This is a genomic window from Priestia sp. 179-F W1.4 NHS, assembly GCF_045369295.1.
GTDB lineage: Bacteria > Bacillota > Bacilli > Bacillales > Bacillaceae_H > Priestia > Priestia zanthoxyli.
On record NZ_JBIQFF010000004.1, the window covers coordinates 1 to 57,671 of the forward strand.

Here is a 57,671-nt window from a genome sequence, read left to right on the forward strand (position 1 = left end):
TTAGGCACGCCGCCAGCGTTCATCCTGAGCCAGGATCAAACTCTCCGAAGAAATGTTTGACTTGCTCATTTAAAAAAATAAAAATTAACGTTGACGTTTACTATTTCGTTCAGTTTTCAAAGAACTCTTGTCTTAAAGCGACTCCTATATAATAACACTTTATAAGAATCATTGTCAACACTTTTATATAACTTTTTTTAAAACTACTAAAAAACTTATATGTGTTTTGCTGACTTTTTATATATTACCAAAATAAAAAGCCTATGGCAAGGTTTTTTTGCATAAAAAAAAGCCCCTGCTTTTTCAGGGGCTTTTTTTATTCTTCCGTTTCTTCAGCTTCAATTATTATATCTGTCTCTTCATGTTCATTTAATTCATCTAATACTTCGTCTTCATCTTCTGAAGTTTGTACTTTTGCAACCGTTGAAACAAACTCTTCGTCTCCTAAACGGATGACTTTGACACCTTGTGTGTTACGGCCCATTTGTGAAATATCTGAAACAGAAACACGGATAAGAACGCCGCTTACTGTGATAAGCATAATATCTTCTTCTTGAGATACGCATTTCAGTGCGACAACATCACCATTTTTATCAGTGATATTACATGTTCTTAAACCTTTACCGCCTCTTGTTTGTACACGATATTCCTCAATCGGCGTACGTTTTCCGTAACCATTTTTCGTAATGATCAAGATATCTGATTGTTCTTCGAGAATCTCCATACCGATTACTTCATCTTCTGAATCGAGAGTAATCCCTTTAACTCCAGTAGCTGTACGTCCCATTGAACGAACATCATTTTCATTAAAACGAATTAACATACCCTTCTTCGTTCCAATAACCATATCGCGCTTACCATCTGTCAATTTAACAGAAATCAATTCATCTTCTTCTCTTAAATTCAAGGCGATAAGTCCGCTATTTCGAATGTTCTCAAAAGAAGATAAAGGTGTACGCTTAGAAATTCCTTGTTTTGTAGTAAAGAATAGATACCAATCGTCTACAAATTCATCGACGCGAATGATGGCATTTACCCATTCACCTTTGTCTACTTCTAATAAGTTAATAATAGGTATCCCTTTAGCCGTTCTTCCATACTCTGGAATTTCGTATCCTTTCGTACGGTAAACTTTTCCCTTATTTGTAAAGAAGAGAATCGTATCATGAGTAGACGTTGTTAGAAGATGTTCAACGAAATCATCTTCGTTTGTATTCATTCCTTGAATACCTCTTCCGCCTCTTCGCTGACTCTTATACGTAGAAACAGGCAAACGTTTAATATAGCCGTTGTGCGTTAAGCTAATAACAATATCTTGGCGAGGAATCAGATCCTCGTCTTCGATAATTTCAGCTCCTCCGCTTACGATTTCTGTTCGACGGCCGTCATTGAATCTTTCTTTTACTTCTATTAGTTCTTCTCTAATAATTTCTAATACTTTTTCTTCATCTGCTAAAATAGCTTTTAATTCAGCAATTAGCGCTAATAAAGATTGATATTCCGCTTCAATCTTCTCTCGCTCTAATCCTGTTAAACGCTGCAGGCGCATATCCAAAATAGCTTGCGCTTGTTTTTCAGATAACGAAAACTGCGTCATTAATCCTTCACGTGCAATATCTGTTGTTTGAGAACCTCTAATTAAAGCAATAACAGCATCTAAATTATCAAGAGCAATCTTTAAACCTTCTAAAATATGCGCGCGTGCTTCGGCTTTTCGAAGTTCAAATTCAGTACGACGACGAATCACCACTACCTGATGGTCTAAATAGTACTGTAGACATTGCTTTAAGTTCAATACTTTTGGCTGTCCATCTACTAATGCAAGAGTATTAATACCAAAACTTGTTTGAAGAGATGTCTGCTTATATAAGTTATTTAATAAAACATTTGCATTTGCATCACGTCTTACTTCAATAACAATACGCATACCCGAACGGTCAGACTCATCTCGTAAGTCCGTAATTCCATCAATCTTCTTATCACGAGCTAGCTCGGCAATTTTTTCAATTAGCTTTGCTTTATTTACTTGGTATGGAAGTTCATGAACAATAATAGTTTGTTTACCATTGTTTTGTTCTTCAATTTCTACTTTTGCGCGAACAATAATAGAACCTTTCCCAGTTTCATAAGCTTTACGAATCCCGCTGCGGCCAAGAATTTGTCCTGCAGTTGGGAAATCCGGTCCTGGAATAATCTCCATTAACTCTGCAATTGTGATATCAGGGTCTTGACTTACAGCTAAAACGCCGTCAATGACTTCCCCTAACTGATGCGGAGGAATATTTGTCGCCATACCTACCGCAATTCCGGCTGAACCGTTTACAAGTAAATTTGGAAATCTAGCAGGTAATACAATTGGTTCACGTTCAGAACCGTCATAGTTATCTTGATAATCAATTGTATCTTTATTGATGTCACGTAACAGTTCCATCGAAACTTTTGACATTCTTGCTTCTGTATAACGCATAGCTGCTGCTGCATCTCCATCAACAGATCCAAAGTTTCCATGACCGTCAATTAGCATATAACGATAGCTAAAATCTTGTGCCATACGAACCATTGTTTCATATACAGCTGAGTCACCGTGTGGGTGATACTTACCAATTACTTCTCCTACGATACGAGCTGATTTTTTATATGGCTTATCCGATCCCATACCTAAATCATTCATTGCATATAAAATACGACGGTGCACGGGCTTAAGTCCGTCTCTTACATCTGGTAAAGCACGCGATACAATTACGCTCATTGCATAATCTAAAAAGGATGCGCGCATTTCTTGACTAATATTTACTTCTCTTATTTGAGAGTTTGGTTTATCTGACATCGATAAGAACCTCCTTCGCGAAGTTCAGTATAGTAATTCATATATATGTAAACGCAGGATAGAACCTATCTCTATCCTGGCGTTTATATACCCTTTATAAAAAATATAAAGGGTATTACCGTTCATTTAAATATCGAGATTTTTTACGTACTGAGCATTTTCTTCAATGAAATTACGGCGCGGTTCTACTTTGTCGCCCATTAAAATTTCAAATGTCTCATCAGCTTCAATTGCGTCTTGCAAGTTCACCTGAAGAAGGGTACGGAATTCTGGATCCATTGTTGTTTCCCATAATTGTTCAGGATTCATCTCTCCTAGACCTTTGTAACGCTGAAGGTTTGGTTTTGCGCCTTCAGGGAAAGAAGCTAATACCTCTTCTAATTGACGATCGTTGTACGCGTACTCTACTTTTTTACCTTGTGAAACTTTGTAAAGCGGCGGCTGGGCAATGTACACATATCCGTGCTCAATAATCTGTCTCATATAGCGATAGAAGAACGTTAGAAGAAGCGTACGAATATGCGCACCATCTACGTCTGCATCTGTCATAATCACAATTTTATGGTAGCGGGCTTTCGAAATATCAAAATCGTCACCAATACCCGTTCCTAGAGCGGTAATGATTGTACGAATTTCGTTATTAGATAAAATTTTATCTAAACGCGCTTTCTCTACGTTGATAATTTTACCGCGCAAAGGCAAAATAGCTTGGAAATGACGGCTTCTTCCCTGCTTAGCTGAACCTCCAGCAGAGTCACCCTCTACTACATAGAGTTCGCTAATAGAAGGATCTTTTGATGAACAATCTGCTAATTTACCCGGTAAGTTTGAAATTTCAAGCGCGCTTTTACGTCTTGTAAGCTCACGAGCTTTTTTAGCTGCCATTCTTGCTCTTGCAGCCATTAAACCTTTTTCAATTACCTTTTTCGCCACAATAGGGTTCTCTAGCAAGTAAGTTTCTAAGTGTTCTGCAAACACAGAGTCAGTAATTGTTCTTGCTTCACTATTTCCCAGCTTTGTTTTTGTTTGTCCTTCAAACTGCGGATCTGGGTGCTTAATAGAGATAATAGCTGTAATTCCTTCACGAACATCTTCACCCGTTAAATTGGCGTCACTATCTTTAAATACGCTGTTTTTACGTGCATAGTCGTTAATTACACGCGTTAACGCTGTTTTAAATCCTGCTTCGTGCGTTCCACCTTCATATGTGTGAATGTTGTTTGCGAAAGAATATAAATTACTTGTGTAGCTATCGTTATATTGAATAGCAATTTCTACAGAAATGTTGTCTCGATTACCTTCAATATAGATCGGCTCTTCGTGAATCACTTCTTTCGAACGGTTTAAGTGTTCAACGTAAGACTTAATTCCGCCTTCGTAATGGTATTCACGTCTTTTATCTTCTTCACGTTTGTCTTCAATCGTAATTTTAATGCCGCGGTTTAAGAAAGCTAACTCACGCAGACGATTAGCTAACGTATCAAAATCGTATTCAAGCGTTTCTGTAAAAATTTCACCGTCTGGATGGAATTGAATAACAGTACCTGTTTTATCTGTTTCTCCAACTACTTTTAAGTCAGCAGCCGGTACACCTCGTTCATATTTTTGATAATGAACTTTACCGTCACGATGTACGTGTACTTCCAAAGAGGTAGAAAGTGCGTTAACAACTGAGGCACCTACACCGTGTAATCCACCAGATACTTTATAGCCGCCGCCGCCAAATTTACCTCCGGCATGAAGAACCGTTAAGATAACTTCAACAGCAGGTCTGCCCATTTTTTCTTGAATACCAACTGGAATTCCACGACCGTTATCTTTGACTGTAATACTATTATCCTTTTCGATAATAACATTAATTTCATCGCAATAGCCGGCCAGCGCTTCATCAATACTATTATCTACAATTTCCCATACAAGATGATGTAAACCCTTTGCGCTCGTCGATCCAATATACATCCCCGGACGTTTACGAACAGCTTCTAATCCTTCTAATACTTGTATCTGATCAGCTTCATATGCTTGTACTTCTTTTTGTTCCATCGTCAAATGTATCACCTACACTTTTTTTTAACAGCAAACTGCTGTATTTATCATTTTGTATTATGTTTTTCGAATATTATGTGGAAATAATACGGAGCCTTTAATGTATTTGCCATTTGTTTACTTATGCACAAAATTTTCATAATCGAGGGTACGAGTTGAAATATATAGACTTAAAACTATAATGATATCATATTTCAGTTAGATTGCCTTGTGAAAAGTTTTTAGACAGATCAATTGCTATTTGACCTTTTGAATTTGGCCAGCTTCTACATGATATGTAGCGGCTTTTTCTAAGGTCTCGTGATGAATTCCTTCAATGCTCGTTGTCGTTACAAACGTCTGAACTTTTCCTTGGATGGTATTTAGCAAGTGTGATTGACGAAAATCATCTAATTCAGACAATACGTCATCTAAAAGCAAAATTGGATATTCACCTACTTCTTGATGAATTAACTCAATTTCAGCAAGCTTTAACGATAAAGCAGTCGTCCGCTGTTGCCCTTGTGAACCAAATGTTTGAACGTCTTTTTCATTAACGTAGAAAAGAAGATCATCACGGTGTGGTCCTGCTAAGGTGACACCTCTATCAATTTCTCTACTTTTTATTTTATCAAACTTTTGATGATATGCTTCTAACATTTTCGACAAATCTGCATCTTCTGATACATCAATTGAATTCTTATACTCAATTTTTAATGTTTCTAAGTCTCGACTGATCCCTTTATGAATAGGCTCTGCCCACTGTTGGAGTAACTGTAAAAACTCAAAACGTTTTTTTAAGATTTTCGCTGCCATTTCACTTAACTGTAACGTAAGTACGTCTAAAAGTGAAAGATCCGTTTGTTTTTTTGTCTGCAGCTGCTTCAAATATTGATTTCTTTGCTGCAAAATCTTTTGATACCTGCTTAAATCATGCATGTAAACAGGCGAAACTTGACCAATTTCCATATCGATAAATTTGCGCCTTACTTGCGGACTCCCTTTAACTAGGTTCAAATCCTCCGGAGCAAACATGACAGTGTTAATTGACCCTATATATTGACTGAGTTTTTTCTGCTCAATGTGATTATATTTTGCTTTTTTCCCTTTTGTTGAGATGACTAAATCCAGTGTAACGGGCCCTCTATGCTTTTCTACAATGCCCGATAGCTTTGCATACTCACAGTCCCATTTAATTAATTCTTTGTCGTTGGACGTACGATGAGATTTAGCCATAGATAATACGAAGATCGATTCCATCACGTTTGTTTTACCCTGTGCGTTTTCACCCAAAATGACGTTTACTTTATTTTCAAAGGGAATCGTTGTCTTCGTATAGTTTCGGTAATTTGTTAAAGTAATTTCTTTAATATACAAACGTTTCACCAACTTTAAGTAATAACAACAAATGATCCTGCAGCCGGTATATCCACTTCGTCATTTGCATATAATTTACGTCCCCGGCGCTCTTCTAGCTCCCCGTTCACATATACTTCGTGCTCACTTAAAAACCATTTTACCATTCCACCTGTTTGAATGACGTCTGCTAGTTTTAAAAACTGGCCAAGCGTAATGTATTCAGTTGAAATTTTAACCTCTGTTTTCATGCGACTCTCTCACTTTCTAATGATGTATCTCTATTTTACTAAATAATTCTTCTTGAGAAAAGAAAGCTACTAGTACGGCATGCTAGTAGCTTTCTGAGATTTAATATGTTCGCACTGGTAAAATCAGCTGCAGCATTGAATCATCCTCTAATGTTCGAATGACAAATGGACGCATCGCACCAGTGAAGTTAATTTTGATATCTGTTCCTTCGAGCGCTTTTAATGCGTCTAACATATATTTTGCGCTAAAAGAAATTTTTAATTCTTCTCCTGAGATAGACTGACTTTGTACCTCTTCAATTACTTTTCCGATTTCAGGAGAGTTAGAAGAAATTTCAACAATTCCTTCATCTAGCGTAGATAGTTTTACTACGTTGTTTCTTCCTTCACGAGCTAATAAAGAAGCACGGTCAATCGATTGTAAAAATTCTTTTACGTTCAATATAACATCCGTTTTACTATCGGCTGGGATCAATCTTGAAGTGTCAGGATAATTTCCGTCCAGTAATCTTGAGAAAAATAGTAAGTGTTTTGTTTTGAATAATACTTGATTTTCCGTGATAACGATGTCTACTAATTCATGAGAATCATCAAGGATCTTACTGAATTCACTTAAACTTTTACCTGGAATAACCACATTATACGTTGCTTCATTTCCAGTTTCAATGGTCGCTTTTCGCAAAGCTAGACGATGACTGTCAGTGGCAATACACGTTAATTCTTTGCCGTCGACTTTCCAGTTTACACCTGTCAAGATAGGTCGTGTTTCTGAGGTGGACACTGCAAAGACAGTTTGTCGAATCATGTTTTTTAATAAGTCTGTCGGTAATCTAAACATGTTGTTTTCTTCGATCTGTGGCAAATGAGGATACTCTTCTGCATCTAAACCATTTAAGTTAAATTCAGCTTTTCCTGAACGAATGATTGTTAAAAAGTGACTTTGGACGTCCAATTCTACGATGTCTTTAGGAAGCTTTTTGACGATTTCACTAAAGAAACGAGCTGGGAGAACAACGCTTCCTGGTTTTTGGATATCAACAATCTCTTTTCCTTCTTCCTCGTTTGGAATAAACGATTCAATAGAGATATCGGAATCACTTCCGGTTAAAGTAACACCTTCTTCAGTCGCTACAATTTTAATCCCTGTTAAAATCGGAATTGTTGTTCTAGAAGATACAGCTTTCATAACGTCTTGAACGCTTTGAACTAGGTAGTCTTTCTGTATGATAAATTTCATAATAATTAATCCTCCTTAAAAGTAGGTTTAAAAGCTTATTATTTATTATATTTTAAGATAGTAGTAGTAATAGGGGCTGTGGAAATGTGGATAACCCCTAAAAACGTGAGAACACAGCCTATCCACATGTGGACAGACTGTGTACAATCCTAACTCACTTATACACAAAATACAAGTAAAAAAAGCCTATATTTTTAGTGATTCACTTATTTCTTTAATTTGTTTTTGTAGGTCAGTATCTGTTTGAACAAGTTTTGAGATTTTTTCATGAGCATGGATGACCGTAGTATGGTCTCGCCCGCCAAACTCTTCTCCAATTTTAGGAAGCGAAAAATCCGTTAGTTCGCGAGAAAGGTACATGGCAATTTGTCGAGGAAACGCTACTGACTTTGTACGTTTCTTCGCTTTGAAATCATCTAATTTTATATTAAATTCTTGTCCAACAATCTGTTGAATATCTTGAATCGTAATAACCCTAGGTTTTGAACTAGGAATGATATCTTTTAATGCTTCTGCTGCTAAATCAGCGTTTATATCTTTATTAATTAGTGAAGAATAAGCTACTACGCGAATAAGTGCTCCTTCTAATTCTCTGATATTTGAATCAATCTGATTGGCGATATAAAGCATAACTTCATTTGGAATAACTAAGCCGTCCGCTTTTGCTTTTTTACGCAAAATAGCAATTCGTGTTTCCAAATCTGGTGGTGTGATGTCTGTAATAAGGCCCCATTCAAAGCGAGAACGAAGTCGATCTTCAAGTGTAGGAATTTCTTTCGGCGGTCGATCACTTGAGATGACAATCTGCTTGCTTTCTTCATGAAGCGTATTAAACGTATGGAAAAATTCCTCTTGTGTCTGCTCTTTACCCGCTAAGAATTGAATATCATCAATCAGTAAAACATCTACATTGCGGTATTTGTTGCGGAATTCTACTGCTTTATTGTCACGAATAGAGTTAATAAACTCATTTGTGAATTTTTCAGATGATAAGTACACGACTTTAGCGGCAGGATTATGATCTAACACATAGTGGCCTATTGCGTGCATTAAGTGTGTTTTACCTAATCCTACTCCCCCGTAAATAAAAAGCGGATTATACGCTTTAGCCGGCGCCTCTGCTACTGCTAAAGAAGCTGCATGGGCAAAACGATTCCCAGATCCGATAACAAATGTATCAAAGGTATACTTCGAATTTAGCATACTTTGAGGGAATTCTGCTCCTTCGTCTTTATTGACTTTCTTTTTAGGAGTTTGAATATCGAATTCTTCCTCGGCCTGGTTAGGAGGAATAATAAATTTCACATCTAACTCTTCCCCCGTAAGGTCGTAAAGTGTTTCAGCAATTAAATTAGAATACCTAGATTCTAACCAGTCCCGTGCAAAATCATTAGGCGCAGTAATAATGAGCGTGTCTCCTTGCAAAGCATGAGCTTTTGTCGATTTGAGCCAGGTTTCAAAACTAGGTTTGCTTAATTTTTTTTCAATTTGATCTAAAGCTCTGTTCCATAAATCATGAATGTTTTCCAACGAGTAACCCCTCCTTTTTCTAGTTTTCATGCGCTTTGTACAACCCTTGTACAACCTGTACAAAACCTTATGCATAAAAAATTTATATTTATACAATTGCTATTATGTGGGTAAATATATATTATAGAAGAAAGCCGACTATTCGACAGATTCCACATGGTGTGGATAACTTTATACAGTGATAGTGGAAATGATGTCCACAAGTTGTCCACAGTTTGTGGATAAAAACCAACTGTGGAAAAGTAATTAAGAGTGAAAACAAAAATATAATATCAAAGAATTCGGCATGATGCAATGAATTTTCGAAACTTATCCACAATCACTACACCTTGTGGAGAAAAGTTTTCCACAACACAAGATAGTGTGCATGAGTTGTCGATAAGAAATGGAAAAGTAGAAAAATGTCGAAAAAACTTATCCACAAAGGTTTAAGAGAAGAATTTGAATAAAAAAGAGGCTTTTTATAACATTTATTGTTGTAGTTTTGTTCAGTAACGATGCGATCGCAGCTGGTAGAGAAAGAAAAAGAGATGAAAAGGAAAAATTTTTTCTTTAATAAATCAATGAATTTTATTGATTAGGTATAGACAATTGGGTTATAAAGATATTAGAATGAAGAAGATTGAGTAAAACAGATAATGAAACCAAGAGATTGAAAATTTTATTTTTTAAATAACATTGACATCTTCTTAGTCTTTTCATTATAATTGCAAGGACTGTCTTTTTCAGTTATTCCTCGAGGAGGTGTTTATAGATGAAAAGAACTTACCAACCAAACAAACGTAAGCACAGTAAAGTACACGGTTTCCGCGCTCGTATGAGCTCAGCGAATGGACGTAAAGTTTTAGCTCGTCGTCGTCGTAAAGGAAGAAAAGTATTATCAGCATAATAGACCACTGACGCCAGTGGTCTTTTTTCGCTTTCTAAGGCTAAAATCACCTCTGTTCCTGTAGGGACTACATAAAAGCATGACCTGAAAAAGGGCAGGAGTTGTTAAAAATGAAAAAAAGATATCGTATAAAAAAGAATGATGAATTTCAAACCGTTTTTAAAAAGGGCAAGTCCGTAGCGAATCGCCAATTTGTCTTGTATGTTCTAGACAAACCGGATCAAGAACATTTCCGCGTAGGATTCTCCGTGGGCAAAAAGATTGGAAATGCCGTGACTCGTAATCGAGTTAAGCGCCTTGCTAAACAAATTATGTTTGAATTCACACCGTATTTAAAGCAAGACAAAGATTATATTGTAATTGCAAGGCAGCCTGCTGCAACAATGAGCTATGAAGAAATTAAAAGCAGTTTGCAGCATGTCTTTAAGCGTGGCAAATTACTTACACATAGACAAAACGATTAATAAACAATAGAAGAAAAGCCTTTAATAGCTGTTGTTTTTCTACCGCATCCTTATATAATGGATTTTGACGCACTTTCAGAATTGAAAGGTGAACATGTAGAAGGAGGAAAACAGGTGAAGAAGAAGTTGTTTTTAGGGATAACGCTTATCTTTCTATTAACTGTTTTAGCGGGTTGTACGGAAATGAACCAACCTATTACAGATGATAGTAAAGGTTTTTGGAATGAGTATGTTGTGTATCCGCTGTCATTAGTCATTACGTATCTGGCGGAGGTATTTAAAAGCTATGGAGTTGCGATCATCGTTGTCACGATCCTGATTCGCTTACTTATTCTACCGCTTATGATCAAACAGATGAGAAACACGAAAGCAATGCAGATGCTTCAGCCCGAAATGCAGAAGTTAAAGGAGAAGTACAGTTCAAAAGATGCCCAGACGCAGCAGCAATTGCAGAAAGAAACGATGGCATTATTCCAAACTTACGGAGTAAATCCTTTAGCTGGGTGCTTCCCAATTCTAATTCAAATGCCCATTCTTATTGGGATTTTCCACGCGATTACACGAACTTCGGAAATCGCAAACAACAGCTTTTTATGGTTTGATTTAGGTGCGCGTGATCCGCTATTTATCTTACCAATTGTCGCAGGAATCACAACGTTTATTCAGCAAAAGATGATGATGGCCGGAAATGCAAATCAAAATCCTCAAATGGCTATGATGCTTTGGATTATGCCGATCATGATTGTGGTTTTTGCAATCAATTTTCCAGCCGCCTTATCTCTTTATTGGGTAGTGGGAAATCTATTTATGATTATTCAAACCTACTTCATTAAAGGGCCAGACTTAAAACAAGCGAATATTGAAGGGGTTAAAAAATGAACGAAATCACAATTACGGCCCAGACGATTGAAGCTGCTGTTCAAGAAGCATTAAATGCTTTAGAAGTAGAGCGAAATCAAACAAATGTAGAAATAATTGAACCAGGTAAAAAAGGATTTTTAGGAATCTTTAAGGGAAAACCCGCAGTTGTAAAAGTTACAAAAATAGTTGACCCTGTAGAGGAAGCGGTTCATTTTATTACAAATGTTAGCCGTGAAATGGGGATTTCGATTCATACGAACGTCAAAAAAACCTCCAGAAACTGCATAATTGAGATTAGTAGCGATTCAGCGGGAATGTTGATTGGAAAACATGGACAAACCCTCAATGCGCTCCAGCTTCTCACACAATTGGTAGCTAATCGATACAGTCAGCAATTTTTAAATGTTGTCTTAAATCCAGAAGGCTACCGGGAAAAACGAAAAGAAATGGTCGAAAAACTGGCATTAAAAATAGCTAATCAGGCGATTAAAACGAATCGATCTGTTCAACTAGAACCAATGCCTTCCCATGAAAGAAAAATGATTCACCAAGCGTTAGCTAAAAATTCTTTAGTTGAGACACAATCCGTTGGCAAAGAACCCAAAAGAAGTATTTTGGTTCAGCCAGTTGCCAAAAAGCACTAGCAAAATAAGCTAGTGCTTTTTTATATGCTTATTTTTATCGATCCAGCGTTCAAAAAAATCAAGATGCATACGTTGTTATTCACATGTGGATAAGTTAAAATAGTACATACTGCCTGTTTTTCTTGCTGTGCATAACAGAAGAACGTTAGAGATGTTCCAAATCGGTGAATTGTGGTATTCTATTTATTTGGTTCATACAAATCACGGGCCTTAAAATAGATGTTTCTGTTCGTAGAAAATTGTTAACGATGATAGTATATAACATCGTTTAAAATAAAAGGTTTATAAAATGAAATGAGGTGAAGTTGGTGCTAGATTTTGATACAATTGCGGCCATTTCTACACCAATGGGAGAAGGAGCTATTGCCATCGTCCGCCTGAGTGGTGAAGAAGCAATTACGATTGCAGATCGTATCTTTAAAAGCGTTTCGAATAAACGATTAACAGACGTAGCTTCTCATACTATTCACTACGGTCATATCTTAGATCCCAAGACGGAGCAAGTCGTTGAAGAAGTGATGCTTTCCATTATGAAAGGTCCCAAGACATTTACTAGAGAAGACATTATTGAAATTAACTGTCACGGAGGAATTGTATCCGTTAATCGTGTGCTGCAGTTAGTTATTGCAAATGGTGCCCGTTTAGCCGAGCCAGGTGAGTTTACAAAACGAGCATTTTTAAATGGTCGAGTAGACTTATCACAAGCAGAAGCTGTAATGGATTTAATTCGTGCCAAAACAGATAAAGCGATGAATATGGCAATTGGCCAAATGGAAGGGCGTTTGTCCAAGCTAGTACGTCATTTACGCCAGGAAATTCTCGAAACACTTGCCCATGTAGAAGTGAACATTGACTATCCAGAATATGACGATGTAGAGGAAATGACTCACCAAGTGTTGATCGAAAAAGCTTCAAATGTACGCCAAGAAATTGATAAGCTTCTTCAAACCTCTCATCAAGGGAAAATTTTAAGAGAAGGATTAGCTACGGTTATTATTGGACGTCCTAATGTAGGGAAATCTTCTCTTCTAAATAGTTTAGTGCAAGATGCAAAGGCTATTGTCACAGACATTCCTGGAACGACGCGAGATGTGATCGAAGAGTACGTTAATGTGCGAGGAGTTCCTCTACGATTAGTTGATACAGCTGGAATTCGTGAAACAGAAGATATTGTAGAACGAATTGGTGTGGAACGCTCCCGTCAGTATTTGAAAGAAGCGGATTTAATTTTGCTTGTGTTGAATTTCAATGAAGAATTAACGGACGAAGATAAAAAGCTATTTGAAGCTGTAGAAGGCATGGACGTTATTGTCATTGTGAATAAAACAGATCTTGAGCAAAAAATTAATCTAGAGGAAGTGCAGCAATTTGCTGGTGATCATCCAGTAGTGACGACTTCGCTTCTTCAAGAACAAGGAGTGGATCAGCTTGAAGAAGCAATCGCAGCTCTTTTCTTTGAAGGAACAATTGAATCTCAAGATTTAACATATTTATCTAATACGAGACATATTGCGCTTTTAACGCAAGCAAGAGGAGCTATCGATGAGGCCATCACAGGTATTGAAAGTGGTGTTCCAATCGATATTGTCCAAATTGATTTAACAAGAACGTGGGAACTATTAGGTGAAATTATTGGTGATGCTGTTCACGAAAGCTTAATTGATCAGTTGTTCTCTCAATTCTGTTTAGGAAAATAGATTATTAAAGGAGGCTACTATTATGCAATATGAAGGTGGACAATATGATGTTATTGTCATTGGAGCAGGTCATGCAGGATGTGAAGCGGCGCTTGCTTCTGCGCGTATGGGTGCTAAAACGTTAACGTTGACCATCAACTTAGACATGGTGGCGTTTATGCCCTGCAACCCTTCTGTAGGTGGTCCTGCAAAAGGTATTGTCGTACGTGAAATTGATGCTCTTGGCGGAGAAATGGGTAGAAATATCGATAAAACTCATATTCAAATGAGAATGTTAAACACAGGAAAAGGTCCGGCTGTTCGAGCACTTAGAGCTCAAGCAGATAAATTTGCTTATCAGCATGAAATGAAAAAAACGTTAGAAAATGAAGAAAACCTAACCCTTATGCAAGGCATGGTAGAACAGTTAATTGTAGAAGACGGTGTATGTACAGGTGTTGTCACTCAAACGGGAGCTGTGTATAAAGCTAAAACAGTTGTTATTACGACAGGAACATTCTTACGCGGGGAAATTATTTTAGGTGAACTAAAATACTCAAGCGGTCCTAACAATCAACAACCGGCTATTAAGCTTTCTGAACACTTAGAGGAGTTAGGACTGGACATGGTCCGTTTTAAAACAGGAACTCCACCTCGTGTTAATAGCTCAACTATCGATTACAGCAAAACGGAGATTCAGCCTGGGGATGATGTGCCTCGTGCTTTCTCATATGAAACAACACAGTACATTACAGATCAATTGCCTTGCTGGTTAACATATACAAGTGAACAAACGCATCAAATTATTGATGACAACCTCCACTTATCCCCTATGTATTCTGGGATGATCAAAGGTACTGGACCACGCTACTGTCCATCTATTGAAGATAAGGTTGTGCGCTTTAATGATAAACCGCGTCACCAAATTTTCTTAGAGCCAGAAGGACGAAATACGCAAGAAGTGTATGTTCAAGGACTATCAACAAGCCTTCCTGAGCACGTACAGCGTCAAATGCTTGCAACAATTCCTGGTCTTGAAAAAGTCCAAATGATGCGTGCGGGCTATGCTATTGAATATGATGCAATTGTTCCGACTCAGTTATGGCCAACGCTGGAAACGAAGAAAATTAAAAATCTTTATACGGCTGGACAAATTAACGGAACGTCTGGTTATGAAGAAGCTGCAGGCCAAGGTCTTCTTGCCGGAATTAACGCGGGAAGAAGAGCGCTGGAACAAGAAGAAGTCATCTTAGGACGTTCTGATGCTTACATCGGCGTATTGGTGGATGATTTAGTAACAAAAGGAACAAATGAACCGTATCGTCTGCTAACATCGCGTGCAGAATATCGTTTATTGCTTCGTCACGACAACGCTGATTTACGCCTCACTGAAATTGGTCGTGAACTAGGATTAATCAGCGATGAGCGCTATGCTAAATTTGAACAAAAGAAAGCGGAAATCGAGCAAGAGAAGAAACGTCTTTTCTCTTTTATTATTAAGCCGAATGAAGCTGTTCAACAACTGATTAAAGAAGCTGGCGGCAGCGAATTAAAAGATGGCATTCGTGCGACAGATTTACTTCGCCGCCCTGAAATGACGTATACTCATATTCATCAATTAGCACCAGCGGATGAGACGGTAGATCCTGAAGTAGCTGAACAAGTAGAAATTCAGGTGAAATACGAAGGATATATTCAGAAATCACTTCAACAAGTTGAACGCTTGAAGAAGTTAGAAAACAAAAAGATTCCTGATTATATCGATTATGATGCAATTAACGGTTTAGCTACAGAAGCCCGTCAAAAATTAAACCAAGTGCGTCCACTAACGGTAGCGCAAGCTTCACGTATTTCTGGAGTCAACCCAGCTGATATTTCAATCTTGCTTGTTTATATTGAACAAGGGCGCATCGCTAAAGTATCAAATGATTAAAACTCTTAGGCGCGAAGAAAGGGAAACTCAATGAATATTCAACAGTTTCAACAGCTATTAGAAGAAAAGGGAATTTCTCTTTCTTCTAAACAGCTGAATCAATTTGAAAAGTATTATCAAGTTTTAGTGGAATGGAACGAAAAAATGAATTTAACTGCTATCACTGATCACGGTGAAGTGTATGAAAAGCATTTTTACGATTCTATTTCAGCTGCTTTTTTTCAAGACTTTACAGAAATTGAATCCATGTGTGATGTAGGGGCAGGAGCAGGATTTCCAAGTATTCCGATCAAAATTTGTTTCCCGCATTTGCATGTAACCATTGTTGATTCGTTACAAAAGCGTATTACGTTTTTGACGCATCTTGTAAATGAGCTTGAACTAGACAATGTCACACTATGTCATGATCGAGCTGAAACATTTGGTAAAAAAGAAACGATTCGCGAGTCATTCGATCTTGTAACAGCAAGAGCCGTGGCACGTATCTCGGTTCTTAATGAATTTTGCTTACCGCTTGTTAAGGAACAAGGACGCTTTTTAGCAATGAAAGGTGCTTCTGCCCCTGAGGAATTAAAAAATGGGGAAAAATCATTTCAAGTATTAGGTGGAAAAGTGAAGTCGATTGAACATTTCCAATTGCCTTTGGAGCAAAGTGAACGTTACATTATTTTAATAGATAAAATAAAGAAAACGCCTAAAAAATATCCTAGAAAACCTGGTACCCCAATTAAGCTTCCATTAGAGTAGGCGGTAAATAGATAGAGAAGAAAATGTTTCATATGAAACATTTTCTTCTCTATATTTTCTGTTTAGAAAGCAGGATATGATTAAAAAACATCGAATTAGTTTAAGGCGGGATTTTCCTGAAGGTGGTGTGGGACTATGAAATCTGCTTTTTCACGTTTTTTTAATTTAAAAGAAAAAGATGAGGATATTCGTGTAGAGATTGAAACTGTCCAAGATGAAAATGTCGAAAAAGTTTTAAGAGATGAAGTAAAACAAATTAGGGTTTCAAGTATTATTCCGAATCGTTATCAGCCGCGTACTGTGTTTAATGAAGCAAAAATTGAAGAGCTAGCTCTTACTATTCATACACACGGTATTATTCAACCTATTGTGGTTCGACCGACTGAGGGCGAAGAATACGAATTAATTGCTGGAGAACGCCGGTGGAGAGCTGTACAAAGCTTAGGATGGGATACGGTTCCTGCAATTGTGAAACATTTTAACGATACAGAAACGGCCTCTGTGGCTTTAATAGAAAACTTACAACGTGAAGAGCTAACGGCTGTCGAAGAAGCACTAGCCTACGCAAAGTTAATTGAGTTACATAATCTTACCCAAGAGGCATTAGCTCAACGTTTAGGAAAAGGCCAATCCACAATTGCAAACAAGCTTCGTTTGTTAAAGCTTCCTGTTGAAATACAAGAAGCAATCAAACAAAAATTGATTACAGAGCGACATGCGAGAGCGCTCATTCCCCTCAAAAATCAAGAAAAACAACTTCAAGTATTAGCTGAGATTATTGAAAAACAATTAAATGTAAAACAAACGGAAGATCGAGTAGTTAAATTGTTAGAAACGCAGGTTAAAAAGCCAAAAGCAAAAAGAAAAGCGTTTAGTAAAGATACGCGTATCGCAATGAATACAATCCGTCAATCGTTGACAATGGTTAGTGACAGCGGTATTTCATTAAACACAGAAGAAGAAGAGTTTGATGAATATTTTCAGTTTACTATTAAGATTCCGAAAAAATAAAGAAATAGCCCTCATCTTTTTTTGATGAGGCTTTTTTATCAAAGTTTTTCGTCAGAAAATTCAATGAACAATAAAACTGTCTGGACAAATGGGATGGAAATGAAAGTAGGTGACAACATGGGGAAAATTGTGGCAGTTGCGAATCAAAAAGGCGGGGTTGGAAAAACAACAACCGCTGTTAATTTAGGCGCTTGTTTAGCTGAACAAGGAAAAAAGGTTCTACTTGTAGACGGAGATCCACAGGGTAACGCTACGAGTGGAGTTGGCATAGATAAAGCAGATGTAGATGAATGTATTTACAATGTAGTAGTGGAAGATATGGAAGCCAAAAACGTTGTGCGTTCAACAGCCGTCGAAAATTTATCAATCATTCCCGCGACCATTCAATTAGCTGGTGCAGAAATTGAATTAGTGTCGACTATTTCACGTGAAGTTCGACTTAAGAGAGCTTTAGAAACGGTGAAAGATCACTTTGATTATGTTATTATTGATTGTCCCCCTTCTCTTGGTTTACTGACATTAAATGCGTTAACTGCAGCTGATTCTGTTTTAATACCTGTACAGTGTGAATATTATGCGCTTGAAGGATTAAGTCAATTGCTAAATACCGTTAGATTAGTCCAAAAACATTTGAATAATCAACTGCGTATCGAAGGTGTATTGCTTACTATGCTTGACGCACGCACAAATTTGGGACTCCAGGTAACAGCAGAAGTGAAGAAGTACTTTCAGGATCGGGTTTATCAAACGATTATTCCTCGAAATGTTCGTTTGAGCGAAGCACCTAGTCATGGTGAACCAATTATCTTATATGATGCAAGATCTAGAGGGGCCGCAGTTTATACGGAACTTGCAAAGGAAGTGATTTATAATGGCGAAAGGATTAGGGAAAGGAATTAATGCCTTATTTTCAGGCTTAGATGCACAGGCTGATGATTCAATTCAGGAAGTTGCTATTCACGAACTTAGACCCAACCCCTATCAACCACGTAAAACGTTTAATAAAGAAGCAATTAATGAGTTAAAGCAATCCATTTTACATCATGGCATCTTACAGCCTATTGTAGCTCGCAAAAGCATTAAAGGCTATGAAATCTTAGCGGGTGAAAGACGATTTAGAGCTGCTAAAGAAGCTGACCTTGCTACTGTTCCTGTCATTATAAAAGACTTTTCAGAAAAGCAAATGATGGAACTAGCTTTGTTGGAGAATTTACAGCGTGAAGATTTGACGCCAATTGAAGAAGCAACCGCTTATCAATTGCTTATGGATAAGCTCGATATGACACAGGAGCAACTTGCTACACGACTAGGAAAAAGCCGACCTCATATTGCTAACTATGTTCGCCTCTTGCAACTGCCTGAGGAAATTCAAACCCTCATTTCTACTAATGAATTGTCTATGGGACACGGGCGTACGCTAGTCGGTTTAAAAAATAAAGCTCTTCTACCTAAAGTAGTTGAAAAAATACGCAAGGAACAATTAAATGTCAGACAGCTAGAGGCTTATATTGCTCACTTAAATAAAGCCGTTCCACGTGAAACATCAAAAACCAAAAAAGATAAAGATTTATTCATAAAACAAAGTGAAACACAGCTCCGTGAGCGCTTTGGTACCTCTGTTCATATTACACAAAGCAAGAAAAAAGGAAAAATTGAAATCGAATTTTTCTCTAAAGAAGATTTAAACCGTCTTCTTGAATTATTTAATGATCTTTCTCAGACCAATAAATCTTCTGTATAAAAAAGGTTGTCCTAGTTTTAGGACAACCTTTTTTATTGTTTATAGTGTCTTACAGTTTGGTAAACCGGAGAAGCATTAAACTCTTTCTCTCGTTCGTTGTGTACAGTCTCAATGCTTTTCGCAATTAAATCGGCAATGCACATAACAAGATGAAGCCTCGTATTTTGCAAGACGAAAAACTCCATAAATCCGCTCACGTTGACAACCCCTGTTATATGAATATCCCCGACTGGCGGCAATTCTTTATTAACCCCTGCTCCTGGTTTAACGGGTCCTATTCCAAGTGATGCAGAGCCTACGCTTTTCATACGACCTAAACAAGCATCAATTCCAATAATAAAAGGATTCGGGAAAAGCTTTTGAATATGTTTTAACGTTTCTTTCAAATTAACAGCATGAACAGGCTCTTCTAACGTTCCAAAAATATGAAAAGATGAAACCTTTTTTTCATTCAGTTTCGTTCCGACTAATGGACCCAATGAGTCCCCAGTTGAACGGTCCGTTCCAATACATACAAAAACAATTGGTCTGTCTTTCTGTGCTGGAAGTAAAGATAGTAACTGTGTACTCAGCTTCTTTATAGCAGATTCTTCATCATGAAATACGCGGGTTGAATGTTGTGTCTTCTCAAAGAAGGGAGATTTTAAATTCATAGGGTCCACTCCTTATACATAATAGTAACAGTATACGAAGATTTTGAAGATTCTATACATATATTTCATAGATTGGGGGAAAATCGATGTGGAGAGCAGGATGTAAATGGATATTCTTAATTATGGGAACCATGATAGGCGCTGGATATGCTTCAGGGAGAGAGCTATGGCAGTTTTTTGGCGAAGAAAGCGGACTTGCTATTTTTCTATTTTCTATTATTTTTGCGATTTCTTGCAATGTGATTATGCAAATCAGCTATCGCTATCGAACCAATCAATTTTACCCAGTACTAATTGAATTAATAGGAAAGAAATGGGCTGCAGCCTACGACGTTTTAATCGTTTTTTATTTGTTTACGACGACGGTGATTATGATCGCAGGCGGCGGGGCGACATTGGAAATGTGGCATGTTCCTTACTGGTGGGGAATTGGTGCTCTTAGTGCGTTGATTGTCTTTGTTTTTTCAAGAGGATTAAGTGGACTGCTTTCTATCAATTCTTTCGTTATGCCAATCTTAATGATTGGACTAGCTGGCGTACTTCTTACATTTGTTTTACGTCATCCTGGAGTAACTAATTGGCATCTTCAGCATAATTGGCCTGCTGCTTTTACCTTTACGGCTTTGAATATTCTTCCTCTCGTCGCGGTATTATCTACAATTGGAAAGGAAATTAAAAGCAAAAAAGAGATTTATATTGCAAGTGTTGGCAGTGGTTTTTTATTAGGAGGTCTCTCCTTTATTTATAATGAATCACTTATTCAAGTTTCAGGGCTTCTTTCCTCTTATGAAATTCCATTATTCGCTATTCTTAAAGATTTTCCTTATATGATGACGTTTTTAATGAGCATTGTTTTGCTTATCGCAATTTATACGACAGCCGTTTCGGGAATTTTAGGATTGACCGCGCGTTTTCATACTGAAAAGGTGCAATCTCTTTGGAAACTGGCAGCCTGCTGGCTACTTTTAATGATTCCCTTTACAAAGGTAGGGTTTTCTACTTTGATTGCCGTTTTGTATCCAATGTATGGAATCGTCAATTTATTTCTAGTAACAGCCGTTCTGTTGTATCCATTTCGAAATCGCTACAAAAGTTCGTAGAAACTTGCTACAATAGGTTAAAACTTTCTCATATGCAGATTATGTTACGTTAGGAGCTACATGTAGTATGAATTCGTTGAAGTCGGTTTTTAAGAACGTGTTTGAGCCATTTTTTCAAGAAGAAACGTGGGCACATATTGGAGAGGGATTTATAAAAATTCTGTTGATTCTACTTATTTCCATGTTTTTAATTCGGATTGGAAAGAAAGCGTTAAATAAATTTGTAGAGGTTCGCACAAATAGCCCTCTGCGTATTTCTGAGCGACGAGAAGCTACGATGGTCCGTTTGCTTCAAAATATTTTTTCTTATGCCATTTATTTCGTTGCGGGAGTTATGATTTTAGAAACATTATCGGTAGATGTCCGTGGATTGCTAGCGGGGGCTGGAATCGTAGGGCTCGCAGTAGGGTTTGGTGCTCAAAACTTAGTGAAAGACATTATCACGGGATTTTTTATTATCTTTGAAGATCAGTTCTCCGTTGGGGATTATGTTCGAGTAGGAACATTCGAGGGAACTGTGGAAGAAATTGGGTTGCGCACCACGAAGATTAAGAGTTGGACAGGCGAAATTAATATTTTGCCCAATGGCAGTATTGTGGAGGTCACTAATTTTTCGTTACATAACAGCGTAGCTTTCGTTGATGTAAGCATTTCTTATGAAGAAAACATACAAAAAGCAGAACAAGTGATTTTAGACCTGTTAGAAGAATTGCCAAGTCGCTATGAAGATATGGTGAAAACGCCTGAACTGCTGGGGGTTCAAAATATCCATGCAACTGAAGTTACAATGAGGATTACAAGCGAAGTAAAACCAATGAGACATTTCCATATTTCTCGTATGATTCGTAAAGAAGTGCGTACAAGGCTAAATGAACATGGAATTGAAGTTCCATTTCCACGTATGGTTATGTATAATCGTACAGAAGAAGCACAGCATTCGTCGACGTTGAAAGGGACATAAGGAGGAGAGAGCTGATGACGGAAAAAGAATTTGGTTTAAATGACGTTGTGGAAATGAAAAAACCTCATCCTTGCGGTACAAATGAATGGAAAATCATTCGAATGGGAATGGATATCCGTATTAAATGTGAAGGCTGCGGCCATAGCGTAATGATTCCAAGACGTGATTTTGCACGTAAAATGAAAAAAATTCTTGTAAAGCATGAGGAATAACCTCATGCATTTTCTATGTTTATGCCTTATACTGTAAGGTGGGACAAAATGAGGCACCTTAACCCCATGGGGTTAAAGGTTCTTTATCAAACTTGTATTTCAAAAGTTGACTCACTATAATTGTGACAGGTTAACTTGTTTCGGATATATAAAGAGGAGTGAATAAATATATGGCTTTAACAGCTGGAATTGTTGGTCTTCCTAACGTTGGAAAATCAACATTATTTAATGCAATTACACAAGCGGGCGCAGAATCTGCGAACTACCCTTTCTGTACGATTGATCCTAACGTAGGTATCGTAGAAGTACCTGATCATCGTCTTCAAAAACTTACAGAGCTTGTAAAACCTAAAAAAACAATCCCAACAGCATTTGAATTCACAGATATCGCTGGAATCGTAAAAGGTGCTAGTAAAGGTGAAGGATTGGGAAATAAATTCTTATCTCATATTCGAGAAGTAGATGCGATTTGTCACGTTGTGCGTTGTTTTGAAGATGAAAACATCACGCACGTTTCAGGAAAAGTAGATCCTATCTCAGATATTGAAACAATTAATTTAGAGTTGATTTTAGCAGATTTAGAAACGGTAGAGAAACGTATTGGCCGTGTTCAAAAAATGGCTAAACAAAAAGACAAAGAAGCAATGTATGAATATGAAATTCTAGAGAAACTAAAGAATGCATTTGAAAGTGATCAGCCAGCTCGTGCTGTATCATTTACAGAAGAACAAATGAAATTAGTAAAACAATTTCACTTGCTAACGATTAAGCCTATTCTTTATGTAGCAAACGTTGCTGAAGATGAAGTAGCCGATGCATCTGCTAACGAATATGTAGCAAAAGTGCGTGAGTATGCGGCAAGCGAAGGTGCAGAAGTAATTGTTGTTTGCGCACGCATTGAATCTGAAATTGCTGAACTTGAAGGAGAAGAAAAAGCAATGTTCCTTGAAGAACTAGGCATTGAACAGTCAGGTCTAGATCAGCTTGTACGTGCAGCGTACGATTTACTTGGATTAGCTACGTACTTTACAGCTGGTGAGCAAGAAGTACGCGCGTGGACGTTTACACAAGGTATGAAAGCTCCTGAGTGTGCAGGTATTATTCATACAGATTTTGAACGTGGATTTATTCGTGCAGAAACGGTATCATACGAGGATTTATTAGCTGCCAAAACAATGGGAGCAGCTCGTGAAGCTGGAAAAGTACGTTTAGAAGGAAAAGAATACATCGTAAAAGACGGAGACGTTATGCATTTCCGCTTTAACGTATAAGATTAAAAGCCGAAAGAAGATATCTTCTTTCGGCTTTTATCGTTGGCGAAAATATTAGCGTATATTTACGAAACAGCCCGCAATGCATATTGCTTTGCCTAGGGTAGTGTGCTATAATTTTAATTCGTGAGTAATATTTTATTGCTCCTTGCCCGTTTCGGGCCGTTAGACCAAAAGGAGGTGACAGTGATGAGAAAGTATGAAGTAATGTACATCATCCGTCCAAGCATTGATGACGAAGCAAAGAAAGCATTAGTTGAGCGCTTCAACGGCGTATTAACTGATAATGGTGCTGAAATCGCAAATGTTAAAGAATGGGGTAAACGTCGTTTAGCATACGAAATCAATGATTTCCGTGACGGTTACTACATGATTCTTGACGTGGCGGCTACTTCAGAAGCAGTTTCTGAATTTGATCGTCTTGCGAAAATCAACGAAGACATTATCCGTCATATCGTTGTTAAACAAGAAGCATAATTAAACGTTTAAATAAATGGGTTTTATTTCCTTAAGGAGTGGTTCTGATGATGAATCGCGTAATTCTCGTAGGACGCTTAACCAAAGATCCTGAATTACGTTATACCCCGAGTGGAGCAGCGGTTGCAACATTCACTTTAGCGGTAAACCGCACATTTACAAATCAGCAAGGTGAACGTGAAGCTGACTTCATCAACTGTGTTGTATGGCGTCGTCAGGCTGAAAATGCAGCCAATTTCCTTAAAAAAGGAAGTTTAGCTGGTGTTGATGGTCGACTACAATCTCGCAGTTACGAAGGACAAGACGGTCGTCGTGTATACGTAACGGAAGTTGTAGCGGAAAGTGTGCAATTTTTAGAGCCGAAAAGTGGCGGTGGGGATACGCAACGCAGTAACTTTGCTAACACTGGAGGATCTGGACAAGGCTCTCCATTTGGAGATAATCAGAACCGTAACTCAGGTAATCAAGGTTATACTCGCGTTGATGATGATCCATTTGCAAATAATGGCGAGACAATTGACATTTCTGATGACGATTTACCGTTTTAATTCGCAGTAGATTATCCGGAGTATAAAATTTTATAGAAACTTTTAAGCGGAAGGAGGCGTATCAAAATGGCAGGTGGACGTAAAGGTGGACGCAACAGACGTCGTAAAGTTTGTTTCTTCACAGCAAACGGCATCACTCACATCGATTACAAAGATGTAGATATGCTTAAAAAATTCGTTTCAGAGCGTGGTAAAATTTTACCTCGTCGTGTAACTGGAACAAGCGCTAAATACCAACGTAAATTAACGATCGCTATCAAACGCGCTCGTCAAATGGCATTATTACCATATGTTTCTGGTGAATAATGAACGGTATAAAAAGAGGCAGTAAGGATTCCCTTACTGCCTCTTTTTACATTACATAGGTGCTCTTTTGTCAAATAGTTGCTTCTTATGAACTGAATCGATAAAATAAATAATAGTCTATATCAACGAGGTGAAGTTGTGAAAGGAATTCGATATATTACAGAAGGAGCAGCTCTTTTAGCGCTGTTTGTAGCGCTGATGTTAGCGTCCCTCTATGTACCTCTTTTGGGAGTGGTTTTGGCTTTCGTATTAGGTGTACCCTTTATCGTTTTTACTATGAGACATGGATTCGGAAAATCTGTCCTCTTTTTTATCGTAGCCGTCTTACTGACTGTTTTGTTTGGAACGTTAAAAGCATTACCTATTACCTTTATATTTGGAATAGGGGGAACAATGATAGGTGTACTTTATGCTAAAAAGCAGTCAAGGTATATTACTTTATTAGGAGGTACCATTGCCTTCGCATTTGGATTTTTATTATGGTTTGTGTTAACTATTTCGTTATTACATATAAATCTATCGGCTGATCAATGGGCCACTACAGTGAATGAGTCTATCGATCGAAGTATAAAGTTATCGGAAAGCTTAGGTCGGAGTGTAAGTCAGCAGCAAATTGAAAGAACAAAAGACTCTATTTCCATGTTAAAATATATAATCCCAACATTTTTGGTAGTCGTAGGTGCAGTATTTTCACTAATTACTCAGGCTATAGCTGCACCTATATTAAAGCGTTTAGGTCATGAAGTGGAAAAATTTCCTCCTATTCGTACATTAAAATTACCTAAAAGTATTCTTTGGTATTATTTAATTGCATTAATACTGACTTTTCCTATGTTTAATTTTGAACAAGGATCTTTCATGTATATTGTAATTTTAAATATGCTTGCACTGTTGCAAATGCTAGTCGTGTTACAAGGGATCTCTTTTATTTTCTATTTCTCACATCAAAAAGGGTATGCCAAAGCAATTCCAATTGTTGTAACAATTTTAGCATTAATTATTCCAATTATCCTTCAAATTGTGCGCATCTTAGGTATAATTGATTTAGGATTTAATTTAAGAAAACAATTAGACACAAAAAAGTAGATATTGTGGAACTTAAAAAAGTAGGAGCTGAAATGGATGCCTGTCTTTACAAAAAAGAACGTCATTCGCTATCCATTTTACTCATTGTATAGTATAGCCCTGATTTTAGTAGGTATCGTGACCTATCATAATTGGATCATAGGAATGATAGGCTTTATATTACTATTAGCCTGTCTTTTTCTATACATGAGAATGGAGCGAATGCTGTCCGATGAGTTTGAAACCTATATTTCAATGCTGTCTCATCGGTTGAAAAAAGTAGGCGAAGAGGCATTAATGGAAATGCCGATTGGGATTATGCTATTTAATGATGAATATCAAATTGAATGGACCAATCCTTTTCTAGCATCTTGTCTCGGTGAAGACACACTGGTGGGAAGATCATTATACGATGTGGCAGAGAGTATTATTCCACTGATCAAACAAGAAGTGGAAACAGAAGTCGTCACGTTGCATGATCGGAAATTCAAAGTGGTGATTAAACGAGACGAGCGCTTACTGTACTTCTTTGATATTACAGAGCAAATAGAAATCGAAAAATTGTATGAGGAAGAACGAACAAGTTTAGGCATTATCTTTTTAGATAATTATGATGAACTAACGCAAGGAATGGATGATCAAGTTAAAAGTAACTTGAATAGCCAAGTAACTTCTATGTTAAATAGTTGGGCTCAAGAATACGGTATTTTTATTAAACGTACGTCTTCTGAGAAATTTATTGCGATTATGAATGAACAAATCTTAATTCATTTAGAGCGAAGCAAATTTTCTATCTTAGACCAAGTTCGAGAAGAGACGTCTAAACAAAATATACCGCTTACATTGAGCATTGGTATCGGAGCTGGTGCTGCTGATTTACCTGAGCTAGGTGCTTTAGCTCAATCTAGCTTGGATTTGGCCTTAGGCCGAGGTGGAGATCAAGTAGCGATTAAACAGCCGAATGGAAAAGTGAAATTCTTTGGCGGCAAGACTAATCCAATGGAAAAACGGACGCGCGTGCGTGCCAGAGTTATTTCTCACGCGTTAAAAGAGCTCATTACAGAGAGTGGAAAAGTGATTATCATGGGTCATAAGTATCCGGATATGGATGCTGTAGGAGCTGCTATTGGGATATTAAAAGTAGCGCAAGTAAATCAGAAAGACGGTTTTATCGTATTAGATCCTGATCATATTGATACAGGTGTTCAGCGAATGCTAGAAGAGATTAAAAAGAAAGAAGGCCTGTGGGAACGATTTATTACGCCTGAAGAAGCCTTAAATCTTGTGAGTGATGATACTCTTTTAGTAGTAGTAGATACGCATAAGCCGTCGCTCGTTATTGAAGAAAGGTTATTAAATCGTATTGAAAATGTCGTGGTCATTGATCATCATAGACGAGGAGAAGACTTTATCGAAGACCCTCTTCTTGTCTATATGGAGCCATATGCTTCCTCGACAGCAGAACTCGTTACTGAGCTTCTTGAATACCAGCCAAAACGATTTAAAATTGATATGCTAGAGGCAACAGCGCTTTTAGCCGGTATTATTGTCGATACAAAAAGCTTTACATTACGCACGGGATCTCGTACGTTTGATGCAGCGTCCTTTTTACGTTCTCAAGGCGCAGATACGGTTCTTGTTCAAAAGTTTTTAAAAGAAGATATTACGCAATATGTACAGCGAGCACGCTTCATTGAACATGCAGAGATTTATACAGCGGGTATTGCCATTTCACGCGCTGAACCGAACAAAATGTATGATCAAGTGTTAATCGCGCAAGCTGCAGATACGCTGCTTTCAATCAGCGGAGTGGTTGCTTCGTTTGTTATTTCTAAGCGACGGGATAATCTAATTGGCATTAGTGCTAGATCGCTTGGAGATATCAATGTACAAGTTATTATGGAAAGTCTCCAAGGCGGAGGCCACTTAACGAATGCTGCTACTCAGCTTCAAGACATTAGTTTGGATGAAGCTGAAGAAAGGCTTAAACAAGCAATTGATGAGTACTTAGATGGAGGTAAAAAATCATGAAAGTAATTTTCTTAAAAGATGTAAAAGGAAAAGGCAAAAAAGGTGAAGTGAAAAATGTTTCAGATGGTTATGCACATAACTTCTTATTAAAAAATGGTTATGCTGTTGAAGCTACAGGCGGTAATGTGAAGGTATTAGAAGCACAAAAAAATAGAGAGCAAAAAGATGCAGCTGCAGAACTTCAAGCAAACAAAGAGTTAAAAGCAACTCTTGAAGAACTAACAGTTGAATTAACAGCAAAATCTGGTGAAGGTGGCCGTTTATTCGGTTCTATCACAAGCAAACAAATTGCTGAAGAATTAAAGAAAAAACACAAAATTAAAGTAGATAAGCGTAAAATTGAATTAAATGATGCCATTCGCGCATTAGGCTACACAAATGTACCGGTTAAATTACATCCGGAAGTAACGGCTACTGTAAAGGTACACGTGACTGAACAAAAATAAACGTACGATTGAGAAATAAGTAAATAATATAAAGGGTTGGCGCGGACTTGTATTTGTTCGCGCCAACATTTATGATGAAAGAAAATACTGAAAGAATATAAGAGGGGCATAGAAATATGAGTGATCTTTTTGCTGATCGTCTTCCGCCTCAGAATATTGAAGCAGAGCAAGCGCTATTAGGGGCCATTTTCTTAGAGCCTTCTTCTTTAACCTTAGCATCTGAACTGCTGATACCTGAAGATTTTTATCGGGCATCGCACCAGAAAATCTTTACATGTATGCTGAAACTTTCTGACCAAGGTGAACCGGTTGATTTGGTAACGGTAACGTCTGAATTAGCTGACCAAAAAATCCTAGAAGAAGTTGGCGGCGTATCGTATTTAAGTGATTTAGCTAACTCTGTTCCAACGGCTGCAAACGTAGAATATTACGGTAAAATTGTAGAAGAAAAGTCGATTTTACGCCGTCTAATTCGTACTGCAACGCATATTGCTTCAGAAGGATATGCAAGGGAAGACGAAGTGGAAGTTTTATTAAATGAAGCGGAAAAAAACATTTTAGAAGTAGCACAGCGTAAAAACAGCGGTGTGTTTCAAAATATCAAAGATGTACTTGTACAAACGTACGATGATATCGAAGTTCTTCACAATCGAAAAGGTGACATTACAGGTATCCCAACTGGGTTTAGTGATTTAGATAGAATGACAGCAGGGTTCCAGCGAAATGATTTAATCATTGTAGCGGCGCGTCCATCGGTAGGTAAAACGGCTTTTGCCTTAAATATTGCGCAAAACGTTGCAACGAAAACGGATGAGAACGTAGCAATATTCAGTTTAGAGATGGGTGCTCAGCAGCTTGTTATGAGGATGCTGTGTGCCGAAGGAAATATTGATGCACAAAGGCTGCGTACAGGCTCGCTTACAGCCGATGACTGGGGAAAGCTCACGATGGCAATGGGATCTTTGTCCAATGCAGGGATTTATATTGATGATACACCGGGTATTCGAGTAGGTGAAATTCGTTCTAAGTGTCGTCGCTTGAAACAAGAAGGCGGACTTGGGATGATTTTAATTGACTACTTACAGCTTATTCAAGGTAATGGACGAAGCGGAGAAAACCGACAGCAGGAAGTATCTGAAATTTCGCGTGCGTTAAAAGCTTTAGCCCGTGAATTAGAAGTTCCTGTTATCGCCTTATCACAGCTTTCCCGTGGCGTAGAGCAGAGACAAGATAAGCGACCGATGATGTCTGATATCCGTGAATCCGGAAGTATTGAGCAGGATGCCGATATCGTAGCTTTCTTATATCGTGAAGACTATTATGAAAAAGACACAGAAAATCAAAATATTATCGAGATTATTATAGCTAAGCAGCGTAACGGTCCAGTTGGAACCGTACAGCTTGCCTTTGTAAAAGAATACAATAAATTCGTTAATCTCGAGCGGCGCTTTGATGACGCAGGAGTGCCGCCTGGTGCATAAAACCTCTCAATATGAGAGGTTTTATTTTATTGTTATCGCATTCGTTCCGCAAAATACGATATATTTGTAATAACTTTTGTTAAATCGTTCGGATTTAATTGACTTTAGTGTGATAAATTGATACACTTATCCATGGTTAAATTATGTCGTAGTGAGCTGTTGCTTACTAAGCGGAGGTGCTTAAGATATGTCTTCAGTCGTTGTAGTAGGAACACAATGGGGAGATGAAGGAAAAGGGAAGATTACAGACTTCCTATCAGAAAATGCAGAAGTGATTGCACGTTACCAAGGTGGGAACAATGCAGGTCACACAATTAAGTTTAATGGTGAAACTTATAAGTTACATTTAATTCCTTCAGGTATTTTTTATAATGACAAAACGTGTGTAATTGGAAACGGTATGGTTGTTGATCCAAAAGCACTTGTTCAAGAATTAAAATACTTACATGATCGCGGTGTAACAACAGAAAACTTACGTATTAGTAACCGAGCTCATGTGATTCTTCCATATCATTTAAAATTAGATGAAGTTGAAGAAGAACGTAAAGGTGAAAATAAGATTGGTACAACGAAAAAAGGTATTGGACCAGCTTATATGGATAAAGCAGCACGTGTTGGTATTCGAATTGCCGATTTACTAGACCGTGAAGTATTTGAAGCAAAATTAACACAAAACTTAGCTGAAAAGAATCGCCTTCTTGAAAAAATGTATGAAGTAGAAGGCTTTACATTAGAAGAAATTTTAGATGAGTACTATGAGTATGGTCAACAAGTTGCAAAATATGTTGTTGATACATCAGTAGTATTAAATGATGCGTTAGACGAAGGACGTCGTGTACTATTTGAAGGCGCACAAGGTGTTATGTTAGATATCGACCAAGGAACATATCCATTTGTTACATCTTCAAACCCAGTAGCGGGTGGAGTAACAATTGGTTCTGGTGTAGGTCCATCTAAGATCAAACACGTTGTAGGCGTATCAAAAGCGTATACAACTCGTGTTGGTGACGGTCCTTTCCCAACTGAATTAACAAACGAAATCGGTGATCAAATCCGTGAAGTAGGACGTGAATACGGTACAACAACTGGTCGTCCTCGCCGTGTAGGTTGGTTTGACAGTGTAGTTGTACGTCATGCTCGCCGCGTTAGCGGAATCACAGACTTATCTTTAAACTCAATTGATGTATTAACGGGAATTGAGACATTAAAGATTTGTGTAGCTTACCGTTATAAAGGGGAAGTTATGGAAGAATTCCCTGCTAGCTTAAAAACACTTGCAGAATGCGAACCTGTATATGAAGAGCTTCCAGGTTGGACAGAAGATATCACGGGTGTGAAAACATTAGATGAGTTACCTGATAACGCTCGCCACTACTTAGAGCGCGTGTCTCAATTAACAGGTATTCCTTTATCTATTTTCTCTGTAGGTCCAGATCGTACACAAACAAATGTATTACGTGGTGTATATAGCTAAATAAAAAGAGTTAGCTCTTCGTGAGCTAACCTTTTTTATTTATAATTGGTGCTTTTTTAACAAGATTTTTAAAAAAAGCTCAATAATAAAAAGAAAGTTTTAAAAAAACTATTGCATTTATATGAAATATCATGTTATTATAATAAGCGTCGCTAAGAGATATAACATGAGCCATTAGCTCAGTTGGTAGAGCATCTGACTTTTAATCAGAGGGTCGAAGGTTCGAGTCCTTCATGGCTCACTTTTGTTACAACGTGGCCCGTTGGTCAAGCGGTTAAGACACCGCCCTTTCACGGCGGTAACACGGGTTCGAATCCCGTACGGGTCATTTTTAATATTTTTAATACATAGCATATAGACTGAGGTCCCGTGGTGTAGCGGTTAACATGCCTGCCTGTCACGCAGGAGATCGCGGGTTCGATTCCCGTCGGGACCGCCATTTTGGCTCGGTAGCTCAGTTGGTAGAGCAAAGGACTGAAAATCCTTGTGTCGGCGGTTCGATTCCGTCCCGAGCCATCAAAAAGCATGACTTTATTTAAAGTCATGCTTTTTTCTTTTATTTACATTTAAAAGAAAACGTTATTTGCTTTGCATCTCTTTTATGGTAATATATTACTTTTGTATTTAGAGATGGTTGAAAATCATATATCTTCATGTATAGTAGAGGATGAACTTGTGACGTTTCAAGGGTTATCAAGTATAATAAAATTACGGTATTCAAACAGTATGAATACTATCTTTTATATTTTGCTTCAACTAATAAAGGAGAACGATGATCATGGATAAACGTATTTTAGTCGTAGATGACGAAAAGCCGATTGCAGATATTTTAAAGTTTAATTTGCAAAAAGAAGGTTACGAAGTATTTTGTGCTTATGATGGCGTAGAAGCACTTGAAAAAGTGGAAGAAGTACAGCCTGAAATGATTTTATTAGATATTATGCTTCCTCAGAAAGATGGAATGGAAGTTTGCCGAGAAGTGCGCAAAAAATATGATATGCCCATTATCATGTTAACAGCAAAAGACTCTGAAATTGACAAGGTTTTAGGTCTAGAATTAGGTGCAGATGATTATGTAACTAAGCCGTTCAGTACGCGTGAATTATTAGCACGTGTAAAAGCTAATTTACGTAGACATCAGCAGGTAGCTGTTCCAACAGAAGAAAGTGAAACGAATGAAATTACGATTGGAGCACTTGTTATTCATCCAGATGCTTATATTGTGTCTAAGCGCGGAGAAACGATTGAACTGACTCATCGTGAATTTGAGCTGCTGCATTATTTAGCGAAGCACATTGGACAAGTCATGACGCGTGAACACTTGCTTCAAACTGTATGGGGTTATGACTATTTTGGTGATGTGCGTACGGTAGATGTAACAGTTCGAAGATTACGTGAAAAAATTGAAGATAATCCAAGCCATCCAATGTGGATTGTAACAAGACGTGGAGTAGGCTATTATTTACGCAGCCCAGAGCAGGAGTAATTTTAGATGAAGAAAGTAAGGCTCCTGCAATCTATTCATTTAAAGTTTGTATTGATTTATGTGCTGCTCATTTTAATTGCGATGCAAATTATTGGGGTCTATTTTGCACGACAATTAGAAAAAGAATTAGTTAACAACTTTCGAACGTCTCTTCAAGAGCGGACAGACTTGCTGACGTATAACATTGGACAAGAAATGGTGAAAAATCGTGATGATGATTCACCCACTCTTGAGGAAGACTTAAAGACTATTTTACGAGATTTTGCTTCAAGACCCAATTTAGCTTCAAATGATATGAATGACATTTCTGAAGTAAGAGTCATTGACCAAAATAGAAGAATCATTGCTACATCGAACTCAAATCCTCAACAGATCATAGGTAAAAAGACTAATGATTTAGCGATTACAAATGCGTTGTTAGCAGGAACGAACTCTGATAATGTATTTGTTGATCAAAGCGGGCAGCGAATCAGAGTTATGATACAGCCTATCCGTTTACAGGATAAAGTAGGTGCCAGTCAATCAAGTTCAACTAATAAAAATGGAAAAGTTCAGTCTAGCGAAGAAATCTTAGGCGCTATTTACTTAACAGCTTCCATGGAGCCTGTTTACGATCAAATGAGTAATATCAATCAGATCTTTAAGGCAGGTACGGTGATTGCTCTTTTTATCACAGCTATTTTAGGCGTGTTTTTAGCTCAGACCATTACTCGTCCAATGTCTGAAATGAGAAAACAAGCACTTGAGATGGCCAAAGGGAATTTTACGAGAAAAGCTAAGGTGTACGGATATGATGAAATTGGTCAGCTAGCTCTCACATTCAACAACTTAACAAGAAAGCTTCAAGAAGCACAGGCAACGACAGAAGGGGAGCGCCGTAAGCTTAGTTCGGTATTAGCTCATATGACGGACGGCGTTATTGCGACGGATCGAAAGGGAAGAGTAATTTTAATTAATGATCCAGCCGCAGCTATGCTAAATGTTTCACGTGAAACGGTTTTGTCTGATCCAGTTGTTTCCCTATTAGATCTTGAAGAAACGCATACGTTTGAAAGCTTGCTTGCCAATCAAGAGTCATTAATTTTGGACTTTAGTACAAAATCGGATCCCTTTATTTTACGAGCTACCATTTCCGCTATTCAAAAAGAGACCGGTTTTATCAACGGGATTATCATTGTCTTGCATGACATTACAGAGCAGGAGAAAATTGATCAAGATCGCCGAGAATTTGTAGCGAATGTTTCACATGAATTGCGTACGCCGTTAACAACGATGCGCAGTTATTTAGATGCGCTTGCAGACGGTGCTTGGCAAGATAAGGACTTAGCTCCAACATTTTTAAATGTAACGCAAACGGAGACAGAGCGAATGATTCGTCTCGTTAACGACTTGCTTCAATTATCTAAGCTAGATAGCCAAGACTACCGATTTAGTCGTGACCCAATCAATTTTGTAAAGTTTTATCATTACATCATTGATCGCTTTGAAATGACAATTGAACAAGGTATTTCGTTCGTGCGCGACTTGCCAAATGAAGCAATCTATGTCGCTATCGATCAAGATAAAATTACACAAGTATTAGATAACATTATTTCCAATGCAATAAAATATTCACCTGAAGGCGGAACCATTACATTTTCAATTGCTCAGCATACGCATGAAATTGTTGTGAGCATTAAAGACCAAGGTATGGGAATTCCAAAATCAAATTTAGCTAAAATTTTCGAACGCTTCTATCGTGTAGATAAAGCACGAACGCGTAAATTAGGCGGAACAGGATTAGGGCTTGCTATTGCCAAGGAAATTATTGAAGCACATGATGGACGCATTTGGGCAGATAGTCAGGAAGGAAAAGGAACAACGATTTACTTTACTCTTCCGATTGAAAGTGAGAATGATGACGAATGGGAATGAGATATGAACATATCAAAACGGCCATCTTAGTTGTTCTCGTCGCTTCCAGTTTAATTATGACGTATCATATATGGACGTATCAGCCTTCTTATAAGATCATTTCAAAAAATCAACATTTGCAGGAAGTTGAAGTGAGTTCAAAAAGTAAAATAGAAGATCATATTCTTCCAACAGAAGTTCTCTATCATCGAAACGATAATCACTACATGTCTCACGATGAAGATGATGTAAACAAATGGGTAAATGAAATGAAAAAGTGGAAATTCTCGAATGTGACGGACGTTTCGGATGCTATTTCACCTGATGGATTTTTAAATTATGTCCATGGAAGTAATTCTATTGAAGTGCTGTATCCAGACGCGCTACCTTTGAAAACATTTCAACAGCTTTTTTCATTTTCTCAAACGTCTTTGCCTAATCAAACATTTGACCGTGTACTCATTAAAATTAAGCGTACACCTTCCTTTTTCGTGAGCGTGTATCTTGTGAATTATGAGCAAAAAAAGATTTATTCGGTTACAGTCAAGAATTTGGCCAAAGATGATATCAAAGAATTAGAAGATAAAATGAAGCGTACGTATGCCCCGAGCCTTGTATATAAAGAAAACAAAAATCGGTATATCTTCCTTCCGGAAAATAATATTACGATGAATAGTGAAGTCTACTATACGAGCATGAGGCATTTAGATATTGAAAAATATAAAGAAGCGCTTTTTAACAACCCAGACTATGCACGGAAAGAAACGTCTACAAACCGAGATGTCTACACTGAAGGTACAAAAGTGATCAATGTCAATACGAAGACAGATGTGATGGAATATGTGAATCTTGTAAATTCCACGACCGAGGTAATGGAAGATTATAATTTAATAAATCGCAGCTTTAGCTTCGTTAATGACCACGGCGGCTGGACAGAATCTAATTACAGGTTCAACAGCTGGAATCGCATTACAAAAGAAATTAGCTATCGTTATTATAAAGATAACTATCCAGTGTACAGCAATCAGGGAATGACTGAAATATATCAGAGATGGGGAAATGCGGAGATTTTAAATTACCGTCGTCCTCTTTATCGTTTTGTAAGAGTACAGGACTCGAGTGTAGAAAAGCTGCAGTCATCTCAAAAGGTGATTCAATTAATTGAAAAACATCAAAACTTTGACCCGAATCTGTTAAAAGATATTTCAATAGGCTATCAGCTAGAAGAAGTGTCACAGCAGCCGAAAACCGGCGAAAAGACGGTTGAGTTTAATTCTAATTCTGTCAAACTCGTTCCTTCTTGGTTCTATTATTATAATAGCAAATGGTATCGAATTGCACCGCCGACCGAAGGAGGCGATAACGATGGATTGGAATAGAACAAAAACCATCTTTATTTTCACTTTCTTGATTCTTAATATTTACTTAGGCTATCAGATTTTTAAAACTCATCAAGAAGATCAGTACTCTCTATTTGTGGAGTCGAGCGTGGAAGAACAATTAACGAGTGAAGGCATTGAATATAAACATTTACCTGTAGATGTGAAAGAAGCTTCTTCGTTAAATGCTAAAAGTAAGCTGTTTAAAGAAGAAGACTTAAAAAAGCTGAAAGAGCAAAAAGCAGCGCTGCTTGAGGAAAAAACAATTCGAAGCGTATTGGACAAACCTTTTTCAGTGCCTGAGAAAAGTCCCGAAGCAAAGCTAAGTCAATTTTTGAAACGATATGTGCTCTCGGGTAAGGATTATGAGCTATGGAACGTTAATAAAGAGAAAAAAACAGTTACATTCTTTCAACAATATAAGAAGCACAAAATCTATGACAATGAAAATGGCATGATCATTGCTCATTTAAATGATAAAGGTGAAATTGTTTCATATGAACAAACGATGCTAGGTTCCGTGAAAACGTTGGATGATGAGCAGGATGTTTTGTCTCCTTTAAAAGCATTGGAAAATTTGTTTTTGAAGGATGAATTGAAAAAGAAAGATTCTGTAACAAACGTAGAGTTTGGATACTATACGTTTGATCTGCCGTTATTAAATTCTCAAGTTTTAGCACCAACTTGGCACATTGTTGTAAATGGAGATACAAGTTATTTTGTAAATGCCTTTGAAGGACAGATCATTAAAAAAGGAAATAAATAAGTATTTGGAGTGAGATAAATGAGCCTGCATTTCAGCGTGCTAGCGAGTGGGAGCACAGGAAATGCGATTTTAGTAAGTGATGGAGAACATTCCTTACTAGTTGATGCAGGGCTGAGCGGAAAGCAAATGGAAGCTCTCTTTCAACAAGTAAATCGCAATATCCCGGATTTATCAGGGATTTTAGTGACTCACGAACATAGTGACCATATTAAAGGACTAGGTGTTCTGGCACGTAAATATAAGCTCCCTATTTTCGCAAATGAAAAAACGTGGAACGCAATGGATGGCTTGATCGGCAATATTAATACGGAACAGAAGTTTCACTTTGAAATTGGCCAAACGAAATCGTTTGGTCAATTGGAAGTGGAGTCTTTTGGCGTTTCGCATGATGCCGCAGAGCCTATGTTTTATGTCTTTCATCAAGGGTCTAAAAAATTAACCCTTATTACGGATACCGGCTATGTAAGTGACCGCATGAAAGGTACGATTAAAAATAGCGATATGTACGTATTTGAAAGCAATCATGATGTTGAAATGCTGAGAATGGGGCGCTACCCTTGGAGCATTAAAAGACGAATTCTAAGCGACGTGGGACATGTATCGAATGAAGACGCGGCGCTTGCAATGGCAGATGTGATCGGAGATCAAACCAAACGCATTTACTTGGCGCATTTGAGTCAAGACAATAACATGAAGGAAATTGCCCGCATGTCGGTTGCACAAGTGTTACAACAAAAAGACATCAATGTAGAGGACAATATTCTTCTATGTGATACTGATCCAAAAAGACCAACTGATATTGTTTATGTATAGTCTCTAGAAAGGAAGCGAAAAATAACTTCATTTAGTACGTGAATGCAGACATTCACGATGATAAATGAAGGGTCCGGTGATAGTGTGGAACATTATGATGAAGGCCAAGAGCCGAATAGTCGGCCGCCTAAACGCCGCAGAGGATATTTCGCTTCTGCTCTGATTGGAGCTATTATAGGTGCACTTATTGTACTGCTTCTTATGCCAGCCTTGGTGAGGAACGGGATTTTGCCATACGGATGGATGAATGATGAAAACGGAGATGAACAAACAGGGTCTACGATACAAAAGTCAGTATCTCTTGACGTCACTACGGCCGTCACAAAAGCTGTTTCCGAAGCCAATGCAGCAGTTGTAGGAGTTGTAAACATTCAGAACTCTGAAAGCTTTTGGAATGATGAACGAACTGATGCCGGGACGGGCTCAGGTGTTATTTACAAAAAGCAAGGCAATAAAGCTTATATTGTGACAAACTATCATGTCATTAAAGGCGCTAACGAAATTGAAGTGAGCTTCAGTAACGGTACAAGGGTATCAGCTAAAATTCTTGGCAGCGATGATTTAATGGACTTAGCAGTTCTTGAAATTGATGCAGGTCACGTGACAAAAGTGGCTACCTTCGGAAATTCTGATAAGCTTAAAGCTGGTGAACCAGTGATTGCTATCGGAAACCCGCTAGGCCTTCAATTTTCTGGATCCGTTACACAAGGAGTTGTCTCAGGAGTTAACCGTGTCATTCCTCAAGATTTGAATGGCGATGGAAATCCTGATTGGCAATCAGAAGTCATTCAAACAGATGCCGCAATTAACCCTGGCAATAGCGGGGGTGCTCTTGTTAATATTGATGGTGAATTAATAGGCATTAATTCCATGAAAATTGCCCAAGAAGCAGTAGAAGGCATTGGTCTTGCAATACCAATTAACATGGCTAGGCCCATTATTAATGACTTAGAACGATATGGTGAAGTTAGACGTCCGTATCTTGGAGTTAGTACACTATCATTAAGTGAGGTATCAGGGTATCATTTAAAAGAAACCCTTAAGTTACCGCATGATGTAGTAAACGGAGTCGCTGTTCTAAAAGTCGAGCCAGGTTCGCCAGCCGCTAAAGCTGGGTTGAAGGAATATGATGTGATTGTTGAGCTAGATCACAGCAAAGTAAGAGATATTGCGACACTTCGCAAACACCTCTACATTGAAAAAGAAATTGGCGATAAAATGAATGTAACGTTCTATCGTGATGGCAAAAAGAAATCCACAGAAGTAAAATTAACGCGTCAAATGAAGTAAAAGAAAAGTTATCCACAGGGGATAAACTCCTGTGGTTTTTTAATGAAAAGAATAGAGAAAGGAAGATAAATACATGAAGATATATTGCTGTTTAGAACACACGGAACTAGCGCTGGATGTAATGGTAGATGAGATTGAGCTAGCACCTGTTTTTGAAAAAATAGAAAATTCAACTGACAAAAAAAGCTGCGAATATTGTGACAATGAAGCTGTATATGTAGTAGGGAACTAATATTCTTATACAAAATGTGGATATGACATGTGGATATGTGGATAATATCTGTGGATAAGGGATAAAGGAGAGGAGAATAGCCTGTGAATATCTCTATTATAACCATTGGGAAGTTAAAAGAAAAATACTTAAAACAAGGCATTGAAGAATATTTAAAGCGTTTATCAAGCTATGCAAAAGTAGAAATTATTGAGCTTGCAGATGAAAAAGCGCCCGAAAACTTAAGTGAATCTGAAATGGAACAGGTGAAACAAAAAGAAGGAGAGCGCATCTTAGCGAAAATCTCAGATGATACTCACGTGATCGCATTAGCTATCAACGGAAAACAAAAATCTTCCGAGGAACTGGCAAAAGAAATCGATTCATTAGCTACTTACGGAAAAAGTAAAGTAGCGTTTGTCATTGGCGGATCGCTTGGCTTAAGCAGCGAAGTAATGAAACGTTCAAACGCAGCTCTTTCTTTTTCAAAAATGACCTTTCCTCATCAGCTTATGCGCCTAGTATTAGTAGAACAGATTTACCGAGCTTTTCGTATTATTCGAAATGAACCTTATCATAAATAGAATGTGTGGATATTTTTTCATCAAAAGCTGAGGCAGAAGGAAATGTAGAACCTTCTGCCTCAGCTTTTATCATATGTGGATAAATAGCAAACGTCTATAAAATAGAACAATTGAGTTTAAGCAAACGAGCTCTTATTTAAGAAACAGAAAAACCTTCGTCTTCTTTCACTCCAGCTCTGTCTTTAAACTCATCAAGCAATGCACGCACTTCATCAGTCGTTTCCGTGCTCATGAGCAGATTTCTTAATTCACTTGCACCGCGGAATCCACGAACGTAAATTTTGAAAAAGCGTCGAAGCGGTTTGAAAGGGCGCGGCTCTAGTTCTTCAGAATATTTGTCATGAAGGTCTAGCTGCAGGCGAAGAAGTTCTAATAGCTCTTCGCTTGTGTGCTCTTTCTTTTCTTTTTCAAACGCAAACGGATTATGGAAAATTCCGCGTCCAATCATGATTCCATCAACGCCGTATTTCTCCGCAAGCTCAAGACCTTTCTGGCGGTCAGGAATATCACCGTTAATTGTTAGAAGCGTATGAGGCGCAATTTCGTCACGAAGCTTCTTGATCTCCGGGATTAACTCCCAGTGCGCGTCAACATCGCTCATTTCTTTTTTCGTACGAAGGTGAATGGAAAGGTTCACGATATCCTGTTCTAGAATGTGCTTCAGCCAGTCGTACCACTCATCAACTTGCGTATAGCCAAGACGAGTCTTTACGCTTACTGGAAGCCCTCCAGCTTTGGCTGCTTGGATAATCTCAGCCGCAGTATCTGGACGGCGAATCAAACCAGAACCTTTTCCGTTTCCTGCAACGTTCTGTACAGGGCAGCCCATGTTAATATCAATGCCGCGAAAGCCCATTTCGGCCATACCGATACTCATTTGACGGAAGTATTCAGGCTTGTCTCCCCAAATGTGCGCAACGATTGGCTGTTCATCATCTGTAAATGTCAAACGCCCTTTTACACTATCTTTTCCTTTCGGATGGCAGTAGCTTTCCGTATTCGTAAACTCTGTAAAAAATACGTCAGGTCGTGCTGCTTCAGTCACAACATGGCGAAAAACGACATCCGTCACAGCTTCCATCGGTGCCAAAATAAAAAACGGACGCGGCAACTCATGCCAAAAATTATCTTTCATCTTATATCTAAACCCTTTCTTTTAGGGAAAACATCTTCCCAAAATTAAAAAGTGTAATTTCTTTTATAAGGTTGAATGCTAGTATAAACTTCAACCAATATATACTTTAATGGTATGGGAGGAAAAGTGCAAGGGAACAAGACATTTTGTTTTGACGGAAAACCATACCATAAATAAAAAGTATTAAAAAGATCTCTAAGTCTAACTTTGACATTTTTTTAATTAACCAACCCTATTGATCCCTTCTTTCAGAACCTCTAAACTAAAACTAACAGTTTAATGGAAAAAGGTGGAGTCAATGAATAATCGGTTACTAGTCAATTCAAAAAACACCAGTCTCTTGCATGAGCTTGTAACGTCTTTAAAACAGTGTAAAAGCTTTTATTTTAGTGTGGCTTTTATTAATTTTAGCGGACTTCAGCTTCTTTTAGATCCTTTGAAGGAAGCGGCTAGTCGAGGCGTGGAAGGGCGTATTATTACATCAACTTATCTGAATTTTACAGAAGTGAAGGCATTAGAGAAAATTAAGAACTTTGATCATATTGACCTTAAAGTGTTTAGTGAAGTCGAAGAGAAGGGGTTTCATACGAAGGTTTATATTTTTGAGTATGAAAACGATTATAAAGTGATTATAGGTTCCGCGAATATAACGCAAAGCGCTTTAAAAAGCAATATTGAGTGGAATGTGGAAGTTGTGTCAAAGGGTGAGTCTCCTTTTGTTCAAGATGTACTAAAGGAATATGAGTATTTGTGGGAGATCAGTGATGATGCGACGAGCGAGTTTTTGACGGAGTACGAGAAATTTTTAGGTGCGTTAAAAGAAGCATCGTACAAGCCTCAGCAGGTATTCGAACGAAGTAACTATATTGTCCCGAATAAAATGCAGCAGCGAGCGATGGAAAACTTGAGACGCTTGCGTAGCTTTGGCGAAACAAAAGCGCTTGTAATTGCGGCTACGGGTACAGGGAAAACGTATATGTCAGCTTTTGACGTTCAGAAAGTTAAACCCAAAAGGCTGCTTTTTATTGTGCACAGAGAAGAGATTTTAAAAAAAGCAAAAGAAACATTTGAAATACTGTTTGTTAATGAATCGATGACTTTTGGTCTTTTGACAGGGAATTCAAAGGATAAAGAGGCAGATTACATATTTGCGACGATTCAAACACTAACGAAATATTACAGTGAATTCGATCGAGACCAATTTGATTATATTATTTATGATGAAGCCCATCACGCAACGAGCCCATCTTATCAAAGGATAATGGAGTATTTCACCCCAGTCTTTATGCTAGGAATGACAGCTACACCGGAGCGAAGTGACAGCATGAACGTATTTGATCTGTTTGATAATAATGTTGGAATTGAAGTGAGACTTCATGAAGCGTTGGAAGATCAATTGGTGGTGCCGTTTCATTACTTTGGTATCACAGATGTTGAAGGTGTAGATTTAAGCGATATAGATATTGATGATATTACAGAGGTTACCAAGCGTTTAAAAGTAAACGAGCGCGTTGATTTTATTATTGAAAAAATGGAGTTTTATGGTCATGATGGTCTAAAGGGTAAAGCGCTTGGATTCTGCGCAAGCGTTGAGCATGCAGAGTATATGGCAGAAGAGTTCAATAAGCGAGGCTATAAAAGTGAGGTTTTACATGGGAGTCACTCGATTCCTTATCGTCAAGCATATATTGAGCGTTTAGAAAACGAGGACGATGAACTAGAAGTTATTTTTTCTGTTGATATTTTTAATGAAGGTGTCGACATACCATCAGTAAATTCGGTGTTAATGCTTCGCCCAACGAACTCTCCTATTGTATTTATACAGCAGTTAGGTCGCGGCTTGCGTAAGCATGAGAGTAAATCATTTCTAACAGTGCTCGACTTTATAGGAAACCATAGCAAAGTCTTTTTAATTGCGCTCGCGCTAAACGGCAGCCGCTATTACGATAAAGAAAGCTTAAAAGTTGCCATCGCAACAGGGTTTCCAAGTATTCCAGGGGCAACGCATATTCAAATGGATGAGATTTCTCGCGATCGCATTTTAGCTCAAATTGATCATGAAAACTTTAATTCCATGAAATATTTGAAAGAAGAATACAATGAATTTAAAAAGCTAAACCAAGGAAGAATTCCTTATTATTTGTTGGATTATTTAACATTTGACGGAGCACCAGATCCAATCAAGTTTATTAATAAAGAAAAATCGTATCTCCAGTTTGTAGCGAAGACTGAAAAAGACGACCAGCTCAAATCACTTTTATTGCATAAAGACTTTGAAAGTGCGCTAAAAGAGCTATCTAGCAAGCTGCCAATCAAGAGAGTTTACGAGTTTGTTATTTTAAAATATTTATTAAATCACAATCACATTTCATTGTCCCAGGCGAAGCAAGAAGTTTTAAAATATGTAGATAACGTTGAAGAAGATTCAGTACAACACGCATTTGAAGTGTTAAATCAAGACTACTACGACAGCGGTCAACTTCGTTCAAAGCTCAAGCTAATTGAGTTTACTGGAGAAGAAGCGGTAAAAACAGAGCCCTTTACCAATGTGCTGGATAATACACAGTTTAAGCAGTTCATTAAGGACGCGATTGATTATGGAATTTTCCGCTATGAAAAAGAGTTTGGAAAAGAAGATTATGGAATTCCACATTTAAAACTGTATGAACAATATACCATGATGGACCCCGCATTGTTATCAAACTATCGTAAAACGCATAGCTCATTCCGTGGTTCTGGCTTGTTAGTAAATGAAACAGAGTTCTTTTTATTTATTGATCTTCATAAGGAAGAAGATATTAAAGAAAGTATTAACTATCAGGACAAGTTCATTGATAAGCGTACGTTCCACTGGCAAACACCAAACAGTACGGCACAGACGTCTGAGCGAGGAAAGAATATTATTTTTAATAAAGACAGAGGCATTCATCTACACTTATTTATACGAAAATACCGTGAAATTGACGGTAAGACCGAGCCGTTCATCTATATTGGAAAAGGAAACACGGTTGAGTATGATGGTGAAAAGCCAATCACAGTTATTTTAGAGCTTGAACACGAAGTGCCAAAGCTTTTGTATACGGAGTTTACTGAAAAAGTATGAAGGCGGGACAAAAATAGTGTAGTTGAAGTAAAAAACGAACCATTAATCAAACTGTTTGATTAGTAGTTCGTTTTTTTGTTACGGTGAACGTAGATCTTATCTGTTTCGTTCCTTCTAGAAGTTGATTGGAGGGCAAGGCGAAGCCTTGCACGGAAATCAACTGCGGTGTCACAAGCGATTCACCTCATGTATCCCATTTGTTCGTCGTTAGATGGAATTCATTTCGTTATGTCCCATCCTCATTTTTCTTTCACCAATAATTCAACTGCCGGAATATCTGCAGGAGCCCAAACAAGTGAAAGGAGATTTTCTTTGTTTAGCCAAAGTAGCTTTGCATGCTCGGTTGGTTGAGGGGTACCTTCTATGATTTCTGCTTTAATTGCAATAAGTTCAATAATAAATGTTTCGTATTCGTGTACGTGTTCATTATGTAAATCAATCGTTTTTACTTTACAATGTAGCTCTTCTTCAATTTCTCTAACTAAAGCAGAGTAAATATCTTCGCCTTCTTCTACTTTACCACCAGGAAATTCCCATAAGTTCGCTAGTGACATATTATTGGAGCGCAAGGCACAAAGTACTTCTTCTTTTTCATTTTCGATTACTGCGGCAACGACTTTTACTTTTTTCTTCATTAGTCATCCTCCTTAAGTAGCTTTTTACTTTATCATAACATAGGAGATTAGCGGGTTATATCCTAGATGATTTGTTCATAGATCATAGTGGAGTTATTCTATAATACATAAAATAAACATACTAAAACCACGTCTGTCACTCACAACAGACGTGGTTTCATTACGTATTAATGCTTTTTGTAAGGAGCGCCGTCCTTAGAAGGCAGTCCAGAAATGTATCCGACACCACCAGTTTCTTGAATGCCAATGCTTTCTTTCATTGCATTAGCTAACTCTTCTTTATCAACAGCGGTAATATTTTTGTCGCTGATGTCCTCGCCCGGGTGCTGATAGTTGCTTAGTACGTAGCGAGAGTTTTTAATGTTTTCTACTGCACGAAGTCCCGTTGCTTCTGCTCCCACTGGAACCGAAAGGATGCGTGATAGTTTTTTTGTTTTTACATTATAGGCCCATACAAAGTTGTTTGTGTGCAGTGAGCTGTCTTCTCCGATAAACAGTGTATTTAAGTCATTTGAATACGTAAGGTTATCAGGGTTGGCAATTTTATTTGGATCCGCTGTATTGCCGTATGCATCTGCTTTTTCTAGGTCTTGTCCAATCAGTAGCCCTTCCATACTTGCAGGAACGTAGCGGCTGTTAATCTTGCCTTTTGCTTGGTCTTTTTGATGCGAGCCTAAGTTCAGCTGGTAGGTCACACCAGACTCTAATTTTGGAAGCTGAATATCATCTTGTACAGCACCAGGCTCTTTTAGTATGGCACTATTTTGGTAAGAAATAGCCATATACGCTTTTTTGTCTTTTTTATTAACCGTTAGTCCTTCCATCTTGTTGAATTCAGACGTGGCACCTAGAATCGCACCGTATCTGCGTGATTCTAAAAAGGCAGCTGCTTTTTCCATGCCAGGCTTTACTTTTAAATATTCAACTTTTTTACTTGCGGCGGTTTTGACTGCTTTAAATCCTTTTGTAGGCTGGTCGGCTGTTTCAAAAATATCACTGAATTTTGTGCCTTTGTCGATTATTGTTTTCACTTCATTGTCTGTTGCATGGCCAAGCTTAATCCACTGAAGGTCGCCTTTCCCTCCATTTTTTGTGCTCGTTTGTTTAAACTTTGCGGCATAAAGAGTTCCTGCTGAGAAGTCTTTTTCCTTATCTGCTACATACATAAACATCATGGTATTAGACCCATCGTCTCCAAAAAGAGCGGTTTTATTATCTGGAAGTACCTGCATCATTTCATGTGAAAAACGGCCTGTGCTGTAATGTTTTACGACAGACGCATCGCCGCTTTCATCCACTGAAATTTCTGGAATCCAGCCGTAGTAGTAAGGGTTTGCTTTTGACGTGTCACCGAAATAAAGCTTAGCGAAGTTCGTAACGTCTTTATAAGAGCTAGATGCAGGGTCTTCAAAAGCGCGTGCATCAGGCTCGTATTCTTCTGAACCGAGGTGAGTACCCCAATCCGTTGTAGAGCCATTACACGGCGTCCACAAACCATTTACATTAGAAAAATCAATTTTTTTAGCATGGTTGACGGTTAGTTTTCCTGTTTTATCATCTCGGTCAACTTGTGTAAGCGTCATTGAAGCTGGGAGACCTGATACTTTATTTCCGGCATTATCAACTGAGTCATATTCATAGTGTGACACAATGTAAGATTTCCCGTTAATCGTGATAAAGCTGTTTGAATCCGGCGCATCTGATACATATGGTGATGGCTGATCAGGAACGCTTCGGTCAATAATTGGATCTCCGTTTACGTCAATTGGTGTACCTGCAGCAATTAACTCGCCTTTATTGTCGACAATTTTATCTTTTGAAAGAAAGAGTTGATTATAGTTAAGAGGAGTTTGTTCCACACTTCCATCTTTATACGTTACTTTTACAGATGCATCTGTATATGTTTTAACCATATTTTCAATCGTAGTAGGTGCTTTCATTGGCTGAAATTCGACGCTTTTGATTTGTTTTGGATGTTGAACTGGATGATGCTCTGCTGCAAAAGCAGAAGCGGCGCTAGAAGCTAAGAGAGTGAGAGATAGTCCAAGAGATACTCGTTTTTTCATGGTTGATAACCTCCAAATCATATTCATACACCTATTAAATCATTGGATTGTTGAGGAAATATAAAGAGAAGTGTTGTATTTGTTGAGTCATTGTTAAAAATATTGAACATTTATGTAAAAAGATCATCCACATATGAAATCGAGGATGCTTTATGGCACATGCTGCTTTTCTATTTTCTAACTGGAAACATCAACGATTATCTATGTTAAGATAAATGTAGATTATTCTCGTAAAATGGATAAAACTAGAATGAACTAAATTAAATAGATAGGGTGTACACATGAGAAAAGAAGTACAAGTTATAGCTAAAGAAGCTTTTATTAAAAAAGTGAACAAAGGTTATCCACTCATTGAAAAAGATGCGCTTGTTGATGGTCATAAACTGCAAGAAGAAGGCGTTATTATTAACTTAGTCACTCCAAAGAATCAATTCTTAGCCAAAGGCTATTATGGAAAACAAAACAAAGGCTACGGATGGATTCTGACGAAGAAGAAAAGTGAACAAATTGACGCGGCGTTTTTTGTACGAAAAATTCAGCGAGCTATTACCTCTCGTCACGATTTTTATGCGTCTGAAGATACAACTGCTTTTCGTGTATTTAATAGTGAAGGTGACGGAATTGGCGGCTTAATCATTGATTATTATGACGGATATTACGTCACGAGCTGGTATAGTGAAGGAATTTATCAATTTAAAGAATACGTTATTGAAGCTTTAAAATCTGCGCCTAACTTTAAAGGGCTGTACCAGAAAAAACGTTTCAACGTAAAAGGGCAGTATATTGAAGAAGATGATTTTGTCACAGGAAATAAAGGTGAATTCCCTTTAATTGTAAGAGAAAATGATATTCGTTTTGCCGTTTATTTAAATGACGGAGCGATGGTTGGGGTCTTTTTAGATCAGCGAGACGTCCGTAAAACGATTCGAGATAAATATGCAAAAGGAAAGACCGTTCTAAACATGTTTTCGTATACAGGCGCATTTTCAGTGGCGGCCGCTCTTGGAGGAGCTGCGAAAACAACAAGTGTCGACTTGGCCAATCGCAGCTTGGCAAAAACAATTGAGCAATTTAGTGTAAATGGAATTGATCACGAAGCACAGGACATTATTGTGGAAGATGTTTTTAAGTATTTTAAATATGCGGTTAAGAAGAATATGACGTTCGATCTTGTGGTGCTAGATCCGCCGAGCTTTGCTAAATCGAAAAAGCATACGTTCAGCGCGGCAAAAGACTACAAAGATTTATTAAAAGAAGCCATTGATCTTACAAAGCCAAATGGTGTCATTGTAGCTTCGACGAATGCAAGTAATTTTGATATGAAAAGATTTCATTCGTTTATTGAAAAAGCTTTTAATGAAAAAGGGGAACGTTACAAAATGATGGAGCAGTTCTCTCTTCCAGCTGATTTTAAAACAATAAAAGAATTTAAGTCAGGTGATTATCTCAAAGTTGTGTTTATTCAAAAAGTAAATCGTTAAATGCAAGGCTGCATGATGAACTCATGCAGCTTATTTATTCTGATGAAATAACGCTTACAAGCTATTTCGAAGGGAATAAAATGAAGGTGAAAGATAAAAATTGTCAATATGTATGATAAAATAATAAAGGAATTATGCTCAACGCTTCACAAATTTACAATATCATCCTTATGAAACGTATTTTTACAATTATTTTATTTTAAATGGGACAAGTATTGGGTACGAAGGGGAAAGAGCATACTACTACTATTATTATTTAAAAACATGAAAGGAGAAAGATTATGGCTGAAACAACTAAAAAGCCTGCCGGCGAAGTGAAGTTTATTCCTTTATTAATTTGTCTGGCAATCGGACTTGTTTTATGGTTTATTACACCTCCCTCCGGACTTGATGTGAAGGCTTGGCACTTATTCGCTATTTTTGTGGCTACTATCGTAGGTCTTATCATTAAACCATTGCCATTAGGCAGTGTAGCTATTTTATCTTTAACCATTATTGTATTAACTAATACATTAACACTTGAACAATCACTCAGCGGTTTTCAAAATACGACGATTTGGTTGATCGTTATTGCATTCTTTATTTCTAGAGGTTTTATTAAGACTGGTCTAGGAACAAGGGTTGCCTATATCTTTGTTCGTTTGTTCGGTAAAAAGACGTTGGGACTATCGTATTCTCTTATCGTAAGTGATTTACTTTTATCACCTGCAATGCCGTCTAATACAGCACGAGCTGGAGGAATTATTCTTCCAATCATTCGTTCTTTATCTGAAACATACGGATCGAGAACTGGAGACGGTACGGAGCGCAGAGTCGGTGCTTTCTTAACAAAAGTATCGTTTCAAGGCGATATGATTACATCGGCTATGTTCGTAACGGCAATGGCGGCCAATCCTCTTGCTGTTAAAATGACGGAACAAATTACAGGAAAGACTATTTCATGGGTTGGATGGGCAGCGGCTGCAATCGTACCTGGAATTATTAGTTTAATTGTTATTCCGCTCGTTATTTATAAGCTGTATCCGCCAGAATTAAAAGAAACGCCGGAAGCATCTGAAATTGCAGCAAAAAAACTAAATGAAATGGGTCCGCTAAAGAAAGAAGAATGGTACATGATTGGCGTATTTTTACTTCTTCTTGTGCTGTGGATTTTTGGCGCTAATTTAAATATTAATGCAACAACAACTGCTTTTATTGGTCTATGTGCGCTGCTTTTAACGCAAGTGTTAAGCTGGTCGGACATCAAAAAAGAACAGGGAGCATGGGATACATTAGTCTGGTTTGCTGTTTTGGTTATGATGGCAACTTTCTTAAATGATCTAGGCATGATTCCTTGGTTCAGTGATCTGATGAAAGGCACTGTTAGTCATATGTCTTGGATGACGGCGTTGATTATACTAGCTATTGCATATTTTTATTCTCACTACTTTTTTGCGAGTAACACGGCTCACGTCAGCGCTATGTACGCAGCATTTTTATCTGTCATCGTGGCCGCTGGTGCGCCTCCGTTACTATCAGCATTAATTTTAGCGTTCTTTAGCAATTTATTTGGCTGTTTAACTCACTACGGCAGTGGACCGGCACCGGTGTTCTTCGGTAGTGGATATGTAACGCAGCAAAAATGGTGGTCGCTCGGCTTTTTAATTTCAATTATTCATATTATCATTTGGATTGGAATTGGCGGCTTGTGGTGGAAACTGCTAGGTCTATGGTAAAAAAACAGTGGCGCAGGCCACTGTTTTTTTTATGCTTCAGCCCAAACGGATACAGAGCCGCCATTTACAGGGAAGTGTCCGTAGCCGTCTTCTTCAATCACAACTTGGTCTTCTCGGTTATTTGTGAAGTCGATCCACGTTTGTCCGCTTCGGTGTTCGCCGACGAACATTCTCTTTTCGCCGTCTTCGCCGTTTGACATCACCACAGCGCATCCAGACTTCTCAAATTCCTCTACACCATGCCTTACCCATCCAATGGTATTCGGGTGATCAAAATAATCGTCTTGCTGTCCGTATGCTTTGTCATAGCGTACGTGCAAGAGAGCAGAAATATCTTTTTCTTTTCCCTCAATTGGATGCTCTCCGCCTATCCCAAAATAGTCTCCGTAAAATACACAAGGATAGCCGTCTTCACGAAGTAAAATTAGAGCGTAAGCACTTTGTTTGAACCAATCTTCTACCCAAGATTCTAAAGATTCATTTGGCTGAGAGTCATGGTTATCTACAAATGTGACAACATTCAACGGATGAGTCTTAACCAATGTATCATCAAAAATTGTGGTTAAATCAAAATCTCTTCCTTGCTGAGAGGCTTCATGCAGTTTGTAATGCAGCGATACGTCAAACAAATCAATTTGATAATCAATAACGTCTAAAAATTCCTGACAGGCTGTTAATTCTGGATTCCAAAACTCTCCCACAAAATAAAATGGCTTTTCTTGAGAAGAGGACAATTCGTGAGCAAACTCTTTAATAAAATCATGGTTAATATGTTTAATGGCGTCTAATCGGTAACCGTCGCACTGCAGGGTGTCTGCTAACCATTTTCCCCATTTGATCATTTCTTCTCGAACTTCAGGGTGGTCGTAATCAATATTCGCAAACATTAAATAATCGTAGTTGCCAAACTCTTGATCAACATTTTCGTTCCAGCTTTTGTTTTCCCCGGCAATACGAAACACACCTTCTTTTCCGTTTTTATCATCGTAATCAGTGCCATTAAAATGATTAAAGTTCCATTTGAAAGAAGAATATTGATCGCCGCGCCCTTCAAATGTAAACTTTGTCCACCCTTCAATTTCAAAGGGTTCAGAAATCTCTTCTGTTCGGTTCATGGGGTCTACTTCAATGACGTGGAAGGTTTCTTTTTCATCCGCTGCAGCTTTATGATTCATCACAATATCAACATAGACATTAATTCCGTGATTATGACAGGCATCAATTGCTTCATGCAGCTCTTGCTTGGTTCCATACTTTGTACGAACGGTTCCTTTTTGATCAAACTCGCCAAGATCATATAAGTCGTAAACGCCGTAGCCATTATCCTCTGATGAAACACCTTTTGTAACCGGGGGAATCCACACGGAATCAATTCCTTGTTCTTTTAGTTGAGGAGCGAGCTCTTTGAGGCGTTTCCAATGCTCGCCATCAGCTGGCACATGCCATTCGAAAAATTGCATAATTGTATGATTCCGTTCCAAGTTAAATCATCCTCCTTTTAAATAAAAAGATATAATCGCTCACGGATAGTTCTTTAGAATCAAATGAGGAATTGATTATATTTTTTCTTTTAACGTTCCTGTTATCCCTATTCCTTAAACCTTTTTCAATATATGATGCTTAAGAAAATCTTAAGATTCCCCCTTCTTTTTTCTTAAGAAATGCAGTTTACAATAAAACCCATAGACGAAATGACCCATGATATACTTTTGAAAGGAGTGTGAGAAATCAATGAACGAATATGTGGTTTTAGTTGTAGATGATGAGCAAGAAATCCGCAATGGTATTGCTATTTATTTAAAAAATGAAGGTATTAAAGTCTTTACGGCCAAAGATGGAATCGAAGCCATAGAGATACTAAATAAAGAAAAAGTTCACTTGATTATTCTGGATATTATGATGCCAAGGCAAGACGGCATTTCAACAACGTTTAAAATTCGAGAACAAAAAAATATCCCGATTATTATGCTGAGTGCTAAAAGCGAAGATGCCGATAAAGTGCTTGGTCTGCAGGTAGGAGCAGACGATTATGTGACAAAACCTTTTAATCCATTAGAGCTGATAGCAAGAGTTAAATCACAGTTAAGAAGATATGTGACATTAGGTACCTATGAAGAAACAAAGACGATTAATATCCGAGGTCTCGTACTTGATATTGAGGCTAAGTCCGTCACTCTTGATGGGGAATTCATTAAGCTCACTCCCATTGAGTATAAAATTGTAGAATTATTAATGAAAAATGCAGGAAGAGTTTTTTCCATACATGATATTTATGAGCGCGTATGGAATGAACCCGGCTACAACGCAGAAAATACGGTAGCAGTGCACATTAGAAAAATAAGAGAAAAAATTGAGATTGAACCAAAAAATCCGAGATATGTAAAGGTTGTGTGGGGACTTGGATATAAAATGGAAAAATAGCGTTATTTTAGCTATAGGTATTATCTTGTTTTTATTTGGTTTAGGAGCAACCATTTCTTCTATTGGCAGCATGCATAACCTAGTAAAAGCAAACTACTTACAAAAAAGTACCTATGTAAAATCAGAAGAATTCCAAAAAGAAATAGATCGTTTTACAAATGATCTTTACCTCTTAGAATTGACATCCAAGAATAAAAATACCGTTAACGCAAATACGATAACAGAAGAAGAAATTGAGTCGTATCGATATGCAGAAGGAAACTTAACGGAACAAATACAAAACGTACACGATAAATATGAAGAAAAAATAGAAGACGCTAAGCAAGCAAAGAGTAAAAAAGTTGAAGATGCCTATGTAAAGCAGCGGGATCTAGAAGTTAAAAACATTCAAAAAAAGTTTCAAGATGATCAATTTGTTCGAGAAGAAATAGCAAAAAATAAAGAATTCGAAATAACGAGAATTTATGATGAAGCTTTTGATCGGCAAAAACCATTATCTCAATATAAAAAAGACATCATGTATTATTTGAAAGATAGAAACACACAAAAAATATATACGAACATCCAAAATGCAAGCAAGGAAAACGTTAATCAATTAGTAAAACAAAAAAATATGTTGTATAAACATACCTATTCAGCTCAATCACCCCTTGTGTTTCAACTAGATGAATATAAAAATTCATTGTTAAGCAGTGAGACAGACTCAGAGATTCCAAACCGGTATTTAAAGCAGAAGTTTACGGGTATAATTGCTGTTCCTGAAAAAGAAGCTTTCAGTAGTTCTTTATTTGATGAGTATAACTATTTTCATCATCAAAATGTAGTATTTCTCGTGTATGTATTGTCAGGGATAATAGCTCTGTTAATAGTTTACTTCATTTATAAAAAAACAATAACCGGACATTTAAAAGAAATAACAAGACAAACTGCCGTACAGAGGATTTATAAAAAAGTACCTTTAGATATGTGTATAATTGTTTTTCTTTTGTACTCATTTTTCACATCAAGTCTAGTTCTGAACGGCTATCCAACTTCTTTATTAGAATCATATAAGCATGTTGCTACATTTTTCTTTTATATGATAGCTATATCCATAGCTATTTGTCTGTGGGTACTTCAAGTATTTTTACTGTTTCAGCGTATGCGCACACTAGATGATATAAAAGAAGAATATAACAGAACGTGTGTTTATCAAGTCATTTATTTTCTTCAATCTATTTTTATTATCAGACATATTGGCATGTATATAATGGTTGTAGTACTGCTTTTAGTTTTTGCAGTATTTGCTGTTGCAGCTTTATTGACCAGTGGATCTATGTTTGTAGAACAAGTGTCTATACTATACTTAGCTGTCGGCAGTGTTATAGGAGTGGTTACTTTGATACTGCTTATGCTACGAATTAATTATTTAAATAAAATTATTATTTCCATTAATCAAATCGCCACAGCTGAGTGGAAAGAGCCGTTACCTATCAAAGGAAAATCAGCTTTAACTCAAGCAGCGATAGATATAAATCATATTCAGCAGCAAATTCAAACATCTCAGCATGTTCAAGTTAAAAGTGAACGCTTGAAAACGGAGTTAATTACCAACGTCAGTCACGATTTAAGAACACCATTGACTTCTATTATGACATATACAGCGTTGCTAAAGTCCCAAGATCTTACTTCGGACGAACAACATGCTTACGTTGAAATTATTGACCGTAAATCAAAACGTTTACAGACACTTATTGATGATTTGTTTGAAGTATCAAAAATGGCAAGTGGAAATGTAGAATTGCATAAAGACACAATTGATATTAATCAGCTTCTTCATCAGGCTTTAGCTGAATATGATGAAGCAATTAAAGATTCAACTCTCCAATTTCGTATTCAATCTATCCAAAAGCCGATATTTGCTACTGTAGATGGTCAAAAATTATGGAGAGTATTTGACAATTTGATAGAGAACATATTGAAATATTCACTTGAACAAACGCGTGTCTATATTTCTGTTCAAGAAATAAACGAACAAGTGAAACTAACGTTTAAAAATGTAAGTAAATATGAGTTAAATGAGCAGGCAGACGAGCTGTTTGAACGATTTAAAAGAGGGGACGCCTCAAGACAAACCGATGGCTCTGGACTTGGTTTAGCTATTGCTAAGTCAATTATTGATTTGCACGGAGGAGAATTGAATATTGAAATTGACGGAGATTTATTTAAAGTAACGATTACTCTTTAATGTGAGTGAATATAAACAGCATATCTAGTAAAAAAGAGAAGCAACCTCATTATGCTGGTTGCTTCTCTTTTTTTAGCGTTCGTAATTTTATTCCGCAACCGCAAAGTGTACTGTGCTTTAGTACTTTTATTTCTCTATGACACTGATTACATCTTATTTCTTGTCCAATCATTTCTTCATCCCTTCCTCTTTTTACAAGAATTTAAATAAGTATCCATAAAATATGGATACTTATTTAGTGATAAAATGTTAAACTAATTGAGAATAAACGAGAATCTAAAATGAGAAAAACACCTTTATTTTCTCATTAGGAAAACTGATATCTTTATTTTACTTGCTGCGGAACAGACAATCCTAAACCGTCTGCAACGCGTGTTCCATACTCTGGATCCGCTTTGTAGAAGTGCTGAATTTGACGCAGTTTAATCTCTTCTTTTTCTACAGGCTTCATAGCTTCAACGATGTTTGCAACTAGTCGTGTACGCTCGTCTTCGCTTAGAAGGCGGTATAAGTCACCTGCTTGCGTGTAATGGTCGTTATGATCATATGCAACACTATCGGCAACGCCTGAAACAGGGTATGCCGCTTGTTTATTTTCATGAGATTCTGTCGGACCGCCAAAGCTGTTTGGCTCATAGTAAACAGAACGGCCGCCGTTATCGTCAAAGCGCATTTGACCATCACGCTGATAGTTATTTACTTCATTGCGCGGACGGTTAATAGGTAGCGCTTGATGGTTAGCACCCACGCGGTAGCGATGTGCATCGCTGTATGCGAATAGTCGACCTTGCAGCATTTTATCAGGTGATACGTCAATTCCCGGTACAAGCGTTCCAGGTGAGAATGTAGCTTGCTCCACTTCGGCAAAATAATTTTCTGGATTTCGGTCCAAGACCATGCGACCTACTTCAATTAACGGATAGTCTTTTTGTGACCAAACCTTTGTTACGTCAAACGGATCAAAGCGGTACGTATCAGCGTCTTCTAATGGCATAATTTGAACGTACAGCTTCCATGAAGGGAAATCGCCTTTTTCAATGGCATTAAATAGATCTTCAGTATGATAATCTGGATTTTCACCAGCTAGCTTTGCGGCTACGTCTGGAGACAGATTTTTCACGCCTTGCTCTGTTTTAAAGTGATATTTTACCCAAACGCCATCTCCTTCGGCATTAACCCATTTAAATGTATGGCTGCCAAATCCATGCATATGGCGTAACGTTGCCGGGATACCGCGATCAGACATTAAAATAGAAACTTGATGCAAAGATTCAGGAGATAAAGACCAGAAATCCCACACGGCCGTCGGGTTTTTCAAATGCGTGCGTGGATCGCGTTTTTGTGTATGAATAAAATCGGGAAATTTAATCGCATCTCGGATGAAAAATACAGGTGTATTATTTCCGACTAAGTCGTAGTTGCCTTCTTCTGTATAAAATTTAACAGCAAATCCGCGAGGGTCGCGAACGGTATCTGCTGAGCCGTTTTCACCAGCTACTGTTGAAAAGCGAACAAATAGAGGTGTTCGTTTTCCTACTTCAGAAAGGAAAGCTGCTTTTGTATAGGCTGAAACATTGTTTGTCACTTCAAAATAACCGTGGGCACCGGCGCCTTTTGCGTGTACGACGCGTTCAGGAACACGCTCTCGGTTAAAATGGGCTAATTTCTCTAAAAGGTGAACATCTTGAATTAAAGTAGGTCCGCGTGAACCAGCGGTCATCGAATTTTGATTATCTCCAACCGGAGATCCCCAACTAGTCGTTAGGTTATTCTTGTTTGTTGTCATCTTAGAACCACCTCTTATTTGAATTTTATTATGTTAGAAATAATAATAACATTTTTAAATAAAAAATCAATACTAAATTATAATTATTATAATTTAAAGTGTTAATTTTGAGATGTAGTCAGTGGGGGTTATAAGCATGTGAAGTGTACGAACTATTTTAAAAATTTTCTGTATAGTATATTTAGTTTAATAATAAAAATGCCTGGTGTGCAATTATTTTGACCGGCTATTACCATATCAAAAACACGCTTGCTTATATAAGCAAGCGTGTTCGTTTTATATATTTTGTGATAAGTTTGCTTTCGCCGCTAGTTCAGCCTGAGGCGTGCGCCAAAGCTGCGTCCATTTTTGAATCGCGGCAATCATAATAATGAGACCGAGTATAAGCATGATGATTGAAAGAGTCGCATTTAATATGCTGTAACCTGCCGCAGCTTCATTTAAATACACATTCTTAACCATCCAATAACCCGCGTAGTTAACCGTTACGTAAAGGTAGGCTAGTGGAATAAGACAAGTAAGCATATAGGAGCGCTTATCTGCAATTCTAAGAATAACGGTTGCACCAATAATTAAACCAATGGATGCCATTAACTGATTCGATACGCCGAACAGCGCCCAAACTGAACCAATATCTCCTGAGAACAATAAGTATCCCCACATAAAACAGGCTAGGGCACTTGCAAAAATGGACCCAGGAAGCCAGTCTACTCGCTTCAATGGCTTATAAAATTCACCAAAAAAGTCTTGAATTAAATAGCGGGAAACGCGTGTACCCGCGTCGATAGCAGTCAAAATAAACACTGCTTCAAACATAATAACGAATTGAAAAAAGTAAGAAGACAGGTGGCTGAACCAAGGAATTTCCGTGAAAATATACGTCATTCCTACAGCCAGTGTAACAGCGCCGCCTGTACGGCCTTCTAAGTTTAGGCCAATTTCTTGGCTAAGCTGAGGAAGAGCCGTTACGTTCATGCCAAGCGTTTTGAACACTTCAGGTGTAGAGTTGATTGCAAAATAGTCTCCAGGATGTAAAGCAGTTGCGGCAATTAATGCCATAATTCCTACTAAGCATTCGACTAACATCGCGCCGAAGCCTACAACTTTAATGTCACTCCAACGATCGAGCATCTTAGGGGTTGTTCCTGAACCAACAAATGCATGGAAGCCAGAAATAGCACCGCAGGCGATCGTAATGGAAATGAACGGCCACACAGGTCCTGCTAAAATAGGGCCGCCTCCGTGAATAAATTCAGTAACTGCAGGAAATGGAATTGCTGGATTTACGAAAAACACGCCTACAATCAGCGCGATAAAGACACCAATTTTCATAAAGCTGCTTAAGTAATCTCGAGGTGCTAAAAGCAGCCAAACGGGCAAGGCCGCTGCAAAAAATGCATAAACGGGAAGAATAATTGAAAGTGTTTTAATATCTAGCGTTAAAAAATCTCCTAAAGCTGTTC

48 protein-coding genes and 4 tRNA genes (1 of these 52 running past the window's edge) are annotated in these 57,671 nt (G+C 37.8%); 39 read left to right on the forward strand and 13 right to left on the reverse strand.

Annotated features, from left to right (window positions below; genetic code table 11):
• Window positions 1-316 precede the first annotated feature (316 nt).
• From gyrA to dnaA, 6 genes are all read right to left on the reverse strand, one after another.
• Complete coding sequence (gene gyrA, locus ACH0CI_RS18595) at window positions 317-2,827, reverse strand: DNA gyrase subunit A (protein ID WP_406902074.1); 2,511 nt, start codon at window positions 2,825-2,827, stop codon at window positions 317-319.
• Between the two features lie 126 nt (window positions 2,828-2,953).
• Entirely contained in the window at window positions 2,954-4,870 is a 1,917-nt protein-coding gene (gene gyrB, locus ACH0CI_RS18600; protein ID WP_028411910.1) for a DNA topoisomerase (ATP-hydrolyzing) subunit B, read from the reverse strand.
• Between the two features lie 240 nt (window positions 4,871-5,110).
• Window positions 5,111-6,229, reverse strand: coding sequence for a DNA replication/repair protein RecF (recF, locus tag ACH0CI_RS18605; RefSeq protein WP_013054823.1), 1,119 nt, complete (start codon window positions 6,227-6,229; stop codon window positions 5,111-5,113).
• A gap of 14 nt (window positions 6,230-6,243) precedes the next feature.
• The gene (gene yaaA, locus ACH0CI_RS18610; protein ID WP_013054822.1) at window positions 6,244-6,459 is read right to left on the reverse strand and encodes a S4 domain-containing protein YaaA; all 216 of its coding nucleotides are present in this window, start codon (window positions 6,457-6,459) and stop codon (window positions 6,244-6,246) included.
• Between the two features lie 100 nt (window positions 6,460-6,559).
• Window positions 6,560-7,696, reverse strand: coding sequence for a DNA polymerase III subunit beta (dnaN, locus tag ACH0CI_RS18615; RefSeq protein WP_013054821.1), 1,137 nt, complete (start codon window positions 7,694-7,696; stop codon window positions 6,560-6,562).
• Window positions 7,697-7,882: 186 nt separating this feature from the next.
• Complete coding sequence (gene dnaA / locus ACH0CI_RS18620; protein ID WP_028411911.1) at window positions 7,883-9,226, reverse strand: chromosomal replication initiator protein DnaA; 1,344 nt, start codon at window positions 9,224-9,226, stop codon at window positions 7,883-7,885.
• Between the two features lie 754 nt (window positions 9,227-9,980).
• Between dnaA and rpmH the strand changes: the two genes are divergently transcribed.
• The 10 genes from rpmH to ACH0CI_RS18670 all read left to right on the forward strand — a co-directional run bounded on the left by rpmH (window position 9,981) and on the right by ACH0CI_RS18670 (window position 19,192).
• Window positions 9,981-10,115: a 50S ribosomal protein L34 gene (rpmH, locus tag ACH0CI_RS18625; protein WP_013059930.1), complete on the forward strand. Its 135-nt coding sequence runs from the start codon at window positions 9,981-9,983 to the stop codon at window positions 10,113-10,115.
• A 110-nt stretch (window positions 10,116-10,225) separates the two neighbouring features.
• Window positions 10,226-10,579 (forward strand): ribonuclease P protein component, encoded by a 354-nt coding sequence (gene rnpA, locus ACH0CI_RS18630; RefSeq protein WP_013059929.1) that lies wholly within the window; start codon window positions 10,226-10,228, stop codon window positions 10,577-10,579.
• A 114-nt stretch (window positions 10,580-10,693) separates the two neighbouring features.
• Window positions 10,694-11,458, forward strand: coding sequence for a YidC family membrane integrase SpoIIIJ (spoIIIJ, locus tag ACH0CI_RS18635; protein WP_028411912.1), 765 nt, complete (start codon window positions 10,694-10,696; stop codon window positions 11,456-11,458).
• Window positions 11,455-12,084, forward strand: coding sequence for an RNA-binding cell elongation regulator Jag/EloR (gene jag, locus ACH0CI_RS18640; protein ID WP_028411913.1), 630 nt, complete (start codon window positions 11,455-11,457; stop codon window positions 12,082-12,084). Before spoIIIJ ends, jag begins: the two co-directional genes overlap by 4 nt.
• Before the next feature lie 308 nt (window positions 12,085-12,392).
• Entirely contained in the window at window positions 12,393-13,781 is a 1,389-nt protein-coding gene (gene mnmE, locus ACH0CI_RS18645; protein ID WP_406902075.1) for a tRNA uridine-5-carboxymethylaminomethyl(34) synthesis GTPase MnmE, read from the forward strand.
• A 22-nt stretch (window positions 13,782-13,803) separates the two neighbouring features.
• Window positions 13,804-15,693 (forward strand): tRNA uridine-5-carboxymethylaminomethyl(34) synthesis enzyme MnmG, encoded by a 1,890-nt coding sequence (gene mnmG, locus ACH0CI_RS18650; protein ID WP_013059925.1) that lies wholly within the window; start codon window positions 13,804-13,806, stop codon window positions 15,691-15,693.
• A 30-nt stretch (window positions 15,694-15,723) separates the two neighbouring features.
• Complete coding sequence (gene rsmG, locus ACH0CI_RS18655) at window positions 15,724-16,440, forward strand: 16S rRNA (guanine(527)-N(7))-methyltransferase RsmG (RefSeq protein ID WP_406902076.1); 717 nt, start codon at window positions 15,724-15,726, stop codon at window positions 16,438-16,440.
• Between the two features lie 135 nt (window positions 16,441-16,575).
• Window positions 16,576-17,451, forward strand: coding sequence for a nucleoid occlusion protein (noc, locus tag ACH0CI_RS18660; protein WP_047749551.1), 876 nt, complete (start codon window positions 16,576-16,578; stop codon window positions 17,449-17,451).
• Window positions 17,452-17,568: 117 nt separating this feature from the next.
• Complete coding sequence (locus ACH0CI_RS18665) at window positions 17,569-18,351, forward strand: ParA family protein (protein WP_013059922.1); 783 nt, start codon at window positions 17,569-17,571, stop codon at window positions 18,349-18,351.
• Window positions 18,323-19,192 carry a ParB/RepB/Spo0J family partition protein gene (locus ACH0CI_RS18670; RefSeq protein ID WP_013059921.1) on the forward strand — a complete coding sequence of 290 codons (870 nt, stop codon included), beginning with the start codon at window positions 18,323-18,325 and terminating at the stop codon, window positions 19,190-19,192. The genes ACH0CI_RS18665 and ACH0CI_RS18670 overlap by 29 nt, the downstream gene beginning before the upstream one ends.
• A 32-nt stretch (window positions 19,193-19,224) precedes the next feature.
• On the opposite strand, the gene yyaC is transcribed toward ACH0CI_RS18670, so the two are convergent.
• Window positions 19,225-19,845 carry a spore protease YyaC gene (gene yyaC, locus ACH0CI_RS18675; RefSeq protein WP_028411915.1) on the reverse strand — a complete coding sequence of 207 codons (621 nt, stop codon included), beginning with the start codon at window positions 19,843-19,845 and terminating at the stop codon, window positions 19,225-19,227.
• A gap of 86 nt (window positions 19,846-19,931) precedes the next feature.
• Here yyaC and ACH0CI_RS18680 point away from each other — a divergent pair, with 86 nt between their 5' ends.
• The 24 genes from ACH0CI_RS18680 (at window position 19,932) to rlmH (ending at window position 39,639) form a co-directional block, all read left to right on the forward strand.
• Window positions 19,932-20,945, forward strand: a complete 1,014-nt coding sequence (locus ACH0CI_RS18680) for a YkvI family membrane protein (protein WP_028411916.1) — start codon at window positions 19,932-19,934, stop codon at window positions 20,943-20,945.
• A gap of 67 nt (window positions 20,946-21,012) precedes the next feature.
• The gene (locus tag ACH0CI_RS18685; protein WP_028409761.1) at window positions 21,013-21,906 is read left to right on the forward strand and encodes a mechanosensitive ion channel family protein; all 894 of its coding nucleotides are present in this window, start codon (window positions 21,013-21,015) and stop codon (window positions 21,904-21,906) included.
• Between the two features lie 14 nt (window positions 21,907-21,920).
• Window positions 21,921-22,118: a DUF951 domain-containing protein gene (locus ACH0CI_RS18690; RefSeq protein WP_013059917.1), complete on the forward strand. Its 198-nt coding sequence runs from the start codon at window positions 21,921-21,923 to the stop codon at window positions 22,116-22,118.
• A gap of 170 nt (window positions 22,119-22,288) precedes the next feature.
• Window positions 22,289-23,389: a redox-regulated ATPase YchF gene (gene ychF, locus ACH0CI_RS18695; RefSeq protein ID WP_028411917.1), complete on the forward strand. Its 1,101-nt coding sequence runs from the start codon at window positions 22,289-22,291 to the stop codon at window positions 23,387-23,389.
• A gap of 189 nt (window positions 23,390-23,578) precedes the next feature.
• Window positions 23,579-23,866, forward strand: coding sequence for a 30S ribosomal protein S6 (gene rpsF, locus ACH0CI_RS18700; RefSeq protein ID WP_013059915.1), 288 nt, complete (start codon window positions 23,579-23,581; stop codon window positions 23,864-23,866).
• Between the two features lie 47 nt (window positions 23,867-23,913).
• Complete coding sequence (ssb, locus tag ACH0CI_RS18705; protein ID WP_013059914.1) at window positions 23,914-24,414, forward strand: single-stranded DNA-binding protein; 501 nt, start codon at window positions 23,914-23,916, stop codon at window positions 24,412-24,414.
• Between the two features lie 66 nt (window positions 24,415-24,480).
• Entirely contained in the window at window positions 24,481-24,720 is a 240-nt protein-coding gene (gene rpsR / locus ACH0CI_RS18710; protein WP_013059913.1) for a 30S ribosomal protein S18, read from the forward strand.
• Window positions 24,721-24,858: 138 nt separating this feature from the next.
• Complete coding sequence (locus tag ACH0CI_RS18715) at window positions 24,859-25,806, forward strand: YybS family protein (protein ID WP_048021652.1); 948 nt, start codon at window positions 24,859-24,861, stop codon at window positions 25,804-25,806.
• A gap of 36 nt (window positions 25,807-25,842) precedes the next feature.
• Window positions 25,843-27,816, forward strand: a complete 1,974-nt coding sequence (locus ACH0CI_RS18720) for a DHH family phosphoesterase (protein ID WP_025752414.1) — start codon at window positions 25,843-25,845, stop codon at window positions 27,814-27,816.
• Entirely contained in the window at window positions 27,813-28,262 is a 450-nt protein-coding gene (gene rplI / locus ACH0CI_RS18725) for a 50S ribosomal protein L9 (protein ID WP_013059910.1), read from the forward strand. The genes ACH0CI_RS18720 and rplI overlap by 4 nt, the downstream gene beginning before the upstream one ends.
• A gap of 116 nt (window positions 28,263-28,378) precedes the next feature.
• Entirely contained in the window at window positions 28,379-29,743 is a 1,365-nt protein-coding gene (dnaB, locus tag ACH0CI_RS18730; protein ID WP_013059909.1) for a replicative DNA helicase, read from the forward strand.
• Window positions 29,744-29,930: 187 nt separating this feature from the next.
• A complete protein-coding gene (locus tag ACH0CI_RS18735; RefSeq protein ID WP_013085553.1) occupies window positions 29,931-31,217 on the forward strand; it encodes an adenylosuccinate synthase in 1,287 nt (428 codons plus the stop codon).
• A 168-nt stretch (window positions 31,218-31,385) separates the two neighbouring features.
• A tRNA-Lys gene (locus ACH0CI_RS18740) sits at window positions 31,386-31,458 on the forward strand.
• Between the two features lie 15 nt (window positions 31,459-31,473).
• Window positions 31,474-31,545: transfer RNA gene (locus ACH0CI_RS18745), tRNA-Glu, on the forward strand.
• A 35-nt stretch (window positions 31,546-31,580) separates the two neighbouring features.
• Window positions 31,581-31,656, forward strand: a tRNA-Asp gene (locus tag ACH0CI_RS18750).
• A 4-nt stretch (window positions 31,657-31,660) separates the two neighbouring features.
• Window positions 31,661-31,733: transfer RNA gene (locus ACH0CI_RS18755), tRNA-Phe, on the forward strand.
• A 262-nt stretch (window positions 31,734-31,995) separates the two neighbouring features.
• Window positions 31,996-32,703: a response regulator YycF gene (yycF, locus tag ACH0CI_RS18760; RefSeq protein WP_013085552.1), complete on the forward strand. Its 708-nt coding sequence runs from the start codon at window positions 31,996-31,998 to the stop codon at window positions 32,701-32,703.
• A gap of 6 nt (window positions 32,704-32,709) precedes the next feature.
• The gene (walK, locus tag ACH0CI_RS18765; protein ID WP_033580358.1) at window positions 32,710-34,617 is read left to right on the forward strand and encodes a cell wall metabolism sensor histidine kinase WalK; all 1,908 of its coding nucleotides are present in this window, start codon (window positions 32,710-32,712) and stop codon (window positions 34,615-34,617) included.
• Window positions 34,608-35,975, forward strand: a complete 1,368-nt coding sequence (locus ACH0CI_RS18770; RefSeq protein WP_406902077.1) for a YycH family regulatory protein — start codon at window positions 34,608-34,610, stop codon at window positions 35,973-35,975. The genes walK and ACH0CI_RS18770 overlap by 10 nt, the downstream gene beginning before the upstream one ends.
• Window positions 35,962-36,741: a two-component system regulatory protein YycI gene (locus tag ACH0CI_RS18775; protein WP_406902078.1), complete on the forward strand. Its 780-nt coding sequence runs from the start codon at window positions 35,962-35,964 to the stop codon at window positions 36,739-36,741. Before ACH0CI_RS18770 ends, ACH0CI_RS18775 begins: the two co-directional genes overlap by 14 nt.
• Before the next feature lie 18 nt (window positions 36,742-36,759).
• Window positions 36,760-37,554, forward strand: coding sequence for an MBL fold metallo-hydrolase (locus tag ACH0CI_RS18780; protein ID WP_013059903.1), 795 nt, complete (start codon window positions 36,760-36,762; stop codon window positions 37,552-37,554).
• 57 nt (window positions 37,555-37,611) lie between these two features.
• On the forward strand, window positions 37,612-38,844 hold the full coding sequence (locus tag ACH0CI_RS18785) for a S1C family serine protease (protein ID WP_034263968.1): 1,233 nt from the start codon (window positions 37,612-37,614) through the stop codon (window positions 38,842-38,844).
• A 73-nt stretch (window positions 38,845-38,917) separates the two neighbouring features.
• Complete coding sequence (locus ACH0CI_RS18790) at window positions 38,918-39,076, forward strand: CxxH/CxxC protein (protein ID WP_013059901.1); 159 nt, start codon at window positions 38,918-38,920, stop codon at window positions 39,074-39,076.
• An 83-nt stretch (window positions 39,077-39,159) separates the two neighbouring features.
• Window positions 39,160-39,639 (forward strand): 23S rRNA (pseudouridine(1915)-N(3))-methyltransferase RlmH, encoded by a 480-nt coding sequence (rlmH, locus tag ACH0CI_RS18795; RefSeq protein WP_028411923.1) that lies wholly within the window; start codon window positions 39,160-39,162, stop codon window positions 39,637-39,639.
• 136 nt (window positions 39,640-39,775) lie between these two features.
• Here the strand turns inward: rlmH and ACH0CI_RS18800 are convergent, their stop codons facing one another.
• The gene (locus ACH0CI_RS18800) at window positions 39,776-40,774 is read right to left on the reverse strand and encodes a tRNA dihydrouridine synthase (protein ID WP_014457691.1); all 999 of its coding nucleotides are present in this window, start codon (window positions 40,772-40,774) and stop codon (window positions 39,776-39,778) included.
• Window positions 40,775-41,072: 298 nt separating this feature from the next.
• Here ACH0CI_RS18800 and ACH0CI_RS18805 point away from each other — a divergent pair, with 298 nt between their 5' ends.
• Window positions 41,073-43,877 (forward strand): DEAD/DEAH box helicase, encoded by a 2,805-nt coding sequence (locus tag ACH0CI_RS18805; RefSeq protein ID WP_406902079.1) that lies wholly within the window; start codon window positions 41,073-41,075, stop codon window positions 43,875-43,877.
• Between the two features lie 239 nt (window positions 43,878-44,116).
• Here the strand turns inward: ACH0CI_RS18805 and ACH0CI_RS18810 are convergent, their stop codons facing one another.
• Together ACH0CI_RS18810 and ACH0CI_RS18815 are read right to left on the reverse strand one after the other, a co-directional pair.
• The gene (locus ACH0CI_RS18810; RefSeq protein WP_033580362.1) at window positions 44,117-44,512 is read right to left on the reverse strand and encodes a (deoxy)nucleoside triphosphate pyrophosphohydrolase; all 396 of its coding nucleotides are present in this window, start codon (window positions 44,510-44,512) and stop codon (window positions 44,117-44,119) included.
• 167 nt (window positions 44,513-44,679) lie between these two features.
• Window positions 44,680-46,578 (reverse strand): PhoX family protein, encoded by a 1,899-nt coding sequence (locus tag ACH0CI_RS18815; RefSeq protein WP_406902080.1) that lies wholly within the window; start codon window positions 46,576-46,578, stop codon window positions 44,680-44,682.
• Window positions 46,579-46,859: 281 nt separating this feature from the next.
• Between ACH0CI_RS18815 and ACH0CI_RS18820 the strand changes: the two genes are divergently transcribed.
• Entirely contained in the window at window positions 46,860-48,059 is a 1,200-nt protein-coding gene (locus tag ACH0CI_RS18820; RefSeq protein WP_406902081.1) for a class I SAM-dependent rRNA methyltransferase, read from the forward strand.
• Between the two features lie 281 nt (window positions 48,060-48,340).
• Window positions 48,341-49,774 (forward strand): anion permease, encoded by a 1,434-nt coding sequence (locus ACH0CI_RS18825; RefSeq protein WP_406902082.1) that lies wholly within the window; start codon window positions 48,341-48,343, stop codon window positions 49,772-49,774.
• Window positions 49,775-49,803: 29 nt separating this feature from the next.
• On the opposite strand, the gene ACH0CI_RS18830 is transcribed toward ACH0CI_RS18825, so the two are convergent.
• Window positions 49,804-51,255: an alpha-amylase gene (locus ACH0CI_RS18830; protein ID WP_033580368.1), complete on the reverse strand. Its 1,452-nt coding sequence runs from the start codon at window positions 51,253-51,255 to the stop codon at window positions 49,804-49,806.
• Window positions 51,256-51,505: 250 nt separating this feature from the next.
• On the opposite strand from ACH0CI_RS18830, the gene ACH0CI_RS18835 reads away from it, so the two are divergent.
• Together ACH0CI_RS18835 and ACH0CI_RS18840 are read left to right on the forward strand one after the other, a co-directional pair.
• Window positions 51,506-52,195, forward strand: coding sequence for a response regulator transcription factor (locus tag ACH0CI_RS18835; protein ID WP_028411932.1), 690 nt, complete (start codon window positions 51,506-51,508; stop codon window positions 52,193-52,195).
• On the forward strand, window positions 52,173-54,422 hold the full coding sequence (locus ACH0CI_RS18840) for a sensor histidine kinase (RefSeq protein ID WP_406902084.1): 2,250 nt from the start codon (window positions 52,173-52,175) through the stop codon (window positions 54,420-54,422). The genes ACH0CI_RS18835 and ACH0CI_RS18840 overlap by 23 nt, the downstream gene beginning before the upstream one ends.
• 325 nt (window positions 54,423-54,747) lie before the next feature.
• Here ACH0CI_RS18840 and katA read toward each other — a convergent pair whose 3' ends face one another.
• A complete protein-coding gene (katA, locus tag ACH0CI_RS18845) occupies window positions 54,748-56,208 on the reverse strand; it encodes a catalase KatA (RefSeq protein ID WP_154974078.1) in 1,461 nt (486 codons plus the stop codon).
• A gap of 276 nt (window positions 56,209-56,484) precedes the next feature.
• Window positions 56,485-57,671: the 3' portion of a carbon starvation protein CstA gene (gene cstA / locus ACH0CI_RS18850; RefSeq protein WP_014457699.1), read on the reverse strand. It continues 622 nt past the right edge of the window; only the last 1,187 of its 1,809 coding nucleotides appear in the window; the start codon falls outside the window, past its right edge; its stop codon occupies window positions 56,485-56,487.

What these genes read in the sequence shown, in the direction of transcription:
- ACH0CI_RS18770 (WP_406902077.1), top strand. Translation starts at nt 34,608, where the DNA reads ATGGGAATGAGATATGAACATATCAAAACGGCCATCTTAGTTGTTCTC.
- jag (WP_028411913.1), top strand. Translation starts at nt 11,455, where the DNA reads ATGAACGAAATCACAATTACGGCCCAGACGATTGAAGCTGCTGTTCAA.
- ACH0CI_RS18685 (WP_028409761.1), top strand. Translation starts at nt 21,013, where the DNA reads ATGAATTCGTTGAAGTCGGTTTTTAAGAACGTGTTTGAGCCATTTTTT.
- ACH0CI_RS18690 (WP_013059917.1), top strand. Translation starts at nt 21,921, where the DNA reads ATGACGGAAAAAGAATTTGGTTTAAATGACGTTGTGGAAATGAAAAAA.
- gyrB (WP_028411910.1), bottom strand. Translation starts at nt 4,870, where the DNA reads ATGGAACAAAAAGAAGTACAAGCATATGAAGCTGATCAGATACAAGTA.
- rnpA (WP_013059929.1), top strand. Translation starts at nt 10,226, where the DNA reads ATGAAAAAAAGATATCGTATAAAAAAGAATGATGAATTTCAAACCGTT.
- rpsR (WP_013059913.1), top strand. Translation starts at nt 24,481, where the DNA reads ATGGCAGGTGGACGTAAAGGTGGACGCAACAGACGTCGTAAAGTTTGT.
- yycF (WP_013085552.1), top strand. Translation starts at nt 31,996, where the DNA reads ATGGATAAACGTATTTTAGTCGTAGATGACGAAAAGCCGATTGCAGAT.
- katA (WP_154974078.1), bottom strand. Translation starts at nt 56,208, where the DNA reads ATGACAACAAACAAGAATAACCTAACGACTAGTTGGGGATCTCCGGTT.
- dnaN (WP_013054821.1), bottom strand. Translation starts at nt 7,696, where the DNA reads ATGAAATTTATCATACAGAAAGACTACCTAGTTCAAAGCGTTCAAGAC.
- ACH0CI_RS18775 (WP_406902078.1), top strand. Translation starts at nt 35,962, where the DNA reads ATGGATTGGAATAGAACAAAAACCATCTTTATTTTCACTTTCTTGATT.
- ACH0CI_RS18800 (WP_014457691.1), bottom strand. Translation starts at nt 40,774, where the DNA reads ATGAAAGATAATTTTTGGCATGAGTTGCCGCGTCCGTTTTTTATTTTG.
- noc (WP_047749551.1), top strand. Translation starts at nt 16,576, where the DNA reads ATGAAATCTGCTTTTTCACGTTTTTTTAATTTAAAAGAAAAAGATGAG.
- ACH0CI_RS18780 (WP_013059903.1), top strand. Translation starts at nt 36,760, where the DNA reads ATGAGCCTGCATTTCAGCGTGCTAGCGAGTGGGAGCACAGGAAATGCG.
- ACH0CI_RS18815 (WP_406902080.1), bottom strand. Translation starts at nt 46,578, where the DNA reads ATGAAAAAACGAGTATCTCTTGGACTATCTCTCACTCTCTTAGCTTCT.
- dnaB (WP_013059909.1), top strand. Translation starts at nt 28,379, where the DNA reads ATGAGTGATCTTTTTGCTGATCGTCTTCCGCCTCAGAATATTGAAGCA.
- ACH0CI_RS18735 (WP_013085553.1), top strand. Translation starts at nt 29,931, where the DNA reads ATGTCTTCAGTCGTTGTAGTAGGAACACAATGGGGAGATGAAGGAAAA.
- walK (WP_033580358.1), top strand. Translation starts at nt 32,710, where the DNA reads ATGAAGAAAGTAAGGCTCCTGCAATCTATTCATTTAAAGTTTGTATTG.
- ACH0CI_RS18665 (WP_013059922.1), top strand. Translation starts at nt 17,569, where the DNA reads ATGGGGAAAATTGTGGCAGTTGCGAATCAAAAAGGCGGGGTTGGAAAA.
- ACH0CI_RS18785 (WP_034263968.1), top strand. Translation starts at nt 37,612, where the DNA reads ATGATAAATGAAGGGTCCGGTGATAGTGTGGAACATTATGATGAAGGC.
- ACH0CI_RS18825 (WP_406902082.1), top strand. Translation starts at nt 48,341, where the DNA reads ATGGCTGAAACAACTAAAAAGCCTGCCGGCGAAGTGAAGTTTATTCCT.
- ACH0CI_RS18720 (WP_025752414.1), top strand. Translation starts at nt 25,843, where the DNA reads ATGCCTGTCTTTACAAAAAAGAACGTCATTCGCTATCCATTTTACTCA.
- yyaC (WP_028411915.1), bottom strand. Translation starts at nt 19,845, where the DNA reads ATGAATTTAAAATCTCCCTTCTTTGAGAAGACACAACATTCAACCCGC.
- gyrA (WP_406902074.1), bottom strand. Translation starts at nt 2,827, where the DNA reads ATGTCAGATAAACCAAACTCTCAAATAAGAGAAGTAAATATTAGTCAA.
- ACH0CI_RS18790 (WP_013059901.1), top strand. Translation starts at nt 38,918, where the DNA reads ATGAAGATATATTGCTGTTTAGAACACACGGAACTAGCGCTGGATGTA.
- ychF (WP_028411917.1), top strand. Translation starts at nt 22,289, where the DNA reads ATGGCTTTAACAGCTGGAATTGTTGGTCTTCCTAACGTTGGAAAATCA.
- rplI (WP_013059910.1), top strand. Translation starts at nt 27,813, where the DNA reads ATGAAAGTAATTTTCTTAAAAGATGTAAAAGGAAAAGGCAAAAAAGGT.
- ACH0CI_RS18805 (WP_406902079.1), top strand. Translation starts at nt 41,073, where the DNA reads ATGAATAATCGGTTACTAGTCAATTCAAAAAACACCAGTCTCTTGCAT.
- yaaA (WP_013054822.1), bottom strand. Translation starts at nt 6,459, where the DNA reads ATGAAAACAGAGGTTAAAATTTCAACTGAATACATTACGCTTGGCCAG.
- ACH0CI_RS18820 (WP_406902081.1), top strand. Translation starts at nt 46,860, where the DNA reads ATGAGAAAAGAAGTACAAGTTATAGCTAAAGAAGCTTTTATTAAAAAA.
- ssb (WP_013059914.1), top strand. Translation starts at nt 23,914, where the DNA reads ATGATGAATCGCGTAATTCTCGTAGGACGCTTAACCAAAGATCCTGAA.
- mnmG (WP_013059925.1), top strand. Translation starts at nt 13,804, where the DNA reads ATGCAATATGAAGGTGGACAATATGATGTTATTGTCATTGGAGCAGGT.
- rpsF (WP_013059915.1), top strand. Translation starts at nt 23,579, where the DNA reads ATGAGAAAGTATGAAGTAATGTACATCATCCGTCCAAGCATTGATGAC.
- rsmG (WP_406902076.1), top strand. Translation starts at nt 15,724, where the DNA reads ATGAATATTCAACAGTTTCAACAGCTATTAGAAGAAAAGGGAATTTCT.
- rpmH (WP_013059930.1), top strand. Translation starts at nt 9,981, where the DNA reads ATGAAAAGAACTTACCAACCAAACAAACGTAAGCACAGTAAAGTACAC.
- ACH0CI_RS18810 (WP_033580362.1), bottom strand. Translation starts at nt 44,512, where the DNA reads ATGAAGAAAAAAGTAAAAGTCGTTGCCGCAGTAATCGAAAATGAAAAA.
- ACH0CI_RS18835 (WP_028411932.1), top strand. Translation starts at nt 51,506, where the DNA reads ATGAACGAATATGTGGTTTTAGTTGTAGATGATGAGCAAGAAATCCGC.
- ACH0CI_RS18680 (WP_028411916.1), top strand. Translation starts at nt 19,932, where the DNA reads ATGTGGAGAGCAGGATGTAAATGGATATTCTTAATTATGGGAACCATG.
- ACH0CI_RS18670 (WP_013059921.1), top strand. Translation starts at nt 18,323, where the DNA reads ATGGCGAAAGGATTAGGGAAAGGAATTAATGCCTTATTTTCAGGCTTA.